The organism is Hyphomicrobium sp., from assembly GCF_019744875.1.
Taxonomy (GTDB): Bacteria; Pseudomonadota; Alphaproteobacteria; order Rhizobiales; family Hyphomicrobiaceae; genus Hyphomicrobium_C.
On record NZ_JAIETU010000005.1, the window covers coordinates 1 to 55,186 of the forward strand.

Consider the following 55,186-nt stretch of genomic DNA (forward strand, 5'->3'; position numbering starts at 1 on the left):
GTTTTTTCGCCAGACTACGAGGAAGCCACATCACCGTCCCGCTTGCTCGCTCAATTACGGTAGCTCCGAAAACCATGCCCCGATACGGGCAATTCTCGTCGAGAAGCCCCTGAGAAACTTTTCTGAAAACACCATTGAAACTAGAACAAACAGGGAACATATGCTAGGATTCTGAGACTGGAGAAAGCCAGTTTTCAGGCTCTTTTGTATCAGTGCGTAAAGGACATCTCATGACCGCAAACGTCCTCGAAAAGTCCCCCGCCAGACCCGTCACCCGCCCCATCAAGAACGTCCCCCTCGCCTGCCTCAATTTTTCGAAAATCAACGTCAGGAAGTACAAGAGCAAGGATGTGTCCTCGCTTGCCGCCACCATCGCATCGGTCGGCCTCCTGAACCCCATTCTGGTCCGCCTCGACACGGACGGCACCACCTACGAAGTGGTTGCCGGTGAGCGCCGCACGCTCGCATTCCAAAATCTCAACAAGGCCGGACACCCCGACACCGACTCCATCCCCGCCGTCATCCTCGAACCCGGAGACGACGCCCTGGCCATCGAAGCTTCGCTTGCCGAGAACGTCGAACGGCTGCCGATAGAGATGTTCAACGAGATGGACGCATTTCTCGCCCTCAAGAACAAGGGCCGCAGCGTTGCGGACATCGCCCATGCATTTGGGATTTCTGAGCAGCTGGTCAACCGCCGCCTCGCCCTGGGTGCCCTGATCCCCGAGATCAAGAAGCTCTACCGACAGGGAGACCTTAGCGGTGCCGACGTTCAGCTACTCACCCTCGCCAGCAAAGAAAAGCAGCGCGCCTACGCAACGGCCCGCCAGAACGGCGAGAATGTTCCGCCGAGGTGGCAGTTGCGCGCGTGGCTGCTGGGCGGCGCAGCAATCAAAACATCCGTCGCACTGTTCGACATCGCCGACTACAAAGCGCCCATCGCACACGACCTGTTCGGTGACGACGCCTACTTCTCGGATGCCGAAGAATTCTGGCAGCTCCAGAACACCGCCATTGCCGCACAAAAGGAGCAACTGGAAGCGAGCGGCTGGTCCGCCGTACATGTCATCGACCCGTCCGAGCATTATCAAAGTTGGAACTACAGCCCTCTCACCAAGGCAAAGGGAGGCCATGTCGTCATCAATGTCTCCGCAGACGGTAGCGTGGAGACCACGAAAGGTCTTGTGCACAACGACGACCTACGCCGCTTCACTAAGAAGGTCGACAAAACGGCTGCAAGCGAGGGCGATGGCGAGAATGACGGCGGTGACGGAGACGAGGCCGACGAGCCTGCGACCACCGAACGACCGGAGCTTTCCGAACCGCTTGCCAACTACATCGATCTCGTCCGCCACTCGGCCGTCCGTGCCAAGCTTGCCACAACGCCAAAGCTTGCGCTCCGGCTTGCCGTCGCTCAGCTCGCCGCCGGATCGACCCACTGGCTAATCAAGCGTGAACCCCGCCGCGCAACCACCGACAAAATTGCTGCAGCCCTTTCCGCCCTCCCGGCCGACCGCGCGTTTGCCGAACAGCGCGCCGCTGTTATTGCCCTACTGCCCCAACAACCCACCGAAGAGGGCGAGGATGAAACCTCGGGAGACGATGCCCTCACCGCCTCTTCCTGGGACCACAGCCGCACCGGCATCATCTTTGCCCATCTCCAGACACTCTCCGATGCTGACGTGCTGCGCCTGCTCGCTGTTGTCACCGCCGAAACGCTCGCCCTGGGTACCGAGATCGTTGACGCCCTTGGCACTGCCATGAACGTCGACGTGACGAAGACATGGGAACCCGATGACATCTTCTTCGAGCTTGTCCGCGACAAGCAGGTTTTGAATGAAATGCTGATCGAGGTCATCGGCAAGATCCACGCCGAAACCTATCTCACTGACACCGGCACCAAGAAGAAGACCATCATCCGCAAGGCGCTCGCAGGCGACGGCCGGGAGAAAGTCACCGACTGGCAACCGCGGTGGATGGTATTTCCCGCCTCCAGCTATACCGATCGCCCTTTGACGAACCGGCGCAAGCCAACCGCCTGAACATGTTGACATCGACTGGCTGCAACCGCCTTGCGCAAGCGAGGCGGCTTTTTGTAATACCGCCGATTATATCGCGGATCTCCAAATTGTTTGCGAATTCGCCTTTGGCCGTCGCGGCCCGCATTTGCGAGCTCCAGAACACGCTTTCACTCTCGCGCGCCGAAACGATCGCACGGGTGCTTGGCCCCGCACGATGAGCCTACGAGCGCCAACGGCTACCTTTGATCCATCGTCCGGTGCGCCTCACGGGAGGCAAGAACGGTACAAGTCTTGATCAGGGGAGCGACAGCAGTTCCACCTCGTCCCATGCATATCCTCCGGGGCGATGTGTTACCTGGTATTTGCGTCCTTCAACCTCGATTACGTCATTAAAGGCTACCTGTTGCCCCTTTCGCTTCTGTATCTCCAGTGCGGCCTCATAGCCCGCAGCGATCTCAAAGGCATCTGCAAGCGGTCGCCCATCCTTTATGTTCGACGCCACTAGAGCTGCAGGATCGGCGCCGTATTCTGCTGCGAAGCCTTCCGCCGTGCGAACTTCGAAGACGCGACCTGCTCCAAGTTCCGTTATCCAGATCACACTTCGATGCCCAATCTGCATTGAAGAATTCCCTTCAGTTCCGCTGCATGCGCATACGCTCGCGGAGTTATTGACCGCTTTCGCCGCGCGCCGAATCGGACTCGGCGCAAGTCATAGAGCGCGTCCGGGCCCAAGCACGGTCACGTGTCAGAGAGTGCGGGCTCACGCCGCTCTACCGGTGACGGTCATTTCCGTGGCTCCTTCCATTTGCCCGATCTCAGCAAGACGGATCTTGAGATCCGAGAGACTCAAGTCATCGAATGGAAGGTTGAGGAAGGCCGTAAGACGGTTCATCAGCTGTCGGTACGCTTCCTGGAAGGCAGCATGCTTTTCCTCAACGGGGCCCGCCACAGAGGCGGGATCGGGGATGCCCCAGTGCGCGACAAGAGGGTGACCAGGCCAATGGGGACACGCCTCACCGGCCGCTCTGTCGCAGACGGTGATGATGAAATCCATTTTCGGCGCACCGGGCTCCGCGAATTCCATCCACGACTTCGAACGGAGGCCACGGGTGTCGTAGCCCAGATCGCCAAGCAGCTCGAGACCGTTGGGGTGGGGTTTGCTTTTTGGACTACTGCCGGCTGAATAAGCGTGGAAGCGGCCTTGGCCTTCACGATTGAGGATAGCCTCCGCCATGATTGAACGCGCTGTGTTGCCTGTGCAGAGCACCAGCACATTGTACCGCTTCCTGTTCAGATCCTCCTCGCTGCGTTTGCGGGGGAAAGTCGTGGCCTGGCTTTGCGTTGTTGAGGAAGCCTTGCGTGGTCGCGCCCGCCCCTGATCCAGGAATGCCTCGGCAGCCGCGAGCCGGACCGGATTGGCCGCGAAGATGATGGACCGGCCTTCGCGCCTCGACCGCACGAGCCCAGCACTCTGGAGCAAGGACATATGCGTGGACAGCGTATTGTGAGGAACGGCTAGCAGACGGGAGATATCACCAGCGGCAAGCCCGAAGGGCTGGTAGCGCAACAGCAGCCGATAGGCCTCAAGCCGTGTCTCCTGAGACAATGCCGCGAAGATGGCAGCGGTTTCTGCTGCCGAAAGCCGATTGTTTCCGTTCATGCCTGCTGGTCGGTCCGTGTTCAAGATGCGGCAGCTGTCTCCGCGGAGGTGCTGCCAATGTCGTCCAACCTCTTCTGCAAGGTCAACCGGTCAAGGCTGTGGATCGGAAGATTGACGAAGATCGAGATACGCTGATTGAGCATCCGGTAGGTATCGGCGAACGCAAAGCGGCGCTCGGCCTCGGTACCGGTAGCAGCAACCGGATCGGGGACACCCCAATGGGCGGTCATCGGCTGCCCCGGCCAGAGCGGACATGCCTCGTTGGCGGCATTGTCGCAGACGGTGAACACGAAATCGAGTTCGGGAGCGCCGGGTTTTGAGAATTCCTCCCAGCTCTTCGAGCGAAACTTGCTCGTGTCATAGTTGAGGTTACCGAGCAGATCGAGCGTATAGGGATGCACCTCACCCTTGGGCATCGACCCGGCGCTGTAGCCTTTGAACTTCCCGATCGCTTCACGGTTCATGATCGCTTCCGCCAGGATGCTGCGAGCGGAGTTACCCGTGCAGAGGAAGAGCACATTGTAAGGACGGTTCATACGAGCCTCATAAGTATCTTTATGTCGAGATATATCGATATATTGTGGACGATGGCAAGCCGTTTTCAGGCTGGATGGATCAACTCACGTGCTGTGAACGCGGGGCATAAGCGTACTGCTGTCGTCGCGCTTGCGACGCTTCTCCGTCGGGTCAATGCCGGTTGAGATCAAGTAGACGCTCTCGGCAATGTTCGTCGCGTGATCGCCGATGCGCTCGAGGTTCTTTGCACAAAACAAGAGGTGGGCGGTCTGAGCTGCCCGACTTCCGTCGCTTTCGATCACGCGAAGCGCATCGGCAAAGAATTCGGTGTGGAGTTCGTCCAGCTTTACGTCGCTCTCGCGAACTTCGAGGGCCGCCTCAGGATCCCGGTGATCATAGGCCTGCAAGACCTGCGAGAGTTGATGAGAGGCCATTGTCGCCATGGCGTCCATACGGACGGCGAGGTGATCTGGGAGGGGGTGTGGACCCAGCGCTTCGGCGCGCTTGGCGATGTTCTTTGCAAGATCGCCGATGCGCTCAAGCTCCGCCGCGATCCGGAACGCGCCAACGATTTCGCGCAGATCAATCGCCATGGGCTGACGGCGCGCGATCAGGGTCACCGCTTCTTTCTCAATCTGTGTGTCAAGCAGATCGATTGTGTCATCCTCAAGGACCGTGAGGCGGGCTAGGTCGACGTTGTGGTCGACAAGGGCTTTGATCGCGCCCGAGAGCTGCTCGGCGGACCTTTCGCCCAGGATGCCGACTTTGGCTCTCAGGCCTCCGATTTCATCGTCAAAAGAGCGCACCGTGTGTGGATTTTGCATACGAGCCGGCCTCTCAACTTTGCACGTCAGCCGAACCGGCCGGTGATGTATTCCTGCGTCTTCGGGTGCTCGGGTGCCGTGAAAAACTGCTTCGTAGGCGCGTATTCGAGCATTTGACCGAGATGCATGAAGGCCGTGAAGTTCGAGATGCGGCCGGCCTGCTGCATGTTGTGGGTGACGATGACGATCGTGTAGTTGAGGCGCAATTGATCGACGAGTTCCTCGATCTTCGCCGTCGCAATCGGGTCAAGGGCGGAGGTCGGCTCGTCAAAGAGGATCAGGCCCGGGTTGGGTGCAAGCGCACGCGCGATGCAAAGCCGCTGCTGCTGTCCGCCCGAAAGGCCGTAAGCAGACTGGTGAAGGCGGTCCTTTACCTCTTCCCAGAGCGCAGCCTGACGCAGGGACTGCTCGACACGCTGCTCGACGATGGCTCGTGTCTTGACTCCGCGGATGTAGAGCCCGGAAGCGACGTTGTCGAATATCGACTTCGGAAAAGGATTTGGCTTCTGGAACACCATGCCGATGCGCAGGCGGACCAGCATCGGATCGACCCCGGGCCCAACAATATCCAGGTTTTCCGGATAGAGGGTGATGCTGCCTTCATATCGATTGCCAACATAAAGGTCGTGCATGCGGTTGAAGCAACGAAGCAGCGTGCTCTTGCCGCATCCCGAAGCGCCGATCAACGCCGTCACTTGGCGATCGACGATGGGGAGATCGACGGATTTTAGGGCTTGGCTAGTTCCATAGTAGAAGCTCAGCTTCTTGACCTCAGCGCGCAACTGAGCCGCGTTGTGCGCCAGGTCGGCCTGAGCCACTCCGTCTACGCTTCCGTGCATGAATGTCTCCGGTCGGGTAAATTCGGGTTTCATCTGATGCCCTTGCGAATTTTGTAGCGCAGCCAGATCGCGAGCCCGTTCATAAGCAGCGTCATCGCGAGAAGGATCAGGCCCGTCGCTGCGGCGTTGACGTGGAATCCCGCCTGAGGACGCGAAATCCAGTTGAACATCTGGATAGGCAGCACCGTGAATGGCGAGTTCAGCCAGTCGGCGTTGACGTAGGGAAAGGTCGACTGAATTGGCGACGGCGGCAGGAAGGCGATGAAGGTGAGTGCGCCGATTGTGATGATGGGCGCTGTCTCTCCAATGGCCCTGGACATCCCGACGATAGCTCCCGTGAGAATGCCGGGCCGAGCGGCGGGAAGGATGTAGCCACTGACCGTCTGCCATTTGTCGGCACCGAGACCGTAGGCGGCTTCGCGGATTTCGAGCGGAATGGAACGGACCGCCTCCCGCGTTGCGACGATAATGATAGGAAGGATCAGCAGCGCGAGCGTCAGGCCTGCCACGAAGATGGTCTGTCCCAACTGGAAGGTCTGGACGAAGAGACCGAGCGCAAGCAAGCCGTAGATGATCGACGGCACACCCGCGAGATTGGAGACGTTGATTTCTATGAGGTCGGTGATCCAGTTCGTCCTGGCGTACTCCTCAAGATAGAGACCGGCGGCGACGCCGAGCGGCACGGCCATCGCGGCAGTGACCAGGATCACAAGCGCGGTACCGACCCACGCCGATAGAATGCCCGCCTCGCCCGGTCGCCTGGATGGGAAGCTCGTCAGGAAGTCCCTATCGATGCGCGCCATTCCATCGATGGCAAAATCGACGATCAGGGCCATCAGAACGATCATAGTGACGATAAGGACAGTAAGACCGATGAGGGCAAATCTGGTCTCCGAGCGATGTGCCTTGCGCACGATCTCATCGTCCGACAGTGCGCGTGCCTGCGCTTCTTGCGTCACGATTGCTTGCTCGGTCATCAGTAGACCTCCCGGTACTTACGGCGCAGCCAGAACGCGAGGATGTTGAACAGGAAGGTGATGACGAAAAGCGTCAGCCCTGCCGCAAAGATGGTGAGGTACGCGATCGATCCGTGCGGGAGATCGCCAAGGCTGATCTGGACGATATAGGCGGTGATCGTCGCCGCACCCTCGAGCGGGTTGACCGCAATCTTGGCTTGCTGGCCGGCGGCGATGGCAACGACCATTGTCTCACCGACCGCCCGCGACATGCCAAGGATGTAGGCGGCCGTGATGCCGGAGAACGCACCCGGAATGACGACCCTGACGCTTGTTTGAAGGCGGGTAAAACCGAGCGCGTAAGCGCCTTCCCGCAAAGAGTTGGGCACCGCACGCATGGCATCCTCGCTCACGGATACGATGAATGGCAGTATCATGATGCCGATGACGATGCCGGGCACGAGAAGGTTGAATCCCGAAAGTCCCGGAATGAATGTCTGGAACAGCGGCGTGACGAACAGGAGCGCGAAGTAGCCGAACGCAACCGTTGGGACGCCGGAGATCAGCTCCAGGATCGGTTTGATTGCTTCCCGCACCTGCGGCTGCGCAAACTCGCTCAGATAGATTGAAAGTATCGTACCGGCCGGAACGGCAACGATCAGCGCGATCGCCGAGGTCATCAGCGTGCCGGACACAAGCGTCATGATCCCGAAGTGCTTCTCCTGGAAGACCGGCGTCCATTGCGTGTCGGTGAGGAAATCGACAATGGAGACCTGGGCGAAGAAGTGCGCTGCCTCGCTGACGAGCACATAGACGATGCCGGCGGTGACCAGGATCGAAAGGCTCGCCGCCAGGAACAGAATGCAGCGCATGGTGAGATCGACCAAACGGCGGCGCTTCAGAAACGCCTCGGAGACTTCGAACGGATCGGCGGCAGCGGTGGCATGGGATTGCGAGACCACAGGTCGCGCTCCTTTATGTTATTGAGAAAAGACTGGCAGGGAGCGGAGGGCTCCCTGCCAGCAACGAGATCAGTAGACCAACTGCTCTTTCAGAAGATCGTCCACGGACACGCCGATCTTGGAGCCCGTAAAGCCTGTTCCGATCTCGCGATTTGCGAAGCGCTGCTTGAACGCCTCGATGGCGTTCTCCGGCAGCGGGACGTAGCCAACTTCCTTCACAAGCTCGATGGCGTTCTTCGTATTGAGGTAGAACTCCACGAACTTGGCTACGGCCGGCTTTTCCGTCGCCGACTTCTTGTTGACGTAGATGAAGATCGGGCGCGAAAGCGGCTGGTACTTGCCCGAGCGGGCGTTCTCGACGGTAGGCTCTACGGCCGGGGCATCATCTTTCGCCTTGATCTTCACCGCTTTCAGCTTGTCGGCGTTGTGCTCGAAATAAGCGAGGCCGAAGAAGCCGAGCGCATTGGGATCGCCTGCGACGCCCTGGACGAGGACGTTGTCATCCTCGGACGCCGTGAAATCGCCGCGGCTCGAGTGCTCTTTTCCAACCGTCGCCGCAGTGAAGTAGTCGTAGGTGCCCGAGTCGATGCCGGCGCCAAAGAGAACAAGCGGCTTATCCGGAAAACCCGCGCGGACCTGGTTCCAGTTGGTGATCTTGCCCTGGGCCTCCGGCTCCCAGATCTTCTTGAGCTCTGCGACAGTGAGTTGTTCGGCCCATGTGTTCGACGGATGAACAATGACCGTCAGTGCGTCGAGTGCAACAGGAAGCTCGATGTACTCGATGCCAGCTTCCTTGCAGACCTTCTGTTCCTCCGCCTTGATCGGCCGCGAGGCGTTGGAAATGTCTGTCTCGCCCCGGCAGAATTTTTTGAAGCCACCGCCGGTACCCGACATTCCGACCGTGATCTTGATGTCCGGGTTTGCCTTCTGGAACTCCTCGGCCATCGCCTCGGTCACCGGAAACACCGTGGACGAGCCGTCCGCTGCCACGATGGTCTGTGCCATGGCGGCATTGACGGTCAACAGCGAGGCGGAAAACGCGATTCCGCCGATGAACGCTTTGAAACTCATGTCGCTCCCTCTCTGATCGGTATGAAAGCCGATATTTGATATGTCGAGAGATGCCGACATATCGGGGCGCAGGTAGCAGTTCTTTGTCGTTATGTCCAGAGTTATCGACAAGTGATTTGATTTTTCTTGCACGTTTCAAGAATCGTTGTAGTGTTGGGATATGGATATCGATACCGCCGTTTCCTCGCTCGCCGCGCTGGCGCACGAACACCGCCTTCGCATCTTCCGTCTTCTCGTGCGGATGGGTCCCAATGGCCTCCCCGCAGGAGAGATAGCCGAGCAGGTCGGTGCGACACCGACCGGCGCGTCCTTTCACCTGAAAGAGCTCGATAGGGCTGGCTTGATCCATGCGACCCGGCAAGGGCGCTACATCCGCTACGCGGTTCACGTCGAAGGCATGCGAAGGCTGTTGGATTTTTTGACCGAAGACTGTTGTCAGGGGCAGCCGGAACTCTGCGGGGCTCCGGTTCGGAAAGCCAAAACACTGGCAACGAGTAAAGGAAGCGCGAGATGACGGCCCCACACGAGTCTGTTTCAGCCCAGCCATCAATGCCATTCTTCGAGCGTTACCTGACGCTCTGGGTGGTGCTGTGCATGGTCGCCGGAATTGCGCTCGGCCATTTTCTGCCAGGCGTGTTCGAGGCGATAGGGTCCGCCGAGATTGCCAAGGTCAATCTCCCAGTGGCGGTGCTGATCTGGCTGATGATCATCCCGATGCTGGTCAAGATCGACTTTTCCGCCCTGCATCAGGTCAAGTCCTACTGGCGCGGCATCGGCGTCACGCTATTCATCAATTGGGCGGTGAAACCGTTCACGATGGCCGCCCTTGGTTGGCTGTTTATCGGCTACCTCTTTCGGCCCTATCTTCCAGCCGATCAGATCGAATCCTACATGGCGGGGCTGATCCTGCTGGCTGCGGCGCCCTGTACAGCGATGGTCTTTGTGTGGAGTAACCTCACCCGGGGCGAGCCGCATTTCACGCTGTCTCAGGTAGCCCTGAACGACACCATCATGATATTCGCGTTTGCGCCGCTGGTGGGTTTGCTCCTTGGGCTTTCGGCGATCACTGTGCCGTGGGCAACGCTTGTCCTTAGCGTCGTCCTCTACATCGTCATCCCGGTTCTGATCGCTCAGATAATCCGCAAGGCCATACTTCCGCGGGGCGGGCAAGAAGCCTTGTCGAAGATTCTAGGGGTCTTGCAGCCAATTTCCCTTCTGGCGCTTCTGACGACGCTGGTCCTGCTGTTCGGGTTCCAGGGACGGCAAATCATCGAGCAGCCACTCATCATCGGTCTGTTGGCAGTGCCTATCCTGATCCAGGTCTACTTCAATTCCGGACTGGCCTATCTGCTCAATCGGATTGTCGGCGAGCAGCATTGCGTGGCCGGCCCGTCTGCGCTGATCGGTGCCAGCAACTTCTTCGAACTCGCCGTCGCAGCAGCCATCAGCCTTTTCGGCATCAATTCCGGCGCGGCACTCGCAACCGTCGTGGGTGTCCTTATCGAAGTACCGGTGATGCTGTCTGTCGTTTACATCGTGAATGCCTCGAAGGGCTGGTACGAGGACGGCATCAAAAAGGCGTCTAACAAGCAGCCCCTGGAGCACGTTTCGTGAGCACGTCGCCAGAGATATCAATTTATCACAATCCGGCCTGCGGAACCTCCCGCAACACGCTGGCCATGATTCGCCAGAGCGGCGCTGAGCCTCAGGTTATCGAGTACCTGAATACACCTCCCAGCCGGGCGGAGCTGGTCGACCTTATTGGCAGGATGGGAATCACCGCGCGCGATTTGCTGCGCCGTAAGGGAACGCCCTATGACGAGCTTGGTCTCGACGATTCCGCGTTGAGCGATGATGCGCTGATCGACGCCATGATGGCGCATCCGATCCTCATCAACCGCCCCATCGTCGTCACGCCGCTTGGCGTCAAGCTCTGCCGCCCATCCGAAGCCGTGCTTGACATCCTGCCCAATCCTTCGATCGGTGACTTCACCAAGGAGGATGGAGAATTGGTGCCCGGAAGGAACGGCGAATGAACGAGTTCACAGTGTCAGCATTAAGCGACCTGCCCAATATCGAAGCCGGTTCTTTGCGCATCCCCCGCGCGGCGGATGCGGAGAAGAAGGCCGCGCTCACGCACAAGCCGCGTATACTTCTGCTCTATGGATCTCTGCGCGAACGATCTTACAGTCGCTTCCTGGCGCTCGAGGCGCAGCGTCTCCTCGAGTTGTTCGGTTGCGACACGCGAGTTTTCGATCCGCGGGAGTTGCCGTTGCCCGATGGTGCGCCCGACACCCACCCGAAGGTGCGCGAGTTGCGCGAACTGGCCGCGTGGTCCGAAGGCATGGTGTGGTGTTCACCAGAACGGCATGGCGCCATGTCCGGAATATTGAAGGCTCAAATCGATTGGATTCCGTTGTCCGTAGGGGCCGTCCGGCCGACGCAGGGCAAGACGCTCGCCGTCATGCAAGTCTGCGGGGGATCGCAATCGTTCAATGCCGTGAACCAGATGCGCGTCCTTGGTCGCTGGATGCGCATGTTCACGATCCCGAACCAATCTTCTGTCGCCAAAGCCTTCAACGAATTCGACGACACCGGGCGCATGAAGCCGTCATCATATTATGACCGCGTGGTCGATGTGATGGAGGAACTCGCCAAATTTACGCTGCTGCTTCGTGGCCGCGCACCCTATCTCGTCGATCGCTACAGCGAGCGCAAGGAAAGCGCCGAGGAGCTTTCAAGGCGCGTCAATTTCACGGCTGCGGTGACGCATGAAGTCGATGCCCCCGTGGCTGACACGACGCCGTGCTGCGGGACCAGTTGCTGTGCGCCAGAACAAAATGGCCGATAGTGGCTCGTTACGTTGCGTCACTGTGTTCTTTGCGGGGGCTTTTCAAACCGGTCCGTCCCTCCTTCACACAGACGATGCGAGACACCGTCGAACTCGAGATTCCAAGTGCCGATGCGATTTGCACCTGCTTTACGCCCTGATCACATAGAACCCGGGCCGCTTCTATCTGTTCGGGAGTGATCGCACTCGGCCGACCAAGACGCACTCCCCGCTCTCTGGCTGCATTGAGTCCGGCCTTCGTCCTCTCCGCGATCAACGAACGTTCGAACTCCGCAAGCGCGCCCATGATCTGAAACATGAGCCGGCCGGTGGCATTGGTCGTATCGATCGTCTCCGTCAAAGAGCGAAAGCCAACCTTTCTGACGTGAAGCCTCTCGATGGTTCCTAGCAGATCGAGTAGAGAGCGTCCTAAACGGTCCAATCTCCAGACGACGAGCACATCACCAGCCGACAAAGACGACAGCGTCTCCTCCAGCCCCGGCCGACGGAGCGCCAGACCTGACAACCCCTGATCTTGAAATATCACGTCACATCCCGCCGAGCGCAGGGCGTTGATCTGGAGATCCAGGTTCTGATCATCGGTCGAGACACGCGCGTATCCGACACTTCGGCCAAGCTTCATGTTGAGCCGCCCCAACCCCAGCATTCTCGGGACATGATCATAAAGATCCGGCGCAACCAAAAACGGTCGTTTTTGAATGCGAGGGTTTTTGACGTAACGTTGGGAAAGGTGATCAAATAGGGAAATGCCATTTCAATGATTTACGTGGATTGAAAGGCTATTAATAATTCATTCATTTGAATTATAGTAGAATTAAGCGTAATCCCAGAAACGACCGTTTATGCACGGCGAGCGAGGGAAAGGGGGCGAGGGAGACTGCACGAAGTTTTATCGACTACGCCATTGCTGGACGCGCTGCCTGCTCAGCACGTCGCTCGCTTGCGAACACTCGCCGAGCTGCTGACCTCGTTAGCCGGAACTACAATATCGCCCGAGGTACTGGCAGGCGCCGCTTGCCGCCATCCGCGTCTGCTCCGCCTTCTCCCGGAAACGCTTTGCAACAACATCGCGGAAGTATCTGCGCTCCTGGATTTAACAGCAGGTATCTACCTCCGGGCCGCTCTCAAGAACCCTGCCCTTTTCTACCAATCACCGGCAACCGTCGACGAACGGATCTGCAAGATCGCTGGCGAACTGCGCATCGATCGCGCGGCCGTGATTTCCGCTGCGCTCCGGTCACCCGGATTGTTTGTGGCAGCGCCGCACACGGTCGCCGACCGGGTTACCGAGTTGCAGGGCGTCCTCGACCTCCCACGCACCGAATGTGTCGCGTTCGGCCTGAACAATCCCACGACATTGCTGACATCGCCTGCGGCCTTGAAGGATCGTCTTGCGGAAATCGCCGCCCGGCTCGATGCCCCCGTTAACGATATCGTCCACGCTGCCCGGCGCGCGTCCTCTCTCTTGTCGTTCACGCCGCAGCGCATACAGGCCACTCTCGATTGCTTGACGGACGGCCTTGGGCTTACGCCCGCGGAGGCGCGTCAGCTCTGGCGTCGGTCTCCGCACGTTCTCACGCGCGATCCGGAAAAACTTATCGACCGCTTCAATTCTCTGACGGACGCCCTGCCGATCGCGGCATCGGATCTCAAAAAGATAGCTCTCCAAACGGCGACGATCCTCGAGGTTCCTGCCGCCGCGACCCTGCAACGCATCGAGAATCTCGCAGAATTGCTTGGCTTAGAGCTGAAGGCAGCGGTGCACCTCATTGTTGCCCGTCCGAGCCTCGCCAACGTCAAACGCGCGACCATGGAAGTCCGGTTGGAAGATCTTGCTCGGTCCTTCGGCGTGCCCAAAGCCGCAATCGTCACCGCGGCTATCAAGTATCCGGATATTCTCACAGCCGATCCTGAAACCATCATCCGCAACGTTCATGGTATTGCTGACGCGCTCTCCCTTTCGGCGGAGACGATCGTTCCGGCAGTCTTGCGGTATCCGCAGTTGGCGACCTGCGCACCGGGCACCCTTGTCGCGCGCCTGACCGAGATTTCTGCGATCCTTCGGGTGCCCTTCGCGCGCTGTGTTGAAGCCGCCCTCAAATCACCGCCGATCTTCGCGCTGAGCCCGGCCAACATCGCCACAAAGGTGGCTCCGCTCGAAGCGTTGATTGCCGTCGCGCAGCCCGGCGGCACCCTTGCCCATCTTCTGATTTCCATGCCAGCCGCCCTGACCTATGCGGTGGCGCGGATCGAATCCCGCATCGATATCGCGCACGCGTATCCGGGCCGTTATTCCCTCAGCGTCCTGCTCTCCATGCCGGCCGCGAAGGCAGACAACCTTCTGTCTAACCGACAGCACCATCAACAAGGAGCAGGCCGCCTCTCTCTACTCTCAATACCACCTGCCCCCAAAACCGTTCCGGCAGGGAGATACGCATGAGCTTGCGCCACATGGTCGAAACCATTCGCTACTCGCAATCGGGGAACGTGTTCTTCGCGCTCTTCGGGGCCGTCGCCCTCGTCGGCGTCGTCGGCGCATCCTCCATGCAGATCATGAAGGGACCAGTCAGATCGATGTCCGAGGTGACCAAGCGCACGGTCGCCGAGAACAACATGATCGCCTCCGCCAAGCTGGCGTTGATCGCGGCCACCTCCCAATCCGATTCCGGCGACTGCGACGCCGACGGCTATGTCGAACCGATCCCCTTCGAAGCTTCCGCCACCGGCGCACCGGCCGGCGGGGGACATCTTCCCGCCGCGATCGGCGCGGCGATGAACGATCCGTGGGATACGCGGTACGGGTATTGTGTTTGGGACCACGGTGCGATTACGGCGGGCTGCGGCGGAGGCAACTACCTGACGGGAGAAAACGGCGCGACGGGATATGCGATCGCGGTGATTTCGGCGGGTCCGGACAGACAATTCCAAACGGCGTGTAACGCCTATCCCTCGGCGGCGGCGCTCGACAAGACGCCGGGCACGGACGATATCGTGCTGGGTTATACGTACGGTGAAGCCTCTGCGCTGGCCGGAGGTCTGTGGAACCTGAAATCGGGCGACGCCGAAACGGCGGAGATCAACCGCAACCTCGAAGTGAAGGATGAAAGCGGCAACGTGACCTTCGCGTTGGACGCGCAAAGCGGTTTGGGCGATTTCATCGGCCTGACCACCGGTTCGATCGCGGGCAAAAGCGGCCCGCTGGATGTAACCGGCGGCCTGAAGTTTGAAAGCGACAGCATCGCGCTGAACGATGCCTGTACAGAAGAAGATTCCTTCGCGTTCGACACCGCCACCGACACGCTGGTGCGCTGCGACGGGTCCATCTGGGTTCCGTCCGGCGGTTCCGACAACCTGGGCAACCACGAAGCCACAGAAAATATCCAGCTCAAAGGTTTCTGGCTGTCCAACGACGGCGGCGACGAAGGCCTGCAAGTTGCGGATGACGGCGCGCTGGCGACGTCGGGCGATATGACGGTCAATAACAACCTGACGACGACGGGCGGGGCCACGGTCGGTTCCACGCTGGGCGTGACGGGCAATACGACGCTTTCCACTGTTACTACGTCCGGTCTGGCGACCTTGAACTCCGCCAGCGTGACACAGAACGCGGGCGTGGGCGGCACGTTGAACGTGACCGGCGGTACGACGCTGACCTCGCTAACGACATCGGGTGCGGCGCAGATCAATTCCGCCCTCATCGACACCACATTGGGCGTCACGGGCGCGACGACGCTTTCCACCCTGCAAACAACCGGCCTGTCGACACTGAATGCGTTGGCGGTGACGAACAACGCGGCGGTCGGCGGCACGCTGGACATGACGGCAGGCAAGATCACCAACCTGCTCGATCCGACGCTGGCGCAGGACGCGGCCTCCAAGGCCTACGTCGATGCGCGCGTGGCATCGGGCACGGGCTTCACCGAAGCCGACCCGCAGGTGGGCACGATCCAGTCTTCGAAATGGTGTATCGGGAACAACGACGGCTCGGCCATCGTCTGCGACCAGAACATGCCTGTCCCCGCGGATACGCTGTCGGGTCTGTCATGTTCTAGCGGGCAGGTTCCCAAATGGAACGGCACGGCCTGGGCCTGCGCCGCGGATAACGCCAGCGGGGGCAGTGGTGGATCCGGCAGCACGGTTATTGAAAACTGGCCGGATGCGATCAAGTGTACTAATGGCACCGTCCAACTGGTGTTGGTGGCCTCTCAGGTAAATTCCGCAGACAGGGGGCTGTACGCTTACCCGTTCGGTCCTGCAAGCTACAATGTTCAGTTCAATGGCAGCACACAGGCTTATCAAACGCATACGGGTATGGCGGGTTACGACTGCATAAGCAAAACCATTGCCCAGCTTTATACCGAGAATAAAGCGTTCAATTATGTCGGCGGCGGATCGGGCGGCGTCGCGGACAACCTTGGGGATCACATCGCGACGCAAAGCGTTCGCCTGTTCAAGGCCACGGGTTCCGCAGGGACGGTCGTTGCTGGCACGGGCGATGATCTCGGCAATCATACAGCGACTACGACCCTGCTCATGGGCGCAAACGTCGTCGATTTCTCAGAAGCGGCCACCGACAAGGTTCTCTGGTATTCCAACACCTATGGGACGGGGGTTGAATCCGGCACTCTCACCAACTGGGCCGGTACGAACCACAGATGGCGCATCGGCGGCACATCCGTGTCGACAGGCACTCAGCAAATGCAGCTATCCGCAACCGCTCTCACTGTCGGGGGGGCGACGTCCGGCGGTGTGGTGAATCTTGGCGCAGAAGCTGCCACGAACGAAGGTGCGCAGATCAATTGGTCCGGTGCCACAGGCTACCCCGTCTGGTCGACGGACGTTCATCAAGGCGACTTCCGAATTTTCAACACCAGTAATTCGCCAAATACGCTCCATTTGTTCAGCATGGGAAGCTCATCCACAAACCTGTCGGTTCAAGGCACGGTGACGGGCGGATCCTTTGCGGGCTCCGGCGCGTCGCTGACAACTCTGAACGCGTCGAACCTGGCGTCGGGGACAGTGCCGACGGCACGCCTAGGAACGGGTACGGCGAACGCCACGACTTACCTGCGCGGTGACGGCACGTGGGCCGCCGTGTCTGGCGGAGATAATCTGGGAGCTGGCGGATCGACAACCGGACGGATTATTTCGACGGGAGGACTGGCGGAATCGCAAGCCATGGCCACCGCAACTTCTTCACTGGGGGCCTTTGAAGCAAGATCGCTCGGTACGGGCGGAACAGCGGGCGCGGCATTCGTCACATTTCATCGTCCGGGCTCATATGCCGTCTACTTCGGTCTCGATACCGACAACCAGCTCAAGATCGGCGGATGGAGCATGGGAGCGGCGGCGCACAAGGTCTGGCATGCCGCCAATGACGGAACAGGCTCGACCCTAGACGCAGACCTGCTCGACGGTCAGGACAGTGCCTACTACCGCGATGTCTCGAACCTCAACGCCGGCACGGTCGCGGCGGCGCGTATGCCAGCCCTAACAGGCGACGTGACGATGACGGCGGGAACGACGGTGACGAACATCGCCGCCAACGCCGTGACGACGGCAGAGATTGCGGCAGATACGATCGTGGCGGCAGACATCGCACCGAACGCGGTCACATCTTCGGAACTCGCCGATAGCGTGGTCACCATCGCCAAACTTTCGGCGACGGGTACGCCGAGTGCCACGACCTTCCTGCGCGGGGACAATACATGGGCCGTGCCTGCAACGGGCGGTCTGGTTGGCACGGCATCGATAGTTTCTCAAAACCTATTTCGTACACGAACCACCATCAGCTGCCCGGCTGGCACTATTCGAGTCAGCTGCAGTCATACACCGAACGGATCATTCTCCTCAGGCTCTGCAGAGCCAGCTTTGGGAGTAAGACCGGTCGGCACAAACGGGTGCGAATGTTCATACGATACGAATAGTTCCACCTGCTACGCGGTTTGCCTTCAATAGTCCGGGCGCGTGGCGGGTTTCCGCGCGGATAGATATTTCAACCGGAACTCCGGTCCAACAAAACAAAGAAACGGTGGAGACATGAGAGCAGAAAAAACGGGGAAGAAATTGGGATCGCTGATCCGGCTGAGGGGAATCGCCGCGCTTGCGCTGGTGATGCTCGCGCCTCTCGCAGCGAAAGCAGACTGCACGACGCCCGCCGGGGTCGAAGCCGACATGTATTACAACACCACCTACAAACGCGTTCAGTTCTGCGACGGCACGAACTGGATCAACTTGGGCGTCAGTTTTGCCGGAACCGTCGACAACCTCGGCAACCACACGGCCACGCAAGCTCTCGACATGGGCGGCTTTGCGGTTACCAACGCCGGCGCGATCACGGGCTTATCATTTTCCGGTGTCGGCACGGCGCTGACGGCGCTCAACGCATCTAACCTTGGCTCCGGCACAATTCCCAACGCACGTTTTCCTGCAACACTTCCTGCTGTGTCCGGCGCGAACTTGACATCCCTGAATGCTTCCAACCTTGCTTCCGGTACCGTGCCCACCGCGCGCCTCGGGACTGGTACCGCGGACGGGACGACGTATTTGCGCGGTGATGGCACATGGGCAGCCATCTCGGGTGGCGATGACCTTGGTAACCACACGGCGACGCAGACTCTCGTGCTGGGCACAAACTGGATCAATGGAGATTCGGGAGCCGAAGGTATTTCCGTGAGTACCACCGGCCAAGTTCGAATTGACCAGGCCGGTGCCGGAAACACCTATGACGTCTGGATACAGGGCGGTTCGGGTACAAGCGGTGCGACGCGGAGGCTGGCATTGCTCGGGACTGAGGCCGGAATGCTCCACCTGAACTATGCGGGCGAATACGCCTCCGGCGTTACCATCGGCGGGCCGATCACGATCACGGCGGGCGCGTTGACCGACAACTCCATCCTGACGGCGGATATCGCAACGGGCGCAGTGACGACGACGGAAATCCTCGATGGAACGATCGCCACGGCAGATCTGGCGGCGGATTCCGTCACCACGGCAAAAATCGCGGCGAACTCGATCACTAACACCGAGATTCTCAACGCGACCATCGTGGCGACGACCAAGCTCTCGGCAACCGGTACAAAAAGCGCCACGACCTTCCTTCGCGGGGATAATACGTGGGCCGTGCCGGCGAGTGGTGCTTTGGCGGTAACGACGGCAACATGCCTCAAGACCGGCCTGGGCAGTCAATCATGTACCGCCACTTGCCCGGCCACTTATCTTCGGACCGGCTGTAGCGGAAATTCCGGAAACTTGGACGTTTCGCCATCTGGCAGCACCGCATGCGCATGCACAGGGCAGAACGGCGTTGAATGTTTTGCCTACTGCGCGAAATAGCGAGTGGATGAAGGACTTAAACACCTAACAAACAAAGCGCAACCGGTGACGGCATGAGAGCAATATAAACGGGATCGCTGATCCGACTGCACCTGACCGACTAGCACGGATCACTTCGAACTTTTTGGGGTCATGAGCTCCGCTCAGGTTTGCCACCAATCAATGCCCGGATTGACGACCGCGTTTGCGCCGCGACGAACCTCAAAAACATGAACGCCGTCCCAGCTTTCGCCGAGCAAAACCCACATGGTCTCGCTCTTGTTCGATATTTCCTCGCAACGCACCATCTCGGCGAACACCATCATCCTGTCGTCGTGAAACCTCTTAACCCAATAGGCTCCTGCGGCATCGACTTGAAATCGATGCCACCAGGCATTGCGCCGCGCCGCCGCGTCTGCCTCCCGGCGTTTTAGAACTGACTGCGGATGATCGCGCGCAAGGACATCAACGACACGTATCGGAACGTGGTCGATACCGTCCCCAACCTCTTCGTGCCGAGTCGCCAGCAACACGCGGCTTCCGCCCGGCGACAGGACGTCATAACCGTTGGCGCACGGCAGCGTCGCCTGCACGAACCGATCCGAGACAAGAAATGCCGAACTTCCGAAATGCATGCGGCACCATCCGCATTCAAGACGCTCACCCGCATTGAGCGCCACACTGCCGAGACGAGCCGCCCACGACAGCGCCTCCTCGCAAACCTCTTCTGCCGCCGCCAGTCGCGGCAATCCCACCGATGCCACCGCTCCCACGGCCGCAACACCCAGCATCAACGTCCGCCTTGAAATCTTTCGCATCGCTCCTCCACACGTCGTCGTTTCGCTGTGCCTGTTCTCCGCCTGCATCGGTCACCTTTGTCGGCCTACCTAAGCGGTCTTTGACCCCCATCTCACGTGCCGATGGCCTTTCTACGCCGTAAGCACCACTGACCCTCACTCGGCCGCCCGGAGCAGCGGTTTCTTCACAATGCTCTCTGCGCCGGCGCGCGGGCGCTTCAATGCTCCGCACGGACTCTGCTCACGCAGGCCGCCCTCGCCCCAGCTCGGGTTCCGCGCCCGCTTATCCGCCGCCCCCGGTTCGCATCGAAACCGCTCATCCCGGGCGGTGCAACCGGAGGGACTTTGAGCATGACGACGAAATTGAAAGCCACACACGCGCCGAAGCGCGATCTCCATCAAACCATCACCGACCGGCTCGTCGCCGCCATCGAAGCCGATCCCGGCAAGCCGCAAATGCCTTGGCGAAAAAGCGGCGCACCGCTGTGGATGCCGGAAAACGCGATGTCGAAGAAACCCTACAACGGCATCAACGTCGTCAACCTATGGGTCGCCGCCGAGACGCGCGGCTTCTCCTCGCCAGTCTGGGCTACCTACAAGCAGTGGGCCGAGATCGGCGCGCAGGTCGTCAAGGGCGCCAAGAGCGAACTCGTCGTCTTCTACAAGGAATTCGAGGTCGAGCCTGCGCCCGATACTGCCGACGATGACGGCAAACGCCGCGTCGCGCGCGCGTCCTTCGTCTTCAATGCCGCTGAGGTCGAAGGCTTCTCGCCGCCGCCCGAACCTGTGCGCCTTGGGCCTATCGAGCGGATTGATGCCGTCGATCGCTTCATCGCGAATACGCAAGCCATCGTCAAACACGGCGGCGATCGCGCCTTCTATCGCCCGTCGACCGATCACATCCAGATGCCGGACGAGGAGTTGTTCACCGGCACCGACACGATGACTCGTGACGAAGGCTATTTCGCCGTCCTCTGTCATGAGGCGATTCACTGGACTCTTCCGAAGCACCGCTGCGATCGAAATCTCGAGCCGCGGTTCAAACGCGATGCCTATGCCGCCGAGGAACTTGTCGCCGAAATTGGGGCCGCATTCCTCTGCGCTGAGCTCGCCATCACTCAGGACACGCGTCCCGATCACGCGCAGTACCTCGCCAACTGGCTGCAAATCCTGAAGGACGACCCGAAGGCAATCTTCACCGCCGCCGCCCGGGCCTCGCAAGCCGTCGCCTACCTGAAGTCCCTCCAGCCGCCCGAATGACGGGCCGCTCTCTCTTTCCATCATCTCCGATCACGGGAGCCGCTGCGCTGGCGGGCGTTCTCGCGCCCTGCCCTGCTCTCTCCATGCTCCCGGTGGGCGTCACGCGGGCACTGTGCGCGCGTTCGGCCGCCTCACCGCGTCAAGGCACCGGCTTCGCCTCCGCCGCACGCGGCGGTCCTGTGACGCCGGCGGCAACGCCGCGCGCCTTTCGTGCCCGACGCCCCAATCCCGGGGCGCAAAGCGAAAGGCACGACATGAATGACCGCATCAAATCCCTCTCAAAGCTGCTCACTGGACTATCGCCCCGCCACGACACATTCACGGTTTTCAGCGACTTCGTCGCGATGACCGCAACGTCAATCAGCAACGCCGTGGACAGGACTAACAGCGCCGCCCGGGAAGCCGCGTACATGGCCATCATCAAACGCTACGATCGCAAGGAAGATCTGGAAGTCTTTCCGCGAGCGTTCGCGGAATTGACCCTCGCACTCGAAGACGACATGAGTGACGTGCTCGGCCGCGTGTTCCACGAGTTGTCACTTCAGAACAAATGGGCCGGGCAATTCTTCACACCGGATCACATCTGTCGCCTGATGGCTGGGATCTCTCTCACCGACGACCTCAAGCAAACGATTAAGGATCGTGGGTTCATTCACGCGAGCGAGCCGTGCGTCGGCTCTGGCGCCATGAAAATCGCACTTGCCCACGCGATGCGCGAAGCGGGCTTCAACCAGCAGCAAACGCTCCACGTCACCGCCGTCGACGTCGACATCCGTGCCGTGCACATGGCCTATATACAGTTGTCGCTGCTTCATATCCCGGCCGTTATCGTGCACGGGAACGCCCTCACGCTCGAGGAATGGAGCCATTGGCACACGCCGGCGCGCGTACTTGGCGGCTGGCGATTCCGTATCGAGCCAGACAAAGTGACGGGTATCATCGCCGATTCCGCGCCCAAAGCGGCCGGCGCGCCGCGCGGCAAAGGGCAGCTCGAGCTCTTTTGAGGCTCGCCTTCATCCATTCCAGCTCAGTCGTGACCTGCCGAATGCCTGCAATTCCGCAACCTCGATATCGCTCAGCCGCCGATGCAGACGGCTGGGGCGCGACGCTTCCGGCGTCGCCGTGCTGACATCGAGCGAAATGATCAGGAACGCCTGCCAGCCTTTGGGCCTCCTCACCGCATGAGCAATAACGCTCGCGCCTTCCGGGACTTCCACTAACCTGGAATTCTCCAGGCACACGCGATGCAGCAGCACGTCTGCACTTACCAGATCGCCGTCCGGCACGATGAATCCATAACCCTTCACCGGGTCGTACCATTTGATGCGCCCGGTGAAGCGAACCAGACCCGGACGCTCCGGTTCGCCGGCCGCTCGCCAACGGGAGAACGGCAGCGCCGCAGCCGCTGCACATGTCGCCAGGCCCATTGTGACGTGCCGCCGCGTCAGAAGATTGATCATCGCACACCCCGCACGCTAAACGCCGAAGGCTTCCTCGCGCATCTCGAGCAGACGCGAATGATAGACATCGTCGAAGCCAGCGGCCTCGTATTCCGCCAGCTTCTGCTCATCAGCCGATAGATCAGGCCAGTGAACCGAGAGAAGAACGCTGACGCCGATCAACGTGCGCTGCGCCTTCGCCCAGTTTACGGCCCTTACGCGATTGATTGACGATCTGGGCGCTGCCTCGATGACATCATCAATGGCAAGAATGACATCCTGCTCGCGATCGCGGGCTTGCGAGCTCGTCGGATCGTCAAACCGGTCGAGAAAGCTATCGAGAAGATCCTGCGGATTATCACCTGTATCCGCGAACCACTTCTCAACTCGCAGCCGCATGGCTTCTTCCTTCATGTCAAACCGCACTCCTTACGCCAGCAAAGAAAGGGCGTATCCAAGTGCAAAGGCCAGAGAGGAAAACAAAAGGCACTGCCCGAATGACACCGCCCACCCCCTCATCATGACCCCACGAGCCTCCGCGGTTCGTGCCCTCAACACGAGTGACCAGTACTTGCCGACCGACTCGAGATGCAGGCCGGTACCGCCAAGCAAGATCAACCACGGCTCGCCGCCGAAAAAAGCCGCCGTCGTGACCGCAAGCAGCACCAGGAACCCCATCAGGCGGCAACCCGATCGGTCAGGCGCACAACCGGTCTTGACCTGTATTTGTCCGCAATGGGTCGCTTACCATACCACCGGGTCCCCGGACGGTGCTTTTCGATCGCTTTGATTTGGATATGGCCATTCACATCGTAGGCTAGGCGCACCCGCGCAAACGTCGGCAGCGGCAGCTCTTCGATCCCAGCTGCCAGCAGCACCTTGATCGGGCACCCCATCTCATCTGTCTCCGACGTGATGGAACGAATGCGCTCGGTCCTGAGATCGTACCCGATAATGTCGACGAGATAGCTCTGCTCCCACAGAGGATCAGGCGCCCCGTCGATGCTTATAATCTGGACAACTTGGGGACTACACTTCGGTATGGGCTTGGCAATGCACGCCACGCGAGTTCCCATCCGCGTCGTGGTGTGGCCTGTCTCTTCCAACAGCTGCGGCGTGAAAACCAGGTCCCGCATGCGTTCTCCGTCCGGTCCTTTCCCCCTTATCGATCCCAGCCCCCACTTCTCACAAAACCAACTCACATGGCCGGACACCGCGAAGTAATCCGGATGTTCAATGGAGACGGTCGAGATTGTCTTCGCTGCCGGAAAGCTGACGGCGATAGCCGCTCCGCCCCCGATCAATGCCGCGCGACGTGACATCTGCGTTGCCATGCACCCCTCCACGCATCACAAACCGAATAGAGATTGCCGCTCCCAAATCATCGCGTGCATCCACGACTGGTCGCGATGCATTTCAATGCGCCACGAAACAAGCTGTTTCATGTCCGGCTTCAATCGCGGCCAGTACACCGTCATCATGAGCCGCCACGATAGGACAGAGTCCGCCATATCCCACCACTGCAGCGCCCGCCATCGATTGATATCCGTCGGGGGCAGCGTGATCATGGTCGCGTCGATCAACCGGATCAATTCAGCGATGGACGCTTGCGTGGCGGGCTTGCCGGTGCGGGCGTGATTCATCCGCAGAAGCGCATCGAAAAGCTTGTCAACGTCGTCGTCCGGCCCCCAGAACCATGCCAACACGAACGCTTCCTGCTCGGAGTAGACCATGTGCCACCGTGATGCGCTCGCCTATCGGAGCGCTTTCATCCGCGCCTTGAACGCATCTTCGGCGCATTCCTTCCGCGACGATCCCGAATACCGATCGCACGCCTTGAGCTCCGCCACCGTCAGCAGGCGCTCGCGCGCAGCCCCATCAATGTCCGGGATTTTCGTCATCACCATGTTCTTGCTTGCCGGGCCATTCGGAAACAGCGTGCAGAGTGACCGCATCTCATCATAAAGCGCGTGCAGCGGTGGCCGCGTTTGGCCGGCACCCAATATCTTCGCCTCTAAGGCGTCGTCGTACTTTTCAACGATGCACTGCGCGAGAGCGGGATTCTTCAACTGGACGGCCGCGAACGTGAACATGGTCCGCATCCCAGCAAACAGGACCATCGACATATCGGTATTTTCCCAGCTCGGTGTCGATGCCTGGGACATCGCGGCGGTACGCCACTCAGCCGCTGAAGGCTTCGAGGTCGCACCATCCGGTTCGGCGCACATCTCGTCGAACAGCGGTATGGCGACCGTCTCGGGAAGCTTGTCCCGATGCATCCACAGACTGTAGAGCACGACTCTCTGCCCGAGCGGCGAGCCGAAGTACGAGTCGGTGATGCAAAGTCCTTTCTCTTCTTCCCCCGCCCCAGTGAAAAGGAGTGAAAGCGTTTCCATCACGGCTTCGAAATAGAAATCTTCTCGGGCAGCCGTGGCTTCGATAACCGCTTGCGGATTGTCAGCCCTCGCTGTCCCCGCCAAACCCGCCAATGGGACAGCCCCCCACCCGACAACACGCCACCACAGGACCGCGATAGGTACACAAGCACCACGCATGTTTATCCACTCCAGAGTCGCCGAGCCTCTAACGAATAAGCACGAGCGGGGGACGGCGGATAAGCGGAGGGAGGTTGAGGCAAATCCTGATTGACCAGTTGACGTATGTGACGGGCTGCGCTATATTGGCTGTAGATGGAGGGAGCCACTATGGCCAAGCCGATGAACGTCATTGAATTTATGAAGCTTTTCCCGAGCGACGACGCTTGCCTGGACCACTTGTTCAAGGCGCGGTTCGGCGCGGATCACGAGTGCTCGCGCTGCGGCGAGACCGGGAAGTGGAAAAAGCTGACCAAGATGCCTGCGTACACCTGCCAGTGCGGAAACCACGTTCACCCCATGGTCGGAACGCCGTTCCACAAGTCGCACACGCCGCTCCAGAAGTGGTTCTATGCGATGTACCTGTTCACCACGACGCGCCATGGCGTTCCCGCCAAGGAGCTTCAGCGCCAGCTTTCGGTGAACTACAAGACCGCTTGGCGCATGGGCCATGAAATCCGGAAGTATCTCGCGCTCGTAGACGGCGACCCGCCGCTGTCTGGCCACGTCGAAGTTGACGAAACCTATGTCGGCGGTCGCGTGAAGGGGCAGGGCCGTGGCCGTCGCAAGGGCGACAACAAAACCATCGTTGTCGGTATTGCCGAGCGTGGCGGCGACGTGATCGCCCGCGTCGTGCCGGACAACAAGAGCGCGACGCTTGTGCAGCACGTTCTTCAGAACGTCACACCGAACTCGACCGTCAGCACGGACGAGGCGAAGCAGTATCACTATCTGAAGGAACTCGGTTACCCGAACCACGGCGTCGTGAACCACACGACTGAAGAATGGGTGCGCGGCGTGCATCACACGAACACCATTGAGGCGTTCTGGTCGCTTCTGAAGCGCTCGATCCGTGGCACACACGTTCAGGTTTCAGCGCGCCACCTGCCTAAGTACCTCGCGGAGTTCGAGTTCCGGTGGAATCTCCGGCACTCTCCCGAGGCGATGTTTCCTCTCCTACTAAAGCGCCTTGGCTCATAACCCGCAGGAGCTTCAAGAAGCGCTCGCGATCAGCCTCGGAAGGATGCTGATCGCAGAACCGCTTGAAGTCGCCGCTCTCGCGAGCTTCTTCAAGGCTAAGGTATTTGCCGCGAGACATATTCAGCCTCCGTGAATCACCCAAGAGGTCTCATCTAGCAGCCTCTGGCTCGCTTTGAGGAGTTTGTTCATAAGCTCATCTGTGCGATCCGGCCCGGTCGCGTGCTTCAACAGCGTGGCTGCTAAAAACAAATCGCTGATCAGCGGATTCAACGTGTCATCTCTCAAATAGTCACGAGAGATCGACTGGAAACGTTGAGTGACGGCATCATCGTTCGGCCCGTGCCCCATTGCCATCGCTTCGATCTCTTTAACGCTCTCACGAAGCTCTAATATTTTGTCTCTGCCATACTTTCGGTCAGCATCCCACGCCCTGGCTAGCTGTTGTTCTCGGGAGAGTTGACCGAGTTGCACAGTGCGGACGACATACTCGCGTTTTTCGATGGGGGCCGGCGCTGGTCTCTCCAGCCGGACAGCATACTCAATGCAAGCGAGCGCAACCGCTGTCAGCGCTACGATGACCCAACCCCACCACGGAAGAAATCCAGTCGTGTTACTCAGAAAATCGTTCACAGTGGGCATTTTTTCGGCCCACTGCTGAGATACAAATTGTGCGCCGATGAGATCGTAGAAGCCCACTGCGCTGAGAATAGCCCAGGCCCACTTATAGGCGGGCCGTTTGCGCAGAACGGTAAACAAGACGTCGAGGCGTTTTTGCATATTCCCGACCCTGCCTGAGTCGCCCCCACCGTGGCGGCGCTACTCATAGCACGATCCCCAGACATACGGCAACTGGCCAGTCCCGAGGCAAATTGCCGGTCAAGATTCGGACGGCGCGATTGCTATATGATGGCATTCTGCCTCCACAAGCGCCCCTTTTTGTTTTTCCTAGGTTTCGGGCTCGTTCGCCTGATAGACCGCAAGTGCCGGCCCCAATAGTTTTGCTGCAAGCCAGAAAAGCTGTGCGGACGCGACGACCGCAATTAAAAGATCTGGCCATGGGGACTGAAGCATCCATACGGCTGCGGCCGTGACGACCACGGCTGAGCTGCCAAGGATATCGGGTCCGCTCTTCTCATCCTCATAGACCCGGAGTACACGGCGTTGCCCGGTGTGAGGCGCCAGAATCGCGAGGCAAACAATGTTCGTGATGATGCCGAGCGCACCAAAAATTCCCATGATCCCGACGTTTGGAAGCTCGGGTGCCGCGAAGTGATACACGGCGCACCCAAGCACCCAAACGCTTGCTACGCACATCAGAGCGGCCTTCACGGCTGCTCCGCCAGCGCGGGCGCGGACGCCTTTTCCCAACACGGCGAGGCTCAGCACATAGAGCAGCGTGTCATTCAAGAAATCTAGAGCGTCAGCCCGAAGCGCGTGCGAGCCGCAATAATGGCCTGCGGCAGTTTCAATGACGAACATTGAGCCTGCGAGCGCGATGACCGCCCTGAGAGCACTGCGATGGCTCGACGTAAGTCCTCGGAGCTCGAGCAGATCATAGGGATTGTCACCCTGAGATCGGCTTGGGATCGACGATTGTTTTTGGCGCTTCATTAGAATCCTAAAGGAATAGACGCATTCAATTCACCGATGCGGCGGATTCCCTTCCCTTCGGTGGATGGTGGCTACGGAGAACACGCGGTTCTCTGTCAGCTGCAAAAGAGTTACCTCGACGCGCGCTTGATCTGCTCTCACCACGACCAGTTTGCTTTCCCGCCTGCCTTCAGATTCTTTGATGACCAGACGGGGGGGAGTCGAATTTGCTTGTGAACAGCGTGGCAAAGTCATCGAACCAATGCGCGTCACCGAGCCGAGCCGTGATCGAGCAGGCGATTTGGTTCGGATATCGGAGGGAACGGGATTGAATGACTGCAATGCTCCCAAGACGGTTCGTGAGCGTCCATCCTGCGGTAAGTTTGACGGTTGGCGTACTGCCTTGTTTAAGCTGCGTCTCGGTTGCGCTGCTCCAGCCGTCCGCCTCAGCTAATGTCGTGAGAGCCGAAGTGTCGTCTCCGTGGCGGATGCAAGTCCGCTCAGTGAACTCGAGCACCTGTTCGACGGTCCTTGCGTGGTCAATCTCGGCGACGATGCGCCGATTGCGCTCGCGCCCAACTACGGCCATTTCATCGACGCGGCCGAGAAGCGCTTTGAGCCGCGTTCTGGCTTCGGGAATATTCAAACCCGGGCCGTCGAGGCGAACCATTCTGTCATAATCTGCAAGGGCCTCATCCATGGAGTCGCGCTTCACATGGACGATCAGCCGGTTGAAAAACACGTCCGGGTTTGCGGGGTCAAGCTCGGCGGCTTTGTTGAGATCGACGATGGCCTCGTCGAGGCGATTGAGATTTGATAGGGCGACGCCTCTATTCATGGTCGCGGCAGCAAATCCGGGTCGGTATTTGAGCGCGAATGTGAAATCGTTCACGGCCTGCTCGAACTCTTTGCGCAAATAGCGCACATTCCCGCGGTTGTAGTATGCAGCGGCATTCGTGGGGTTGTTTGCGAGCACTTCATCGAAGCCGCGTAAGGCTTCAAAGAGCCGTCCTTGCAACACCGCTTGCGCGGCGCGTTCATGGATCTCTTCTCCCGTATCGTTGATGCGCAAGGGAGATGGATCGTTGGTCACTGCCTCGAGTGAAGCAGGCGCGCTTAAGGCGCAAACGCCGACCGTAGCAAGCAACAACCATGTCGATTTTGTTATCATGGCTCGCCTCTTTGGAAGGCGAGGATGCCGCTCCGGGGATTTAAGGGGCGGCATCCTCTGGAAACTACAGCGCCCCGGCTGGGTAGAGGCCCTGAATCAGCGGCAGCAGTCCCTTGACCTTTTTCAGGTTGAGAGAAGTGGCGTCAGCGTCTTTGCCTTCTGCGGAATGGTGCAGTTCGTCCGCAGCCTTGTCGAGTTGCTTCAACGCGGCTGTGAGCTTCTTCTTGGCGTCACCTGTCACCATGTCGGATTTGTCTTCGAGCGTGTGGACGGCCGCGCCGATCTGCTCTGCCAGCTCGTGGATCGGTTCGATCTTTCCTTCAGCCGCCAGTTTTTCGGCATTCGCCGTGGCTGTGCCGAGGAACGCCCAGGCGTCTTTCACCGATGCGAATGTCTTGGCGTCGTAGTGGCTCTTATCTTCATGACCGTGGTCCTTCCCATGATCATGGGCGTCGCTACCGTGATCATGACCGTCATTCGCTGAGACGATCACGCCGTGGTGCTTCTCAAGCCCGCGATCGTAACCTTCAGCGAAAGCAGGAAGAGAGAGAACCGCGGCGGCGACGGTTCCAAGGGCAAGCAATTTGGCTCTGATAATCATCTATGCGTACTCCTTAGTGGTTGGTGCTTCTTCTTGGGCCTTGGGCGCTTCAGGCAGAATGAAGCGCTTGTAAAGGACCGGTAGGACGACAAGGGTCAGGATGGTGGCACTGATCAAGCCTCCGATGACGACCGTGGCCAGCGGCTTTTGCACTTCCGCGCCGGTGCCGGTTGCGATTGCCATCGGAACGAACCCGAGCGATGCTACGAGCGCGGTCATGAGCACGGGCCGCAAGCGCGTCATTGCACCCTCGAAAATTGCTTCATCTCCCGGAAGGCCTTTTTCACGGAGCTGATTGATGTAAGTGACCATCACGAGGCCGTTCAGGACGGCAACGCCGGAGAGCGCGATAAAGCCAACTGCGGCGGAGATCGAGAACGGCATGTCTCTGAAATAGAGGGCGAGAATGCCGCCTGTAATGGCAAGCGGTACTCCAGAGAACACCAATAGGGCCTGACGTACGTTCCCGAGTGCCGTGAACAGCATGAGGAAGATAACGAAGAAGCAAGCTGGCACGACGATCATGAGGCGAGCACGGGCGGCCTGAAGGTTCTCGAACTGCCCGCCCCAAGTCAGCCACTCGCCTGCCGGGACTTTAACCTGCGTGTCGATCTTCTCTTGCGCCTCTGTCACAAACGACCCGATATCGCGCCCGCGCACGTTGGCCTGGACGACAACCCTGCGCTTCCCGTCTTCACGGCTAATTTGGTTGGGCCCCTCTTCCACGACAAAGCTCGCCAGCGTCTTGAGCGGAATAAACGTCGGGCGTTTTCCAGATTCGCCGTCCGTATCCGGCACGGGAACAGGCAAATTCTCAAGTTCTGCCATATCGTCACGCAGATCGTCGGGTAATCGGACGACGATGTCGAAGCGACGATCGCCCTGGAAGATCAGACCGCTTTCACGGCCGCCGACCGCGATGGATATGACATCGAGCACATCACTAACGTTGAGCCCGTAGCGGGCGACGGCTTCCTTGTTGAGTCTGACGTTCAGCATCGGTAGGCCGGTCGTCTGTTCCACCTTGACGTCCGCTGCGCCCTGAACCGAACGCAATACGCCGGCGATCTTGTTGGCTGTATCTCCAAGCTGCTGGAAGTCATCGCCAAACACCTTGACCGCCACGTCGCTGCGAACGCCGGAGATCAGTTCGTTAAAGCGCATCTGGATGGGCTGTGTGAACTCGTAGTTGTTGCCAGGCAGCTTACCCAATGCTTCGGCGATCCGGTCCAGAAGCGACGACTTGGCTTCGGATGGGTCCGGCCAGTCGTACTGCGGCTTGAGGATGATGAACGTATCAGACACGTGTGGCGGCATGGGATCTGCAGCCATTTCCGCCGTGCCAGTCTTCGAGAACACGAAGGCGACCTCAGGGAAACTGCGAACTACACTTTCGACCTTTAGCTGCATCTCGGTCGACTGGGTGAGCGACGTCGACGGAATGCGCATGGCGTGCATGGCTAGGTTCTTTTCGTCGAGCTGTGGAATGAACTCCTGCCCCAGACGCGTAAACAGCAGTAGCGAAAAAACGAACAGGCCCGCCGCTGATAGCATCACGAAGCGCGGCTCGCTCAGCGCACCCCTGAGAACGGGTTCGTATCGCGCCTTGGCCGTGCGAATGATGAAATTGTCCTTTTCCTCCACGCGGCCGGTGACGAAAATCGCAAGCATCGCCGGAACGAATGTCAGAGAGAGAACGAAGGCGCAGATAAGCGCGATTATCACCGTCAGCCCCATGGGCTCGAACATTTTGCCCTCGACGCCCGTGAAGGTTAGGAGCGGCAGATACACGGTTATGATGATGGCCTGACCGAACACTGTGGGCTGAATCATCTCTTTACTCGCAACCATCACTTCGTGAAGGCGCTCATGAAGTGTTAGAAGCCGCCCCTCATGATGCTGTCGCTCGGCGAGACGCCTGAGGGCGTTTTCTGTAATGATTACGGCGCCGTCGACGATGAGACCGAAATCGAGCGCCCCGAGGCTCATGAGATTTGCCGAGATCCCTGCTTCCAGCATTCCCGTCAACGTCATCAGCATCGTTACCGGGATAACGAGTGCCGTAATGAGGGCTGCGCGCAAATTGCCGAGCATTACGAACAGGATCACGATGACAAGCAGGGCGCCTTCTGCCAGGTTCTTCGCCACGGTCTTGACGGTCGCATCGACAAGCTGGGTCCGGTTTAACACCGTCTTGATTGCGATGTCGGGTGGGAGCGACTTGCCGATCGATTGCATCTTCTCGTCGACAAGGCTTGAGACGATGCGACTGTTGCCGCCTTTGAGCATCATCGCGGTTCCGACGACGACTTCGTTCCCGTCCTCACTCGCCGATCCCGTTCGGAGTTCCCGACCGATACCGACTTCGGCAACGTCTTTGAGGAAAACGGGCACCCCGTTTTTGTTGGCAATGATGACGTTCCCGATATCCGCAATGGTTTCGAGACGGCCGTCAGCGCGAACCGTGTAGGATTCTCCCTTCTGCTCGATGTAGCCTGCGCCGACACCGCTGTTGTTTTTCTCAAGAGCGGCGATCACATCGGCAAATGACAGGCCGAACGAAAGCAGCTTCTGCGGATCGGGCTGGACATGAAACTGTTGCTCATAGCCACCGATCGAGTCGACTTCCGCTACGCCTGCGATTCCCTTGAGCTGCGGCCGAATGATCCAGTCCTGGACCGTGCGCAGGTACATGGCGAACTCAAAATCCTTCGTGAGGCGCAGGCCTTCTGGCGTCAGATAGCTGCCATCGCTTTGCCACCCCGGTTGTCCGTCCTTGATCTCAGCGCCCTTGCCGCGCGGATGATCGAAATGCACCGTCCACATATAGATTTCGCCAAGACCTGTGGAGACCGCCCCCATGCGAGGGTCGGCCCCCGCGGGTAGATCTCCCTTGACCTGAGAAATGCGCTCGGTGACCTGTGTGCGTGCAAAATAGATGTCGACGTCGTCATTGAAGACGGCGGTCACCTGCGAGAAACCATTTCGAGAAAGTGAGCGCGTGTATTCGAGACCCGGAATACCGGCGAGCGCCGTCTCGATCGGGAACGTAACGCTCTTCTCGATCTCGAAGGGCGAGAGCGAACTTACCTCGGTGTTGATCTGAACTTGATTGTTGGTGATGTCCGGTACGGCGTCGATGGGAAGCTGCTGGAGCGAGCGGATGCCGAAGGCGGCAACCGCAGCTACGAGAAGCACCACAAGGAAACGGTGGGTGAGGGAAAAGCCGAGAATGCGTTCGATCATGGCCGTTCCTCTAATGCTCGTGCTCGGCTTCGGCCTTGCCGAGCTCTGCCTTGAGCGTGAAGGTGTTTGATGTCGCGATCGTCTCTCCGAACTCGAGCCCCGAGAGCACTTCGGCATTCGTCGAATCAGAACGTCCGGTCGTCACAGGGCGCGCACGGAAACCTCCGCCTTCGCTGACGAAGACGACTTTGTTTCCATTCACCGTTTGGATGGCGGCTTGCGGCACGATGAGGTCCGCTTCCTGCTCGCCAGACATCAACCGTGCGTTGACGTAGTCACCGAGCCTCCAGACATTGCCGGCGTTGTCGATCTCCGCGATAGCTTTGGCCGAGCGCGTTTCAGGATCAATCAATGGGCTGAGCGCGACGATCTTAGCGACACCTTTTTGAGTACCGGCTTCGACGCGCACGTCTTGGCCTTCACGGGCGAAGCTGAGATCGCCCGGCGCTATGGCCAGTTCCACCCACACTCTGGACACGTCGGCTATCGTGAAAATGTCACGATCGGTCCCGACCATCTGGCCGAGTACCGCGTCTCGTGCTGTCACACTTCCGGCGATAGGCGAACGGATCTCGTAAAAGCGGAAGCCGTTTTCACCCGACTGCTTGGGAAGCGCCTCGATCTCGTCGTGCGAAAGACCGATCGTATCCAGCCTCTGATGCGCCAAATCGAGCTTGATCTTTGCCGACTGGTGAGCGTTCTTCGCCGTGAGATAGTCCTGCTCGGCGGTGACCTTCTGGTTCCAGAGACGCTCTTCGCGTTCGTAAATCGAACGTGCAAGCTCTTCGGCTCTCCAGGATGCAAGATAGTCTGCCTTCGCGTCTGCCATCTCGCGGCTTTCGAGTATGGCCAGAAGGTCGCCTTTTTTCACTTGCTCGCCGAGTTGCTTTTCGATGCGAGCAACGGTGCCGGAGAGCTTGGGAACGATTTTCGCTTGCGCGTTCGCGTTGATGGCGATGCGGCCCGGCACGGCGATTTCTTTGACCAATTTGCCCGACATGACCGGCGCCATATCGATCCCGTTCGTTTTGATTTGAGCGGCGGTGAGCTTGATCAGCCCTTCTGAGCTCTCCTCGCCGCCATGGGCATGGCCTTCGCCTTCCTTATGACCTTCTTTTTCGCCTTCGGCATGCGCATGCTCGCCCTCGGCGGACGGCGCGGTCGGTTTCGCTGCCGTCTTCTCGGAGAATCCGAGCGAGTCTTGAATAGCGCCGAAGAAGCCTTCTTCACAGACCTTGGTGCCGAAGCCCTCGTCGGCATGCTGTTCGGATTCGCCGTGCCCGTGTCCGTGCTCGTCCGCCTTTGGCGCCGGAGCACAGGAACTTTTGAGCTCTCTCAATCCGATGAAGATGGCAACGCCGACAATCATCAAAGCCACAATGAATTTCGTCTTCCAGCTCATCACAATCCTCAAATCTCACATTCCGTTGAGGTCGCGCCCGACCAGGGCTTCGACTCTGACCCGCGCTTTTTCGTAGTTCGCGCGCGCCGTCAGCACTTCGAGGCGCGACTCGAAGACGGTGCGTTGAACGTCCAGAACGTTCAGAATGTCGAACTTGCCTTCATCGAAGCCGATCTTCGTCTTGTCGTAGGCGCGTTGGGCGCCTGGCAAAACGTCCTTCTCGAGGGCCTTGAGTTCGGTTGCGGCAACATTGAGTTCACCGAGTGCTTCGACCAGTGTTGCGTAGAGGTCGTTACGCGTGGCGAGTTGCTCGTTCTCGGCTTTGGCGATGCGTCGCTCGGCGGCGGCGATATTGCCCTGATTGCGGTCGAAGAGCGGTATTGGCATCGACACTGATGCCACCATCGCGGTCGAGTCATTCTCCTGGAATTGCCTCACGCCGGCGCCGACGGTGATGTCGGGGATTGCCTTGGCATGCTCGAGGTCAAGCTGCGCCACGCGGCGGTTGATTTCGTCGCCCCAACGCGCAAGGGACGGATTGTTGTCGAGAAGAGCGATCAGCGCTTCAGGGCTGGGCGCGGCATATCCGTTGCCCAGACGCCCGACAGCGCTGCCGAAATCGATGTTCGGAGATCCCCAAAGGGCCGAGAGCTTGCGCTTGGAGGCTTCAATACGGACCTTCTCGCCCTTCTGTAGGGCCTCGGCTCGCGCCAGGGCCACGCTCGCCCGATCTAGCTCGATGGAACTCGCCTTGCCGCCCGTGACCCTGGCGTCGACACTGGTGCGCGTCTTTTTCGCGAGCGAGACGAACTCGCCGAGCACTTTGTATCGCTCTTGAGCGATCAAAACGTCGACGAAGGCTTGCGCCGAATCCGTCGCCGCCCTCACCCGGATGGTTTCGTGATCCCATCCTGCAAGCGACGTATCGAGATGGGCGGCCTGCAGGCGTCTGAGGCGCTTGTCGCCAAGTTCGATAGTCTGAGCGAGGCTCAGGGTTTCCTCGGCGCTATCGAACCCGTTTTTGTCTCGGTTCCCTGCGAAGTTCTCGACTTCGAGCAACACTTGCGGGTTAAGCCGGACAGCTGACTGGGCTTCCTCCCCGCGCCGCGCGTCTATCTCGATGAACGCCGCTTTGACTGCGGGGCTAAAGGCGAGCGTCCGCGTGACCGCGTCTCTTAGGGTCAGCGTGTCGGCGTATCCCGGCTCTCCGACAGCGCCCGGTACGGGCATCTCTGGGGGTACTGCAGGCCGCAAAGGCAAGTCGCGATCCGACGCATAGGCTTCGGGCGACGGTAGACCGCCGGTTGCGGGATCTTGCGCAAGTGAGCCGCAGCCACCCGCCATCACGGCGAAGGCAAGCGCTACAAAGAGTCCAGACTTGAAGCCAGAAAGGGCTGGCATGAATTCCCCCACAAAATAAGGTTGAGAAGCGCTGTCAGCCCCCGCCGACGCGCTTTGATTGGATGGGGAATCCAGGATTTAAATGAGAAGGACGATCGTCCTGAGCGCGTCGAGTCGTGAATCACGACGCAATACGGATGCGGAATGCAGTTCGCCGGTCGGCGCATCCGCAAATGCGGGCAACTTCAAACTCACCGGCGGCAAAGCAAGGACCGGTAGATCGTCGAGCGGGATAGTGAACTTGGCTTGAGCGGCGAAGTTCGGTTTTTGCGCCACGCTCAGAAGCGGGCTGTCTGTGCATTCCGGTGACGGCGCGACATGTCGCGCGCTCGGACCGCAATCACCTAAATGTGCGTGCTGAGCTTCCGAATGATGCTCAGCAGAAAGCACAAACTCGATCGCGCGGTGACCGTCCGATCCAATGCACATGCGCAATGGCGTACCCGCCAGCACGGATGCCGGCGTGAACACCATCAAAACGAAGATGGCTATGGCGCGTTGCCAAAGGCTCATTTTTATCCGGTCGCCACTACAGTTTGCGATGCAAGGGTAAACGAGTCGTTAGCTCGGCACAATTGCATCCGCGGCACAGCAACATGTAGAAAAACTGACACCTTGCCGTATCCTATCCCGGAGGATAGGATACGGGTAATGACCGACGCAAGACATATTTCCATCGCCAAGCGCCTGAGGCGCGCGGAAGGGCATTTGCGGGCTCTTGTGGCCATGGTCGAGAACGGCCGCGATTGTCTCGAGATTGCGCAACAACTTCATGCCGTGGAAGCCGCGATTACGAACGCTAAGCGGGAACTCATCCATGATCACATCAGTCACTGCATGGATGATGCGCTGACGAAGAGCACGATGTCCTCCACCGAAGCCATTGGGCAGATGCGCTCACTTGCGAAATATCTTTAGGAACGAGATGGGTGCGGGACACGACCACAATACCGGAAATGCCAACGCCTGCGCGCTGACCAAGGCGTTAGTGCTCACCGGCACGTTTCTCGTGGCCGAGGTGGTGGGTGGCATCCTGACTGGCAGCTTGGCGCTGTTATCCGACGCCGCTCACATGATGACTGACACGGCTGGGCTTGCCATAGCGCTTGCCGCGGTGCGGATCGGCGCTCGTCCGGCCGATAACCGCCGGACCTTTGGCTACAAGCGTTTCGAGATTCTGGCAGCTGCGTTCAATGCGCTGCTGTTATTCGGTGTCGCCGCCTACATCCTTTACGAGGGCATTAAGCGCTTCGTCGAGCCTTCCGAGATCCAGTCGCTGCCAATGCTGGTGATCGCGGCATTGGGCCTCGTCGTCAACCTCATTGCCATGCGCATCTTGGATTCTGGCCGGTCATCGAGCCTGAACGTCAAAGGCGCATACCTTGAGGTCTGGAGTGATATGTTGGGCTCCGTGGGTGTGATTGCGGCGGCGCTCGTCATCTGGCTAACCGGCTGGACCTGGGTTGATCCCCTCGTGGCCATCGCGATCGGATTCTGGGTTCTTCCCCGCACTTGGGTGTTGTTCAAAGAGACAACCAACATCCTGCTTGAAGGCGTGCCGGAAGGCATTGATCTCGACAAACTCTCCGCGCGCCTGTCTTCAATTCCTGGCGTGGCCTCCATTCATGACTTGCATGTCTGGGCGCTCACAAGTGGCATGCCCTCGCTCTCAGCGCATCTTGTGCTCACGGATGGATCTGATCCTGAAATCACAAGCGCGGCAGCGACAGCAGCAATGCACGAAGAATTCGACATTGATCACACGACCTTTCAGGTCGAGCGCACCGATTGCCGGTCCGGGCGCGATCACCACGGCTTGCACTAAGTTCCTGATAGAAAGCGTTTGAATAAGCTTGCAAGGCCGCACGGCAGGGCGGAGCATTGTGTACGCAAGCGGGATAAGGGCTGCTGGCATGAAAGTACAAATTCTGGCCTTCACAGTCATTGCATGGCTCTGTGCCATGTCCGCCGCCGAAGCCCACGTTCTGCCTTGGCGTGCGGGAGTACAGCGTTTGAAGAGTTTCGGATCTTGCGCCAAAGGCTCTTGCACAAAGCGAGTTGACTGGAGCGCTACACAGCCTCATCACCATCACGCAAATTGTGTGGTCATCGGCCAGAGCGTCCATTCGCCGAGCGAAAAGTGTGCTCGATAGAGAGCTAACTGACTATTCCAGGTCGCAACTTTTACAATCCGAATGCTCTATTGCGGCGAGTCGGCACTTGCTGATCCTATTCGTGCCGCAATTTGCGAAGAGCAAGCAGCATCTCTAACGAATAGGCTGCTCGTCATGTCGCTGACTTTTACGCAATCGGAAATTGATCTCAGACTAGTGCAGTGGCGGCGGCGCATTGCCCTCGGCATTGTCATTCTGTTCCTTGGGCTACTGCTTCCCTTCGTCTGTGCCGTTTGGCTCCACTCGAACCCATTATTCTACGCACAGATAGAGCACGCGGGCATTTTCTTGATCTTCATCGCCATCGCCGGCCGGACCTGGAGCGCGCTCCACATCGGGGGAAGCAAGAAGATCAAGCTTATCGATACCGGGCCCTACTCCGTCGTGCGCAATCCGCTTTATCTGTTCACCCTGATTGGAGCTGCCGGCATCGGCGCGCAGACGAGCTCTCTTATCGTGACGCTCGTCTGCCCCCTCATCGTGGCTTGCGTGCTGATGGTGGTTGTATCCAGAGAAGAAGAGTATCTCCGAACAAAATTCGGTGGGGCCTTTAATGATTACGCGACGCGCGTTCCACGGTTTCTGCCAAGACTTAGCATCTACCGAGACGTCGATCAGCTAACCATCCAGCCAAAAGCCGTCTACCGGACGTTTTTGGAATCTAGCTATTTCCTAGTCGCGATCCCGGCCGTCGACGCTATAGAGCTCGCGCGTCACTACGGATGGATACCGGATCTGATTCACCTTCCATGATCGGCGGCCGCGATGCGGGGAGGACGATCCCCGCATCCGTGCTGTCTTAGTGATGACCGTGATGGCCGTGGTGTCCATGGCCGTGCCCGAAGCCATGGTGGTGATGGCCGAATCCATAACCCCAATATCTCGGATAATAGCCGTAATCTGGATACGGATTATAATAGTACGGGCGATAGATGCGATATCGAGCCCCGCGGCAACGTAGACGGCCGCGCCGGTCATATCGGCAGCGCCGGGCGATCTGCTCGACACTTCCTTGAAAGTGATTGTCGTATCCTCCTTTGACAGCCTGCATAGGTGCAGCTGCGGAAGGCGCAGTGGCGAGCAATGGGAACATCACGATCGCCGCGACGGACAGGATTTTATGTCTTCCTTGCATGGCGAATCCTCATGGAGAAGAATCCAGACGCTTCGTGCGCTCTAATGGTGGTGCCGATGATGATGATGGCGGTGAATGCGCAGGCCATACCAATGACGCCGGTGATGCCGGTGACGCCAACGGCGATGGTGATGGTATCTGCGCCAATGACGGTGATGACGAACCTGGATCACGTCGCGTTGCGTGAGGTTTCTCTCCAGACTGATGGCTTTTCCGAGTATGCCCGAGCCGACATTCGCCGATGCCGGGCTGAGCACGGCCATGAGGCCTGCAAACAATACGCTCAGAGTTGCTAATCCTCGCATGGTGCGTACTCCCTGTTGCGACCCGTTGAACGGGTAGCCACGCGGCGCTCGTTGAACGCCGCGTGGCCATGTCGTTACTTACTTCTTGTCGTGATCGTGCTTGGCGTGGTCGCCGTCCTTATGGTCTTCGCCCGCGTGGGACGAGGCCTCGAACTTGGCGCCATCGATCTTGGAGCACTCATCCTTCGAGAGCTCCTTGTAGCCCTGCTTTTCACATGCGGCGTCGCCCGCGCACACGTTCGCGCCAGAGCAGTGGCCATGGTCATCGCCTGCAAACGCAGGCAGCGAGAGCGCACCCAGGCTGAGTGCAAGAACAGCAATACGGGCAGTCGTCTTCATTGTTGTCTCCAGATTTAAATGTTGTTGTCGTTGAGTAAGACCAGCCTATTCGGCCACTACGTTTGACGTATCGATTAGTGCTTGTTCCCTCCATGTCCGTTGCCGTGTCCCTTGCCATGACGGTTCTTGTGGCCACCGCCATGATTGCTCCCGCCGCCGCACACCAGACCGTCATGCGTCAGTCGGCAGCCTTTGCGTCTGGCGTGCTTGCCGTGGTGCTTTTTGGAGATCTGATGGATGTCGCCTGCGGCATGCGCCTTGTACGGGGGCTGATAAAGACTGGTCGGCCGCGCAACAGCCGCCACGGGCACTGCGAGCAGAAGTGCTGCCGCAGCGAGTGAAATCTTGAAGGCTTTAGGCATCTGAAAACTCCGTCGAGATCGGTGCGCCATAGCTCACCGCGCTTGATTGCGAGACGGCCGTTCTTGTCAGACATCGCGAAGCGCATGAGCAATCGTTGCCGGCCTCGGATGAATCCAAGCGTCGGTCGCTGCGCAGCGCATCGGACTTGCCCGATGGTGGCCGGATCGTTGTTTTGAAGTGATTGCGATGCTTGCCGCGCCCCTAAGGCGGGCGGGCGCGCGCTCTAAATCAGGAGCACGACCGTGCGGCGGATTTCCATTCGCGGATCGACATGTCGGTCATCCCGGATGGGCGTGGCAACGGTTTGATGTATTGAAAGGGTGGGAGGCAATGGCGGCAATGCCAGAGTGGTGGCAATCACAGCCGTTAGAGACAAAAGCTTCAGATCGACAGATGGCGGCGCCGAAGCCGTATCCATCAGCGCTTTATCGGTGCACTTTTCCGTGTCGGCGAATACCGCAACGCCCTCGCAGCCGTCAACTTCCTGAGCTGCTTGCGTGTGACTGGCGTCGGCGCCGCCGTGAGAAACGCCTTCAATAACAAACTCGATTGCCTGATGTCCCGAGGGTCCAATGCAATACCGCAGCGGTAACGCTGCAAGCACCATGGAAGGCACCAGGAGGATGAGGAGGACAGACGCTGCTAGTCGGCGAGCTTGGCTCATGTGAATCGATCTGGTTGATTCAGCCTAGATAAGCGGCCATGGCATCATGTCGATAATTGGGCGTCGAGTCATATGCGGACCGAGGAGTCAGTCGATTGCTGATGGTAAGCAAGCAACCAACTCTTCGGTTCCTGACGTTCCTTCTAAGTTCAACGCTGCTTGTCGTCCAGTAACATCCCCACGATTTATCCGTGGCCATGGTCCCAATTCGCGGTCACGTCCTTGCTCGTTTTCGAGAGATGGACATGACTATCGACGTGATCGACCCACGAGAGCGGTATGAAGTGATGGTGACCGGCATGAGCGCCGGCGTCGCTCTTGGTAAGCTTGATGCGATCCGACCCTTCAAGACGGTCGACCGTTCCGACGTGTTCGCCGTCGGAGGATTTGACTTCCATATGTTCTTTGATCCGGTCAGCCTGTGCCATGATGGCCTCCTTGGTTGTGCGCCTTGGAACACAACCACCTCGATTTAAAGCGGTTCCACATGGGGACCGGCGATCCGGCATTTGGCAGGCGTAGAGGTTACACCGGCTTGAATTGTGGACTGTTCTTCTTTTGATTGGGCTGGTCCAGTTCAAACGCCTTCGCTCTGCGGTCCATCACTTGGGCCGGAGTTGCGGATTTCAAAGCCGCACTCCTACGTACCTTGTTAACCCCAAGCCGCTGACTAACTCTCGCTGCCCTCTATGGTACGCCCTAGTCTCTGTGCCTGCGGAATCTCATGCGGAGCGAACGCGGCCGCGCCGGCTCGGCCGCCTCATTGAAATCTCTCCGCGCTCTGCCCCATAGGCGCACGATCGATCGGGATTCCCTCTTGATCGCCCGCAAGCCCTCGATCTCGTTGCGGGTGATTTCAGCCATACGCATCGTATGGCCCTGATCGACGCGCGCCTTGGCGACACGTGTCACCCGACCCTCATCGAACTGCGCTCCTCCGAAGCCCCAGGGTTCGAATTTTCTGTGAGGTGGCTTGTCGTCATCCCGAACCACATCCTCCTGCTGTTCGACACGATCTTTATAATACCGCCGATGTAGCGTCAGTTCTTCCTCTCTGAGACGAGCCGCCGTGTCGATGACCTCGCGCGCTTCGCGCCACAAGCGGGATGCCGCCTGCCCGCGTAATTTCTGCAGGTCCTGAACATAGTCACGCAGTGTCGCGAGAACGAAATTGTCATACATCCGGATCGTCATATCCATAACTCCGTTTACGGATTACTTGAAGTGGAGACGCAATTTCGGGTACCGTCGTGTCGTGCACCCGCTCTATGCTTTGACAGATAGCGACGCCGATGGACGCGTTCCAGTTGTGGAGCAGCTCAGGAGGCTGAACACCCCAGACGAATTCTGGCAGTGGATCGCGAACTACGTCCCCGCCGCTGAAATCCCGCGGCGCAAATCTTATTACGCCGCGCACTTCGAGCGTGAAAAGATAGACCCTTACGATCACCTGTTCTGGTTGTGCCATGACTTCTACTTGGACATTATCGCTGAGCCGCCTGAAAACGCCCCTGTCAAAAGCAAGGCCGATCTCGACGACGCACTTGCGGAGGTCACCAGTTTCAAAGACTGGCCACACAAGCTTATCCCCACTCCCGAGGATTACTTTGACGTCTATTCCGAACTCGCGGGCTTTGGCATCATCCCGCCCCGGCTGGCGCTCGAGCGTTTGAAGTGCGCCGTGCGTACCGAATACGCATTGGCTTACGACTTGCCGGTCTTTGCCGCGCCAACCGTCAACTGATCTCATTCGGCCCGCCTCCACCGCACCCACGCGCACCGACCGTCCTCTGCAGGTTCCGTCCAACGTCCGTACGTTGGGCCTACGAACGTGCAGGACAAATAGTGCCGCTTACTCAAGGGGTGCATGTCGACCGCATGGTACTCATAGGCCCAGATCGGATGCGGCCAGCCCAGCCAGCTCACAAGCGCATAGATCGCGATCACAACAGGCACGAACACATAGAACCGCAAGAATGCCTCCTCACAAATTGAACTTGATGTTGACGACCGCATCCTTGTCCTCGACCCGATTGCGGCCCAGCTGGGCCGCGTATGGCCCAATGTGAGACGAGTGACATTTGAGACAAAGGATAAAGCCCAATCGTCCGATATGAATGATCTGATAATCCGATGGCATCGACATCAGGCGATCAACGGGGTACATCGGTTCCCGAGAGAGCGACCAGCTTGTGCCGTACGAGGACTTGTCCGACGACTGGCTCAGCGACGGCTTGATCACAACACGCTGCCCGAGCGCATCGCTGACCGCCTTCGCCTCTTGATATGACGTGAAAGAAAAGTACTGCTTCACCACCGCTTCGTGCATGATGACCCGAGTAGCCAGCGCGCCATAAGCAATTTGCAGCCCCGCCTCCGACGTCGCCACAATCATGATGCGCGCGCCCTGCCCGCGTAGAAGCTGAAGTTTCGTCGTCATCTCCTTCAGGGGGGTGTTTGCGGCCTCTTCAGCTATGTAATGCACGATGTGACGGGGCATTACGGTCTGCGCGTGCATCGCTGCCTGAAGGTGCAGTCCGAAATACGCTTTCGCGCGCGTTGCCTGGTCGGCACGACCGACGATGAACAACATCATCGGCCGGCGCATGAGATCGCGATGTTCAAGGACCGGTAGTGGACCGTTCTCCGGGACAAGATCATAGAGCCAGCTCCCTGCGGCGAACGCCGAGAACGCCTGCATGGCTGCCCCGACATGCGCGGCTTCATGCTCGTGCTTGTCCTCCATGTATTGCAGGATCTTCTTGGCGACCCCCTGCTGCGCCACATCGCCGTTATTTGCGATATGGATCAATCGTTCTTCGTACAAATCGGGATCGCTCAAAATGGTCCAGATCGCCCCGGGGTGAAGCGTGACGCCCTCCATATTCGCCACATCGTGAATGATCACGTCTCCGCGGCCCCGCGCCGAGTCATAGAAGTATTCGTTTTTTCCACCGTCATCGGGAGGCGACGGATGCAGCGTGAACATTGCGCTGCTCACCATGTCCGCGAACGAGCGCGGTTCCTCTTTCTTGACCCGGATCAGTTCTCCAAACGGGTTCATGGACACCCGCTTCGGATGACCCTTCATGACATCGTAGTCGTCGAGAATGGCGTACTCGATGCCGAGTTCATCAAGCATCGGCGCCATCTGAGCAACGATTTCACCATCCTTACTGTCACACACGAACGTGCTGATCTTCGCCCCGGCCTTCATCTCGTGCGCAAGAGAGATGAGAGACGGCAAGACCCCGCATGACGTCTTTCCAGACCCGGCTGATGCGATGACGATCGAATGACTCTGCTCGATGCGCGTGGGGGAAAACAACGGCCTGCCGTTAAAGTCGATGCCGATTAAACGGCCGCCTTCGTAGCAGCCGGCCGCCTCGAGCTTTTCGGTTGAGAGAAACTGCGCGGTGTCCGATCTCGCAGCCTCCGCCCAAACCTTGTTGAACGCATTCTGCTTGCGCCACTCTCCCAGCAATACGCCGCCGGCATCGACAGAAATGAACGCGCCGCCTGCAAAGAGCAGAGCCGCGAGCATATAGAGATGGGGATACTGACCCTCCCAACTCCAGAGCTCCCAGCCCATCAAGGCGAAGACGCACGCCGCGAATGCCTTGACGTTGAACTCAAGCACCCGCTCCCATGTCGTCACCCGGGGCGGCGCCTTCCCCTTCTCGTAAACAAAGCCTTCTCCGCGAGCTTCCTCCGACTCTGTGGCCATTTCAGCTATCGCCCACCCAATGGCTTCGGTTCGATAAAATGATCCCAAAGCCAACTTTTGGGCCTTCGCTCGGCTTCAATTTCGGTACTTGTTCGCATCCGCTCGCGAACGCTCCCGTAAAAATATTCGTCTCGCGCTTGCCGCAACCTGTCCGCTTCCCGTTGAGCCTTTCGTGTTGGAACCATTTTCGATCACTCCCTCTCCCGCAACACCTTGCGGATCGCAGCGCGCATGGGAATCAGGACGTACATCGGGCCATAAACGCGGCCCCCCGTCTCGCTGCCGCGCACGGCCTCGATAGACACCCGCAGCAGGCCGATCGACCCCGCAGCAAGCAACGCAGCGATGACGACAACGGCAATCGCGACCTCGTGCCAGTAAAGGATCGTCCACAACCCGCGCACCATCAGCGCCAGAGCTGCAGCCACCGCCACCGCCGACCAAAGTGGAATCCGCGAAAGCTCGACGGCCATCACTTCGGAAGCCTTCCAATCCTTGCTTGGAGTCGAGATCAGCCGCCGTGTCACTGACCACTTCCCGCTCTGAAACAAAATCTCTTCGCTCATCATCGAACTCCCGATATTCGAACAGCTCGTCCCGGGCGGCGCGGCGACGAATTCAGTCGCCCCGCCGCTCCTCCAGTCGCTCCCTAGATCAGGGCCTCGAATTTGCCGTCGGGCCTGAGCAGCCCAGCCTTCTTCACACCGGCAAGAAGCATCACGGCAATCAGCAGATCCATGTCGACCGGCCCCGCATCGACCACCAGAAGCGTCGGTCTTTCGGCACAGCATTCCTGCTCTTCGCTCGTACGGTTCATCGGACCGCCTCCCACTCCGCGTACACCTGCAGCGCTTCAACGGCCAACACGCGCAACTCGTGATCCACATTCCCGGCCGTGCTCAGCTCTTCCAGAATCTCGCGCAGATCCGCGCGCCAGTTCGGGTACAAGCGGTTCAACTCCTCGAGCGAATCCGCCGAAAATCCCAGAATGGCGGCTACGCCGAATATCTCTTTCTGACTGTCTCTCATCACGACACTCCCTTGCATTCAGCAACGGTTGTTGGGTCCGACATAGCGGCTGGAAAATTTCCTACAGGTGGCCATGCCACCAACCCGCCGCTTGCGGTGAAAACCGCGAGCGACGTATGGCCCTTGTTGACAGCCGCGATCGCTCTGCATTCGCATTGGCTCGCACCCGTCGCCGCGTCCTTCCGGAATTGCGCTTCGATCGCTTCGATCTTGCGCCGCGCAACCTCACGCGCCTGTTCGGCCTGCTGCCTCATCGGAGCGGTGATGGCATCGCCCAAATTTTTAAATTGGGGACCGTATCGCTCCATGTAAGCATCCGAACCTGGTCGTCCTCCCAGCAAGCCGCCGAAGACGACTCCAAGATCGATGTTGGGTGCCGGCGGCGTTTCGATCGCATTCGCTTCACGCATCGCCGCAGCTTCAAGTTCTTTGAGCAGTCCTTTCTCGCAAAGTTGAATCGCTCCGGAGTTGCGCGCCAATCTCTCGCCGACCTCCGGGGCAACGGCGACGGAAAGCCCTCCGATGACGAGAACCGCGGCAACGACGGCACCTGGCAGTGAGACATCAGAATTGATCATCGCTTGCTCCCTCGAACACACAGCCGCGCTTCGCGACCGAGATCAGCGCCTCGGGCGACTTTCCGAAGATTCCGGACTGTTGATCCGTGATATCGTCGTTCCAGATCACGAGCGGGGAGCCCGCGACACCGCCACCCTGCGCCAACTGAACGATTTGATCCGGGCGACCCTCACTATTGCGCCACGCATAGCAGTGACGAAGTTCAACACCGCCGAGATTTTTGACACCTGTCCGGAACGCGATCCCGTCTACTTCTCGGGCGATGAAGTGCACGCCATCGCCAGCCGTCACGTCACTCCCCGAGCCGAACCAAGCGAGGCGCCATTGCTCGAGCCGCCTGCGTCCCTCCATGGGATCGACGTCCCAAAGAATGAAGGCGAACATCGCGAAAAAGACCATGGCTGCCGCACCAGAGATCGCCAGCAGCCGCAGGCCCCGGGAGAGCGAGACAATTGCCCGCTCAGCCCGTACCTGCCACATCGTCATTCCGAGGGACGCCCGCCGAAGAGCTTCGTCTGAAGCATGCCGGTGAAAGCCGGCGCCGCTTCTCCTGGAACGAGCGCTTCGTCATCGTTCGGGTAACGCCCGAACTCCTCCTCGATCTCGCGGCGCTCTTGGGTGTATCTCAGCAGGAAAAGGCAGAGAGGGATCGCCAGATCCGTGACGAAACACAGCGCAAGTATGGGAAGGAACATCAGGCCGTAGCTCAAAGCCGTCGTCACGCCCGGTCGCGCCGGAAACGGCGGCAGAGCGGCGCGTTCGGCGCCACCGACGTCGACCTCCCGCAGCCGCTTCCCATGCCCTTGCAGGATCTGCGTGATGCGTGCTGTCGCAACAGGATTGCCGTCAATGACCGCACCCGCCTCCAACTCTCCCGCGTAGGCGTGGACAGCGGAGATGGGCAGGCTCTCTTCTACGGTTGCGAGCGATTGTCCGATTTTGGCGTCGATCAGGCTCGCCGCACCCCACCGGGCCCATACATCGTCGCCGGATGCGATCGTCGTCTGATAGGATTCAAGCAAGCCGTTGATCGATGCAAGTGCGGCGGCGCCCGTCGTCTGGCCGGCCTGAAGCTGGCTGACCAGTTGGTCCGCGCGCGTGCTCAGAAGCTCGAGCTTTTTCGTGACCGCACCCCGGCCGGCGCGCTTGCCGCTTATGCAGGCATCGGAATCCTCGCAGGCAACAAAGCCTTTGAGATCGACGGATATCGACGTAGCCGCCGCGACATATCGTTCGACACGGCGGGCGGACTCTACCCGGCTCGACACCACATGCGCCTGAACCTGAGCTCGTTCAGCGAGGATCACACCCGCGACATCCTTCAGCGTCAGACCAGACGCCGTCGCGACGAACAATGCGCCGCCGGTGAAGCCGATTGCCAAAACAGAGACGATGCCGGCGACGTGGAACCCGTAGGCCCATTGCCGGGCGCCCTGATGAATGGCGAGCGTGTTAATGAGGTAGCTCGCAATCGCGCCGCCGCCGGCGATCAAAAGCGCCTTGAGCTTGCCTTCCACCGAATGGTCGGTGAGCAGCGTCCAGACGGCGAGCAGCAGCATCGCGCAGGCGAAGCACGCCTGCAGAACCAACGGCAGAAAATAGGGCTCGCGAGGCTTTGCTTTCTTCTGTTCGCGAACCTTCTGCCGACGAAGACGACGGAGCTCTGCGACGCTCAGGGTTTTTCTGGGGGGCTTGGGGGCCGGTCCGAAGTCGGACCCGGGAACGATGTGGTTCATGCGTCCTCTCCTATGGTCGATCCCGGCACAAACCGCCGCAGATCCGATCAGTGAGAAGACGGTGGCGCCACCGTCGTCGGGGAACTTTCCCCGACGTTGCGATAATCACACAGTTAAGGGTTAATCGTCAAGAAGATTGCGAAATTTTTGCAAAAATCTTAGGGCTGAGCCGAGCCAGCCGAGCGCTCGCGCTTGTTCTTATGGGCGGTTGCCTTTTTCACCCGGATATCTTCGGGGATATCTTTCCGCAGCGATTGATTGGAATATGCCTGCGCAAGATCTTTGTCTATTTTCCTCAATGAATTCAACGTGAAGCTAGGATCAGCTAAAAGCCCTTTTTCAGCGTACTCATGGCGCATGAACTCCTCGAATTTCATGCCCGGCGGCCGTTCGGAGTAGAGCAGCGGGCGGTCAGGTTGAGCGCGAGATTTCGCCAGAAAAGTCGCTGCTCTCAGCGCCCCAGCATCCAGCTTGAACCCCTCCTCCACATAGGCGTCGACCTGCTCCTCGCTCATATTCACAAACAAGGTCCGTACCGACTTCCGAAATTCCTCCCTTAAGCGGCTTTCCATATGTGTCTTTTTTGGCACATATGGGGACTTGTATGCAACACCTTTCTTTGCGGGAGGATTATCCCGCAGCCCCGGAATCCGCGTGTCGCCGTCAATCGGCCCGCCCAGGCCTACAGGCGTCGACGGCGTCCGCCCTGACTTTCGATCACTTCGGCTCTCAGGCTTCGATGTCACCGCTGCTTCGCTTCTTCACGATCGGGACCACGTTCTGACCGGTCCAAGATGTAGGCCGCTTCGCCGAAATCGCCAAGCACACCGCGCCGCCGATCATAGCATCGAGATCGCCTTGTCGGCTTGCCTTCTCGATATAATCGATCTCGTGCAGACCCTCGTAGTCGAATGCCGGACCATCACACCGGTCGACCCAGAGATCATGGAAACGCGCCTGGATCGCTTTCAACGCAAATTTGTTTTGCATCATCGGACCGCCCAGCGCGATGCGTTTAGGGGAAAGCATCGCCGTGCAGACGAGGCAGGCCCTCGCAACGTAGCGTGCCCACACAGGCCATAGCTGCTTATGCTCGATGTCATAGACGTCATCGATGCTCTCAACGTCGAACCCTAGTTCCTTAGCGCGTTCGATCATGGCACGCGCACTCGCGACACAGCCCAGGTCCGATCTGTCACCGAGATCCGTGTTCAGCAGCGGGTCGTCGTCGAACAAGGATACGTCGATCAGACCCATCTCAGGATGAAGTCCGCCGCGGATGATGGACAAGCCCGAGACGTAACCCGCCCCCACGCCATCGGTCAGCATCAGGAACACAGTGACGTTGTTCGCTTCGCAATCGGTCACCCCACGAAGCCAAGCATCCCCGAGCGCGCCGACACACGCATCCGTATGAACGGCGATAGCGGGCACCGGGACGCCCTGCTCTATGAATGCATCCGAAATCACAGCAGGAAGATTGACCCCGCGAAACGGTTGGTCCGCGCGTCTGGGGTCGACAAGTCCGTAGGTGCCGCCAGCATAATCTTCGTCGGCATCCACTGGATCGAGCGATACGAACGGGCCGAACCCTCCGATCCCGATCCCCGCCACTTCAGGATGATTTCGCGCCAACCACTCACCGGCCGCGGCCAGCATGTCGGCGGCGCCCTTAGTGAACGTCTTACCGTCGATGACCTCGGCGCGTGGACGACTCCCACCACTCACATGATCATTACCCGTATGACGCGCCACGCATACACGAACACGCTCGCGTTCGATGAAAATCCCCGCATAGAGTCCGCCTTCCATCGCCGCCCCCCCGCTCCAGTTTTCCGGTCATACGATAGAGCGATAATCCGCCCCCTGCATACTGTTCCGTATGCTTCGGTATCTTCACAGTTCTGCGATGAGAGTGAATGCCGATGAGCCATCGCCAAGTTCAAATCCGTCAAGGACCCGAGGAGGACGCTCTTGCCGACATCGGAAGCCGTCCGAGCAGGTCCTTGACGGCCACCGCTCCCCATAAGCTTTTACGCTGTTCTGCGGTCGAATGACCGCGGAACTGCCTAGCGGCGAGCGCCACTTACACTGACTTCCATTTCAATCGGATACCTGGTTGGCGGACACGCTGCACCAGATGAGCAGTCTTGACGTGACCCTGACACGGCACACCCGGACAGGCATAGCCTTCGCGACAAGCAAGCCCGCAACAGAAGATCGCCTCTCCGGCCTCTAAGGGCCGGGGCGATCTAACCGTTCGTTTTGCTTGCGCGCCGGGTTCAGCGCCGCGTCGTCGGGGATCACGACTGCAATGGTGCAGTCGGCCAACCCGAAGGAACCCGATGAAAACCACATCAATCTACGTCGTCGCGCTGACCGACTCTGTCCGATACACGATCGAAGTCGAAGCCGCGAACGAAGCTCATGCAAAGAAACAAGCGGTGGAGATTTGGCGCGAAGACTTCCTGCGCTTCAAGCCCATCAGTGGCGGCAAAATCCACGACGTAAGAGCTCAACTACTTAGTGAGTTCATTATGACCACGGTCGCGGGAGGTGTCCTGTGACACAGACACTATCACTAAGCGATCGGAACGACCGGCTTCGCACAACATTTCTGGGCGGCCGAGTCCTTACCACCGAAGGTATCCGTTCGCTGAATCAATGCGACCAGATTCGCATCTTACACGCCGTGCAGCAATTCAACGTCTTCACCGAGGACAACGACCCGCACGGTGAACACGACTTCGGCATGATCGAGCTTCCGGACATCCCGACGGTGTTCTGGAAGATCGACTACTACAGCCGCGACATGCGAAGCGGCTCCGAAAACCCGGAAGACCCGGCCGTCACTTGCTACGTGCTGACCATCTACCTCGCATCCGAACACTAATCGAAAGGAGAACCATACCATGCACTACAAACACGATACCTCGCACAATCCGAAAAACCTGCCACCAGCGGGCTTCATGTCGTTGCTGTTCAATGCAGCACACGACAACTACCCGATGCTCCGGCACCAACACGAAATGGCATTACGAACCATCATGAACGCGCCTGAAGAGCGCGTCGTCGCCTACCCCTGCTTTGTCGATGGTAAGGCCACGACCGCAGTCGGGCTAGTGGATATGGTGGGCAACAAGGTCGTGATCATACCGCTCTTCATTGCCCCCACAGACAACATGAATATCACCGGTCATGCTGGACAGCCGACGATGGATTCCCCCTACACGGGAGGCGAACAATGAAAGCCAAGATCGTCGTCGACATGGACAGCCGCGCGTTCGAAGACGCGCCCGCATCCGAACTTGGAAGAATTCTTCGGAACATTATGTTCGGAGTTGAACTCTGGGGCGAGGTGCGAACAGTGCTGAAAGATAGCGACGGCATGACAGTTGGCACGTTCTGGATCGAATGAACCCGACGCCGTGCGGGACCACCACCTTGGAACGCACCGTGGCCGTCAATCCATACTTCGCGCCCGCCAGCACGTCGTCACCGTTGAGCATCGCTCATCGCGAAGCTGACCGATGCCGGAATGGCCGCTTATCCTGATCTCGGCTTTTCCTTCGATCACGAGCCGAACCCCAACCCATTGCAGTCTGTCGTGACCCTGACGCAGCGCGCACGATCAGGCAGAGCCTTCGCGCAATCGAGCCCAAACACAAGCCCGCCATCCGGCCTATCGGCCGGGCGGACTAGGCGTTCGTTTCGATTGCGCGTCGCGCTACCCCGCCGCGTCGATGCGGGTTTACGACCGCAATGGTGCGGATCGCATATGAAAGGAAAAACCGATGTCAAAAAAACAACCGCTCTACCGAGTCTCGTTTTGCTCGCCGACGAGCGAGACGGATAAAGATGGCAATCCCAAGCTGTCAAACGCCGTCGAGATCGGTGCCGTATGGGGACGCTCTGGCGACAAGGAGGGGGCGATCATGCGGCTCAACATCGTGCCGCAGAACATGGCCGATGGAGTGATCTTCCTCAACAAGCCTCGACCGAAGGGTCCGCAACCCGGCTAACCGAAAACGCCCCGCCTAAAAGCGGGGCGTTTTTCTTTCGTCAACAAATCGGCTGCAGCGCAGCCCAACAACAAGAAAAAGGAAACGACCATGGGCTTAGACATGTATGCATACATCACCAACGAACGGTTCTTCACCGACGTTGATTTCGAACCGACGATTGAGTGCATAGACCTGCACTACTGGCGCAAGCATCCAAACCTTCACGGTTGGATGGAACAACGCTATCGCTTGAAAGGTGGCACGGAGGAATCGTTCAATTGCTGCACCCTAAAGATCACCCCGTTCGATCTCGACGAGCTCGAGGCAGCCATCAAAGGCGGAAAGCTGCCACCCACATCTGGATTCTTCCTCGGAGAATCGCTTGGCGACGAAACGGATGACGATCTTGAGTTCATCCGCAAAGCGCGCGGCGCGCTGGCGAATGGATTCACCGTCTTCTATGATAGCTGGTGGTGATCGCTCGGCCGACCGGCGCGGCAATCGCCGCGCCGGTCGTCGCATCGCCGTGCCCCGCCGATGGCACGACCAAAGCGATAAATCGAGGAGCAGCCCGTAGTGGACGAACCCGATAAGAGTCTGCCCGACGCGCTCGTACGGCTTCTTAGCCCGCGGCACGTCACCGATGACGAACTCGCGTCCAGTTTCGCCGAGTGGCTGGTTGGCCTGTCGATGTTCAAACAATTGAACACGCCTGATCGCGACATCGCCAGCTTCTGCCGCAAGAAGGGCTGGGCGGTTCTGGGATACGACTACGAAAACCCGCCAGACATTGACGAACTCATGGGGCACACGCGCGGTGAACGGCTCGGCGAACAGCTGCCGATCAAGGACCACAACGGCCCGCACAGCATCTGGAACGTCTGGCTTTGTCTCGGCGATCAGTTGGCACAGGAATTGGCCAGTGCCCCGCTCGCGGAAACGATGGCCGCGCTCAGGCGATGGCCGGTGGTTCGTTCGCACGTTGCTATCACGCCCGCCACCAATGTCGTTCCGTTCAAGCCGCGCACTCAGGCCGGCGGCTGATCGACGCGCCAACGTAGGATCTCCGTCTTTTCGTCGGGGTGCATCCAGACTGGCGTCCAGCCTCACCGATTGCGCCTATCGCGGCGGCGCCCTCGTCAACGCCTGCGAAACATAACCTCGCCAACGGCGCGCTTGCGCCGGGCTCGCTAACGTTTCGGTGCGTGGACTTCGGGCTTGTTCCGCCGCGATGAAGATGGCGCATCGGCTGGACTAGTCCGGCCGCACACAACAAAGAGGAGACTATCTCATGCCTACGACTTACGACCGCCTGCCAGCCACGCTCGCCATCGACGCCGACGACATCACCGCTTTTTTCGCAGAAGCAGACGATGCCACCGTCTCGGAAATTCTGGCCGGCACCGCCTAAGCGGAGCGCACTCGCGGCGCGGCATTGCCGCGCCGCGTCCGCCGCCCCATAAAGCGCAGGCGGCAATCGGCCGTCGCAAAGGCGCCGCCCGTTTTGTGTCGGTCAATCGCGGAGACCAGATAGAGACACCCCGTCGGTCGATCCTCATCATCGGCCTCTAGCACTAGGACTAGACATGTCCCTTGACCGGCCCCGTTTCGGGGCCAGCGGCGGCCGCATCGGCCGCCAAAATGCGGGTGACCAAACACACTAGTGCTAGTCCTAGCTTGTTCCACCGCGACGCGGAGCGATGCTATTTCCGATGCGCTTCCGGTCACTCGCAAGAGGCGCCGCAGGCCCCGAGGGGGCATCTGGGCGACGCCCCTCGCCCCGCCGGGCCCAGCGACCGGCGACGACTTTTCACACGACCCATAGTTGAGCGACGGCCCGGCGGGGCTGTCGGTGCGGCCACCGCCAAGTACGATTTTTTGGTATCCGCTTACGATGGATCTTGAGACGTTCACATGCCCTTCCACGGCTGCACCGACACGGTCGCTGAAGCGACCGAATGGCACGACGAGGCCCGCCGCAGCGGGACCAACGTCGTCGCCGGCGCGCATCGCTCTTAGCTCATGCGCGCCTACCCCTTGGCCCGTCTTCACCCTGAACGCAACCTGAACTGTTGTGAACAAACAGTGGACTTGCCGCACAACTCATGGTAAAGGGCTAAGGGGTAGCCAGATATGTTTTGGGAAGCCCAAAACGTTCTGGTCAGGAACCAAGGGAGCGCAGGCGCTGCTCCCTTTCCTGAACCTGTACCCAAGGCCAGACACCGCACATGCCCTAGGGTCATGGCGTGTCACGGCGGATCACCGATGCGCCGGTTTGAGCCGAGTTTGTCATGCGTAATGCGTCACCGAAAACAACACCGCGCCTTGTGTCTCAAGGGGCGGCGGCGAGCGACCCGACCGGGTTAAAATCGCATCGCCCGCCTGCTGGCTACACGGGCCGCAAGCCGCTGCCGCATGGCCGCGCCCGCACCAATGTTCTCTCCATCAAGGTTTCCATAGTCGAGCGCCATCAGCTCGAGCAGCACGCGCTTGACGCCGGCATGCCGCTTACCTCTTTCGTGCGTCAGGCCGCGCTCGGCACCCAAGTGACCCGCGCGGCCTCTATCGCCGACATGACGCACATCGCCCAGCTCAACGACATCGCTCTCGTCATCGCTGCCGAAGCGGCGAAGCTCGGCAGGGGCGAACGCCTGCCGGCCGAAGCCCTCGCCGCCTTCACGGCTGTCACCAATCTTTCCGACAGGCTGATGGCCCAGCTTGACGCAGCCGACAATGCACGAGCGGCGCAGCAACGTCTTGCCGCAGAGCTCGCCCACGTCGGCCGCAACCTCAATCAGATTACCCGCGCCGTGAACACCATAGCCAAGCGGCGCGACGGCGACACCGCCCTGCCCCCCTACACACACGGCGTGCTCGCCGACATCGCCGCCCTCATGGCACGTCTGCCCAGCCCGGAGGAACCAGGCCCATGATTCCGCGCGTCGCCAAGTCGGGCAAATCCTACAAGGGAGCCCTCCTCTATTTCAGTCACGACGTCGGGGCTTCGACAGCCGAGCGCCTTGGCTTCGTCGAGTTCGTCAACCTGCCGATCATTCCCGGCGCCGATCGGCAACGCGATGTCGAACGCGCAGGTGCCATTATGGCCTGGACGGCGATCCATCAGGACGACATCAAGCGTAAGCACCATCACCAGCTCTCGCCGGCAACACCCTACCGGCCCGGACGAAAGCTATCCAAGCCGGTCTATTCCTTCTCGCTGCGCTTTGCTCCGGACGATGCCATGCGCGTCGACTCCGCCATGCTGAAGCGCGCGGCGCACGGCGCGCTGAAGGCGCTCGGCATGGAACGCTGCCAGGCGGTCATCCTCGAACACAAGGATTCCGTCCCGCCCCACGTCCACGTACTCGTTTGCCCCATCGATCCGAAGACCGGACAGACGATCAGCCGCCAAAAGGATTTCTACAAGCTATCCAGCTTCGCGCAGAAGTTCTCGCGCGAGCACCAGCTTACCATCCTGCACCAGCGCGAAGAGAACAACGCCCGTCGCAAGCGCGGAGAGTTCGTCAAGTATGCCCAGGTGCCGCGCGCCGATTGGGCGTTGATGCGCAATTACCGTGGCAAAACCCGTAGCAAGGTTGAACGTGAGCGGCGCGCACAGCAAGAAGGCGACCGGC

At 59.3% G+C, this 55,186-nt stretch carries 63 protein-coding genes (1 of these 63 cut by a window edge); 25 read left to right on the forward strand and 38 right to left on the reverse strand.

Annotated elements, in window-relative coordinates; all coding sequences use genetic code 11:
- Nucleotides 1–230: 230 nt before the first annotated feature.
- A complete protein-coding gene (locus K2Y42_RS10050) occupies nt 231–2,042 on the forward strand; it encodes a ParB N-terminal domain-containing protein (RefSeq protein WP_291151826.1) in 1,812 nt (603 codons plus the stop codon).
- 274 nt (nt 2,043–2,316) lie between these two features.
- Here K2Y42_RS10050 and K2Y42_RS10055 read toward each other — a convergent pair whose 3' ends face one another.
- From K2Y42_RS10055 to K2Y42_RS10090, 8 genes are all read right to left on the reverse strand, one after another.
- The gene (locus tag K2Y42_RS10055) at nt 2,317–2,640 is read right to left on the reverse strand and encodes a hypothetical protein (protein ID WP_291151829.1); all 324 of its coding nucleotides are present in this window, start codon (nt 2,638–2,640) and stop codon (nt 2,317–2,319) included.
- A gap of 141 nt (nt 2,641–2,781) precedes the next feature.
- Entirely contained in the window at nt 2,782–3,681 is a 900-nt protein-coding gene (locus tag K2Y42_RS10060) for a helix-turn-helix domain-containing protein (RefSeq protein ID WP_291151832.1), read from the reverse strand.
- A gap of 20 nt (nt 3,682–3,701) precedes the next feature.
- The gene (locus K2Y42_RS10065) at nt 3,702–4,217 is read right to left on the reverse strand and encodes an arsenate reductase ArsC (protein ID WP_291151835.1); all 516 of its coding nucleotides are present in this window, start codon (nt 4,215–4,217) and stop codon (nt 3,702–3,704) included.
- 84 nt (nt 4,218–4,301) lie between these two features.
- The gene (phoU, locus tag K2Y42_RS21255; protein ID WP_366512379.1) at nt 4,302–5,021 is read right to left on the reverse strand and encodes a phosphate signaling complex protein PhoU; all 720 of its coding nucleotides are present in this window, start codon (nt 5,019–5,021) and stop codon (nt 4,302–4,304) included.
- Nucleotides 5,022–5,047: 26 nt separating this feature from the next.
- Nucleotides 5,048–5,860, reverse strand: a complete 813-nt coding sequence (gene pstB / locus K2Y42_RS10075) for a phosphate ABC transporter ATP-binding protein PstB (protein ID WP_291151840.1) — start codon at nt 5,858–5,860, stop codon at nt 5,048–5,050.
- Between the two features lie 29 nt (nt 5,861–5,889).
- On the reverse strand, nt 5,890–6,837 hold the full coding sequence (gene pstA / locus K2Y42_RS10080; protein WP_291151843.1) for a phosphate ABC transporter permease PstA: 948 nt from the start codon (nt 6,835–6,837) through the stop codon (nt 5,890–5,892).
- On the reverse strand, nt 6,837–7,778 hold the full coding sequence (gene pstC / locus K2Y42_RS10085; RefSeq protein ID WP_291151844.1) for a phosphate ABC transporter permease subunit PstC: 942 nt from the start codon (nt 7,776–7,778) through the stop codon (nt 6,837–6,839). The genes pstA and pstC overlap by 1 nt, the downstream gene beginning before the upstream one ends.
- Before the next feature lie 69 nt (nt 7,779–7,847).
- Complete coding sequence (locus K2Y42_RS10090; protein WP_291151846.1) at nt 7,848–8,849, reverse strand: PstS family phosphate ABC transporter substrate-binding protein; 1,002 nt, start codon at nt 8,847–8,849, stop codon at nt 7,848–7,850.
- Between the two features lie 160 nt (nt 8,850–9,009).
- Here K2Y42_RS10090 and K2Y42_RS10095 point away from each other — a divergent pair, with 160 nt between their 5' ends.
- Genes K2Y42_RS10095 through arsH form a run of 4 tightly spaced genes read left to right on the forward strand, consistent with a single transcriptional unit; the run spans nt 9,010 to nt 11,700 of the window.
- Entirely contained in the window at nt 9,010–9,363 is a 354-nt protein-coding gene (locus tag K2Y42_RS10095; RefSeq protein WP_291151849.1) for a metalloregulator ArsR/SmtB family transcription factor, read from the forward strand.
- 35 nt (nt 9,364–9,398) lie between these two features.
- Complete coding sequence (arsB, locus tag K2Y42_RS10100) at nt 9,399–10,463, forward strand: ACR3 family arsenite efflux transporter (protein ID WP_291154013.1); 1,065 nt, start codon at nt 9,399–9,401, stop codon at nt 10,461–10,463.
- Nucleotides 10,460–10,885, forward strand: coding sequence for an arsenate reductase (glutaredoxin) (arsC, locus tag K2Y42_RS10105; RefSeq protein WP_291151852.1), 426 nt, complete (start codon nt 10,460–10,462; stop codon nt 10,883–10,885). The genes arsB and arsC overlap by 4 nt, the downstream gene beginning before the upstream one ends.
- A complete protein-coding gene (arsH, locus tag K2Y42_RS10110; protein ID WP_291151855.1) occupies nt 10,882–11,700 on the forward strand; it encodes an arsenical resistance protein ArsH in 819 nt (272 codons plus the stop codon). The genes arsC and arsH overlap by 4 nt, the downstream gene beginning before the upstream one ends.
- 7 nt (nt 11,701–11,707) lie before the next feature.
- On the opposite strand, the gene K2Y42_RS10115 is transcribed toward arsH, so the two are convergent.
- A complete protein-coding gene (locus K2Y42_RS10115; protein ID WP_291151858.1) occupies nt 11,708–12,322 on the reverse strand; it encodes a recombinase family protein in 615 nt (204 codons plus the stop codon).
- Between the two features lie 282 nt (nt 12,323–12,604).
- Between K2Y42_RS10115 and K2Y42_RS10120 the strand changes: the two genes are divergently transcribed.
- The 3 genes from K2Y42_RS10120 (at nt 12,605) to K2Y42_RS10130 (ending at nt 19,035) form a co-directional block, all read left to right on the forward strand.
- On the forward strand, nt 12,605–14,140 hold the full coding sequence (locus K2Y42_RS10120) for a hypothetical protein (protein WP_291151861.1): 1,536 nt from the start codon (nt 12,605–12,607) through the stop codon (nt 14,138–14,140).
- The gene (locus K2Y42_RS10125; protein WP_291151863.1) at nt 14,137–17,658 is read left to right on the forward strand and encodes a hypothetical protein; all 3,522 of its coding nucleotides are present in this window, start codon (nt 14,137–14,139) and stop codon (nt 17,656–17,658) included. The genes K2Y42_RS10120 and K2Y42_RS10125 overlap by 4 nt, the downstream gene beginning before the upstream one ends.
- A gap of 81 nt (nt 17,659–17,739) precedes the next feature.
- Nucleotides 17,740–19,035, forward strand: a complete 1,296-nt coding sequence (locus K2Y42_RS10130) for a hypothetical protein (RefSeq protein WP_291151866.1) — start codon at nt 17,740–17,742, stop codon at nt 19,033–19,035.
- Between the two features lie 143 nt (nt 19,036–19,178).
- On the opposite strand, the gene K2Y42_RS10135 is transcribed toward K2Y42_RS10130, so the two are convergent.
- Nucleotides 19,179–19,832 (reverse strand): hypothetical protein, encoded by a 654-nt coding sequence (locus K2Y42_RS10135; protein ID WP_291151869.1) that lies wholly within the window; start codon nt 19,830–19,832, stop codon nt 19,179–19,181.
- Between the two features lie 330 nt (nt 19,833–20,162).
- On the opposite strand from K2Y42_RS10135, the gene K2Y42_RS10140 reads away from it, so the two are divergent.
- Both K2Y42_RS10140 and K2Y42_RS10145 read left to right on the forward strand, forming a co-directional pair.
- Nucleotides 20,163–21,071, forward strand: a complete 909-nt coding sequence (locus tag K2Y42_RS10140; RefSeq protein ID WP_291151871.1) for a zincin-like metallopeptidase domain-containing protein — start codon at nt 20,163–20,165, stop codon at nt 21,069–21,071.
- A gap of 254 nt (nt 21,072–21,325) precedes the next feature.
- Nucleotides 21,326–22,075 carry an N-6 DNA methylase gene (locus K2Y42_RS10145; protein ID WP_291151872.1) on the forward strand — a complete coding sequence of 250 codons (750 nt, stop codon included), beginning with the start codon at nt 21,326–21,328 and terminating at the stop codon, nt 22,073–22,075.
- 9 nt (nt 22,076–22,084) lie between these two features.
- Here the strand turns inward: K2Y42_RS10145 and K2Y42_RS10150 are convergent, their stop codons facing one another.
- From K2Y42_RS10150 to K2Y42_RS10175, 6 genes are read right to left on the reverse strand one after another with little or no spacing between them, the layout of a single operon-like run.
- Nucleotides 22,085–22,531 carry a cold shock domain-containing protein gene (locus K2Y42_RS10150; RefSeq protein ID WP_291151873.1) on the reverse strand — a complete coding sequence of 149 codons (447 nt, stop codon included), beginning with the start codon at nt 22,529–22,531 and terminating at the stop codon, nt 22,085–22,087.
- Between the two features lie 15 nt (nt 22,532–22,546).
- Nucleotides 22,547–22,924: a hypothetical protein gene (locus tag K2Y42_RS10155; protein WP_291151874.1), complete on the reverse strand. Its 378-nt coding sequence runs from the start codon at nt 22,922–22,924 to the stop codon at nt 22,547–22,549.
- Between the two features lie 15 nt (nt 22,925–22,939).
- Nucleotides 22,940–23,188, reverse strand: coding sequence for a hypothetical protein (locus K2Y42_RS10160; protein WP_291151875.1), 249 nt, complete (start codon nt 23,186–23,188; stop codon nt 22,940–22,942).
- Nucleotides 23,188–23,844, reverse strand: a complete 657-nt coding sequence (locus K2Y42_RS10165) for a hypothetical protein (RefSeq protein WP_291151876.1) — start codon at nt 23,842–23,844, stop codon at nt 23,188–23,190. The genes K2Y42_RS10160 and K2Y42_RS10165 overlap by 1 nt, the downstream gene beginning before the upstream one ends.
- Nucleotides 23,845–23,859: 15 nt before the next feature.
- Entirely contained in the window at nt 23,860–24,243 is a 384-nt protein-coding gene (locus K2Y42_RS10170) for a hypothetical protein (RefSeq protein ID WP_291151878.1), read from the reverse strand.
- Between the two features lie 21 nt (nt 24,244–24,264).
- Entirely contained in the window at nt 24,265–24,999 is a 735-nt protein-coding gene (locus tag K2Y42_RS10175; protein WP_291151879.1) for a hypothetical protein, read from the reverse strand.
- Between the two features lie 216 nt (nt 25,000–25,215).
- Here K2Y42_RS10175 and K2Y42_RS10180 point away from each other — a divergent pair, with 216 nt between their 5' ends.
- Nucleotides 25,216–26,085 (forward strand): IS1595 family transposase, encoded by an 870-nt coding sequence (locus K2Y42_RS10180; protein WP_291151880.1) that lies wholly within the window; start codon nt 25,216–25,218, stop codon nt 26,083–26,085.
- 120 nt (nt 26,086–26,205) lie between these two features.
- Here the strand turns inward: K2Y42_RS10180 and K2Y42_RS10185 are convergent, their stop codons facing one another.
- The 8 genes from K2Y42_RS10185 to K2Y42_RS10220 all read right to left on the reverse strand — a co-directional run bounded on the left by K2Y42_RS10185 (nt 26,206) and on the right by K2Y42_RS10220 (nt 36,009).
- A complete protein-coding gene (locus K2Y42_RS10185) occupies nt 26,206–26,862 on the reverse strand; it encodes a hypothetical protein (RefSeq protein WP_291151882.1) in 657 nt (218 codons plus the stop codon).
- Between the two features lie 168 nt (nt 26,863–27,030).
- Entirely contained in the window at nt 27,031–27,696 is a 666-nt protein-coding gene (locus K2Y42_RS10190; RefSeq protein WP_291151883.1) for a cation transporter, read from the reverse strand.
- Between the two features lie 169 nt (nt 27,697–27,865).
- A complete protein-coding gene (locus K2Y42_RS10195; RefSeq protein ID WP_291151885.1) occupies nt 27,866–28,846 on the reverse strand; it encodes a tetratricopeptide repeat protein in 981 nt (326 codons plus the stop codon).
- A gap of 64 nt (nt 28,847–28,910) precedes the next feature.
- Nucleotides 28,911–29,447 (reverse strand): hypothetical protein, encoded by a 537-nt coding sequence (locus K2Y42_RS10200; protein ID WP_291151887.1) that lies wholly within the window; start codon nt 29,445–29,447, stop codon nt 28,911–28,913.
- Complete coding sequence (locus K2Y42_RS10205; RefSeq protein ID WP_291151888.1) at nt 29,448–32,693, reverse strand: CusA/CzcA family heavy metal efflux RND transporter; 3,246 nt, start codon at nt 32,691–32,693, stop codon at nt 29,448–29,450.
- 10 nt (nt 32,694–32,703) lie between these two features.
- A complete protein-coding gene (locus K2Y42_RS10210) occupies nt 32,704–34,095 on the reverse strand; it encodes an efflux RND transporter periplasmic adaptor subunit (protein WP_291151890.1) in 1,392 nt (463 codons plus the stop codon).
- Between the two features lie 15 nt (nt 34,096–34,110).
- Complete coding sequence (locus K2Y42_RS10215) at nt 34,111–35,496, reverse strand: TolC family protein (RefSeq protein WP_291151892.1); 1,386 nt, start codon at nt 35,494–35,496, stop codon at nt 34,111–34,113.
- Between the two features lie 78 nt (nt 35,497–35,574).
- A complete protein-coding gene (locus tag K2Y42_RS10220; protein ID WP_291151893.1) occupies nt 35,575–36,009 on the reverse strand; it encodes a hypothetical protein in 435 nt (144 codons plus the stop codon).
- Between the two features lie 138 nt (nt 36,010–36,147).
- Here K2Y42_RS10220 and K2Y42_RS10225 point away from each other — a divergent pair, with 138 nt between their 5' ends.
- The 4 genes from K2Y42_RS10225 to K2Y42_RS10240 all read left to right on the forward strand — a co-directional run bounded on the left by K2Y42_RS10225 (nt 36,148) and on the right by K2Y42_RS10240 (nt 39,101).
- Complete coding sequence (locus K2Y42_RS10225; protein WP_291151894.1) at nt 36,148–36,414, forward strand: metal-sensing transcriptional repressor; 267 nt, start codon at nt 36,148–36,150, stop codon at nt 36,412–36,414.
- A gap of 7 nt (nt 36,415–36,421) precedes the next feature.
- Complete coding sequence (locus K2Y42_RS10230) at nt 36,422–37,321, forward strand: cation diffusion facilitator family transporter (RefSeq protein WP_291151896.1); 900 nt, start codon at nt 36,422–36,424, stop codon at nt 37,319–37,321.
- Nucleotides 37,322–37,784: 463 nt separating this feature from the next.
- Nucleotides 37,785–38,423 carry an isoprenylcysteine carboxylmethyltransferase family protein gene (locus K2Y42_RS10235; protein ID WP_291151898.1) on the forward strand — a complete coding sequence of 213 codons (639 nt, stop codon included), beginning with the start codon at nt 37,785–37,787 and terminating at the stop codon, nt 38,421–38,423.
- A gap of 393 nt (nt 38,424–38,816) precedes the next feature.
- Entirely contained in the window at nt 38,817–39,101 is a 285-nt protein-coding gene (locus K2Y42_RS10240; RefSeq protein ID WP_291151900.1) for a hypothetical protein, read from the forward strand.
- An 87-nt stretch (nt 39,102–39,188) separates the two neighbouring features.
- On the opposite strand, the gene K2Y42_RS10245 is transcribed toward K2Y42_RS10240, so the two are convergent.
- The 5 genes from K2Y42_RS10245 to K2Y42_RS10265 all read right to left on the reverse strand — a co-directional run bounded on the left by K2Y42_RS10245 (nt 39,189) and on the right by K2Y42_RS10265 (nt 41,670).
- A complete protein-coding gene (locus tag K2Y42_RS10245) occupies nt 39,189–39,449 on the reverse strand; it encodes a hypothetical protein (RefSeq protein WP_291151902.1) in 261 nt (86 codons plus the stop codon).
- A gap of 74 nt (nt 39,450–39,523) precedes the next feature.
- Nucleotides 39,524–39,811, reverse strand: coding sequence for a hypothetical protein (locus K2Y42_RS10250; protein ID WP_291151904.1), 288 nt, complete (start codon nt 39,809–39,811; stop codon nt 39,524–39,526).
- Nucleotides 39,812–40,035: 224 nt separating this feature from the next.
- A complete protein-coding gene (locus K2Y42_RS10255; RefSeq protein WP_291151906.1) occupies nt 40,036–40,419 on the reverse strand; it encodes a hypothetical protein in 384 nt (127 codons plus the stop codon).
- A gap of 242 nt (nt 40,420–40,661) precedes the next feature.
- Entirely contained in the window at nt 40,662–40,904 is a 243-nt protein-coding gene (locus tag K2Y42_RS10260) for a DUF2171 domain-containing protein (protein WP_291151908.1), read from the reverse strand.
- A 271-nt stretch (nt 40,905–41,175) separates the two neighbouring features.
- Nucleotides 41,176–41,670 (reverse strand): hypothetical protein, encoded by a 495-nt coding sequence (locus tag K2Y42_RS10265; protein WP_291151910.1) that lies wholly within the window; start codon nt 41,668–41,670, stop codon nt 41,176–41,178.
- 61 nt (nt 41,671–41,731) lie between these two features.
- Between K2Y42_RS10265 and K2Y42_RS10270 the strand changes: the two genes are divergently transcribed.
- Nucleotides 41,732–42,220 (forward strand): hypothetical protein, encoded by a 489-nt coding sequence (locus tag K2Y42_RS10270; RefSeq protein ID WP_291151913.1) that lies wholly within the window; start codon nt 41,732–41,734, stop codon nt 42,218–42,220.
- 240 nt (nt 42,221–42,460) lie between these two features.
- Here K2Y42_RS10270 and K2Y42_RS10275 read toward each other — a convergent pair whose 3' ends face one another.
- The 9 genes from K2Y42_RS10275 to K2Y42_RS10315 form a co-directional block, all read right to left on the reverse strand.
- The gene (locus K2Y42_RS10275; protein WP_291151916.1) at nt 42,461–44,203 is read right to left on the reverse strand and encodes a TraM recognition domain-containing protein; all 1,743 of its coding nucleotides are present in this window, start codon (nt 44,201–44,203) and stop codon (nt 42,461–42,463) included.
- 191 nt (nt 44,204–44,394) lie between these two features.
- Nucleotides 44,395–44,769 carry a hypothetical protein gene (locus tag K2Y42_RS10280; protein WP_291151919.1) on the reverse strand — a complete coding sequence of 125 codons (375 nt, stop codon included), beginning with the start codon at nt 44,767–44,769 and terminating at the stop codon, nt 44,395–44,397.
- Between the two features lie 83 nt (nt 44,770–44,852).
- Nucleotides 44,853–45,020 carry a hypothetical protein gene (locus tag K2Y42_RS10285; RefSeq protein ID WP_291151922.1) on the reverse strand — a complete coding sequence of 56 codons (168 nt, stop codon included), beginning with the start codon at nt 45,018–45,020 and terminating at the stop codon, nt 44,853–44,855.
- Nucleotides 45,017–45,232: a hypothetical protein gene (locus tag K2Y42_RS10290; RefSeq protein ID WP_291151924.1), complete on the reverse strand. Its 216-nt coding sequence runs from the start codon at nt 45,230–45,232 to the stop codon at nt 45,017–45,019. The genes K2Y42_RS10285 and K2Y42_RS10290 overlap by 4 nt, the downstream gene beginning before the upstream one ends.
- The gene (locus K2Y42_RS10295; RefSeq protein ID WP_291151925.1) at nt 45,232–45,810 is read right to left on the reverse strand and encodes a hypothetical protein; all 579 of its coding nucleotides are present in this window, start codon (nt 45,808–45,810) and stop codon (nt 45,232–45,234) included. Before K2Y42_RS10295 ends, K2Y42_RS10290 begins: the two co-directional genes overlap by 1 nt.
- The gene (locus K2Y42_RS10300; RefSeq protein WP_291151928.1) at nt 45,797–46,297 is read right to left on the reverse strand and encodes a hypothetical protein; all 501 of its coding nucleotides are present in this window, start codon (nt 46,295–46,297) and stop codon (nt 45,797–45,799) included. Before K2Y42_RS10300 ends, K2Y42_RS10295 begins: the two co-directional genes overlap by 14 nt.
- The gene (locus K2Y42_RS10305) at nt 46,294–47,547 is read right to left on the reverse strand and encodes a hypothetical protein (RefSeq protein ID WP_291151931.1); all 1,254 of its coding nucleotides are present in this window, start codon (nt 47,545–47,547) and stop codon (nt 46,294–46,296) included. The genes K2Y42_RS10300 and K2Y42_RS10305 overlap by 4 nt, the downstream gene beginning before the upstream one ends.
- A 158-nt stretch (nt 47,548–47,705) precedes the next feature.
- Nucleotides 47,706–48,119 carry a hypothetical protein gene (locus K2Y42_RS10310; protein ID WP_291151934.1) on the reverse strand — a complete coding sequence of 138 codons (414 nt, stop codon included), beginning with the start codon at nt 48,117–48,119 and terminating at the stop codon, nt 47,706–47,708.
- 157 nt (nt 48,120–48,276) lie between these two features.
- Nucleotides 48,277–49,359, reverse strand: a complete 1,083-nt coding sequence (locus K2Y42_RS10315; RefSeq protein ID WP_291151936.1) for an ROK family protein — start codon at nt 49,357–49,359, stop codon at nt 48,277–48,279.
- Between the two features lie 533 nt (nt 49,360–49,892).
- Between K2Y42_RS10315 and K2Y42_RS10320 the strand changes: the two genes are divergently transcribed.
- The 9 genes from K2Y42_RS10320 to K2Y42_RS10360 form a co-directional block, all read left to right on the forward strand.
- The gene (locus tag K2Y42_RS10320) at nt 49,893–50,114 is read left to right on the forward strand and encodes a hypothetical protein (protein ID WP_291151939.1); all 222 of its coding nucleotides are present in this window, start codon (nt 49,893–49,895) and stop codon (nt 50,112–50,114) included.
- Entirely contained in the window at nt 50,111–50,440 is a 330-nt protein-coding gene (locus tag K2Y42_RS10325; RefSeq protein WP_291151941.1) for a DUF3768 domain-containing protein, read from the forward strand. Before K2Y42_RS10320 ends, K2Y42_RS10325 begins: the two co-directional genes overlap by 4 nt.
- Nucleotides 50,441–50,459: 19 nt before the next feature.
- Nucleotides 50,460–50,795, forward strand: coding sequence for a hypothetical protein (locus K2Y42_RS10330; protein ID WP_291151943.1), 336 nt, complete (start codon nt 50,460–50,462; stop codon nt 50,793–50,795).
- Nucleotides 50,792–50,965 carry a hypothetical protein gene (locus K2Y42_RS10335; RefSeq protein ID WP_291151946.1) on the forward strand — a complete coding sequence of 58 codons (174 nt, stop codon included), beginning with the start codon at nt 50,792–50,794 and terminating at the stop codon, nt 50,963–50,965. Before K2Y42_RS10330 ends, K2Y42_RS10335 begins: the two co-directional genes overlap by 4 nt.
- A gap of 376 nt (nt 50,966–51,341) precedes the next feature.
- Nucleotides 51,342–51,569, forward strand: a complete 228-nt coding sequence (locus K2Y42_RS10340; protein ID WP_291151949.1) for a hypothetical protein — start codon at nt 51,342–51,344, stop codon at nt 51,567–51,569.
- A 90-nt stretch (nt 51,570–51,659) separates the two neighbouring features.
- Nucleotides 51,660–52,028, forward strand: coding sequence for a phosphoglycerate kinase (locus K2Y42_RS10345; RefSeq protein WP_291151951.1), 369 nt, complete (start codon nt 51,660–51,662; stop codon nt 52,026–52,028).
- A gap of 99 nt (nt 52,029–52,127) precedes the next feature.
- On the forward strand, nt 52,128–52,595 hold the full coding sequence (locus K2Y42_RS10350; RefSeq protein WP_291151953.1) for a hypothetical protein: 468 nt from the start codon (nt 52,128–52,130) through the stop codon (nt 52,593–52,595).
- A gap of 1,247 nt (nt 52,596–53,842) precedes the next feature.
- Nucleotides 53,843–54,484: a hypothetical protein gene (locus tag K2Y42_RS10355; protein WP_291151956.1), complete on the forward strand. Its 642-nt coding sequence runs from the start codon at nt 53,843–53,845 to the stop codon at nt 54,482–54,484.
- On the forward strand, nt 54,481–55,186 hold the 5' portion of the coding sequence (locus tag K2Y42_RS10360; protein WP_291151959.1) for a relaxase/mobilization nuclease domain-containing protein. The gene runs 656 nt beyond the window's last position; the window shows 706 of its 1,362 coding nt (coding positions 1–706); the start codon lies at nt 54,481–54,483; its stop codon lies beyond the right edge, outside the window. Before K2Y42_RS10355 ends, K2Y42_RS10360 begins: the two co-directional genes overlap by 4 nt.

Coding starts and splice junctions, on each gene's coding strand:
- K2Y42_RS10125 (WP_291151863.1), top strand. CDS start 14,137: ATGAGCTTGCGCCACATGGTCGAAACCATTCGCTACTCGCAATCGGGG.
- K2Y42_RS10200 (WP_291151887.1), bottom strand. CDS start 29,447: ATGATTATCAGAGCCAAATTGCTTGCCCTTGGAACCGTCGCCGCCGCG.
- K2Y42_RS10180 (WP_291151880.1), top strand. CDS start 25,216: ATGGCCAAGCCGATGAACGTCATTGAATTTATGAAGCTTTTCCCGAGC.
- K2Y42_RS10220 (WP_291151893.1), bottom strand. CDS start 36,009: ATGAGCCTTTGGCAACGCGCCATAGCCATCTTCGTTTTGATGGTGTTC.
- K2Y42_RS10330 (WP_291151943.1), top strand. CDS start 50,460: ATGCACTACAAACACGATACCTCGCACAATCCGAAAAACCTGCCACCA.
- K2Y42_RS10140 (WP_291151871.1), top strand. CDS start 20,163: ATGACGACGAAATTGAAAGCCACACACGCGCCGAAGCGCGATCTCCAT.
- K2Y42_RS10170 (WP_291151878.1), bottom strand. CDS start 24,243: ATGGTCTACTCCGAGCAGGAAGCGTTCGTGTTGGCATGGTTCTGGGGG.
- K2Y42_RS10145 (WP_291151872.1), top strand. CDS start 21,326: ATGAATGACCGCATCAAATCCCTCTCAAAGCTGCTCACTGGACTATCG.
- K2Y42_RS10055 (WP_291151829.1), bottom strand. CDS start 2,640: ATGCAGATTGGGCATCGAAGTGTGATCTGGATAACGGAACTTGGAGCA.
- K2Y42_RS10340 (WP_291151949.1), top strand. CDS start 51,342: ATGTCAAAAAAACAACCGCTCTACCGAGTCTCGTTTTGCTCGCCGACG.
- K2Y42_RS10265 (WP_291151910.1), bottom strand. CDS start 41,670: ATGACGATCCGGATGTATGACAATTTCGTTCTCGCGACACTGCGTGAC.
- K2Y42_RS10310 (WP_291151934.1), bottom strand. CDS start 48,119: ATGGAAAGCCGCTTAAGGGAGGAATTTCGGAAGTCGGTACGGACCTTG.
- K2Y42_RS10190 (WP_291151883.1), bottom strand. CDS start 27,696: ATGAAGCGCCAAAAACAATCGTCGATCCCAAGCCGATCTCAGGGTGAC.
- K2Y42_RS10210 (WP_291151890.1), bottom strand. CDS start 34,095: ATGAGCTGGAAGACGAAATTCATTGTGGCTTTGATGATTGTCGGCGTT.
- arsH (WP_291151855.1), top strand. CDS start 10,882: ATGAACGAGTTCACAGTGTCAGCATTAAGCGACCTGCCCAATATCGAA.
- K2Y42_RS10285 (WP_291151922.1), bottom strand. CDS start 45,020: ATGAACCGTACGAGCGAAGAGCAGGAATGCTGTGCCGAAAGACCGACG.
- K2Y42_RS10275 (WP_291151916.1), bottom strand. CDS start 44,203: ATGGCCACAGAGTCGGAGGAAGCTCGCGGAGAAGGCTTTGTTTACGAG.
- pstA (WP_291151843.1), bottom strand. CDS start 6,837: ATGACCGAGCAAGCAATCGTGACGCAAGAAGCGCAGGCACGCGCACTG.
- K2Y42_RS10050 (WP_291151826.1), top strand. CDS start 231: ATGACCGCAAACGTCCTCGAAAAGTCCCCCGCCAGACCCGTCACCCGC.
- K2Y42_RS10185 (WP_291151882.1), bottom strand. CDS start 26,862: ATGCAAAAACGCCTCGACGTCTTGTTTACCGTTCTGCGCAAACGGCCC.
- K2Y42_RS10150 (WP_291151873.1), bottom strand. CDS start 22,531: ATGATCAATCTTCTGACGCGGCGGCACGTCACAATGGGCCTGGCGACA.
- K2Y42_RS10215 (WP_291151892.1), bottom strand. CDS start 35,496: ATGCCAGCCCTTTCTGGCTTCAAGTCTGGACTCTTTGTAGCGCTTGCC.
- K2Y42_RS10240 (WP_291151900.1), top strand. CDS start 38,817: ATGGAGAAGAATCCAGACGCTTCGTGCGCTCTAATGGTGGTGCCGATG.
- K2Y42_RS10130 (WP_291151866.1), top strand. CDS start 17,740: ATGAGAGCAGAAAAAACGGGGAAGAAATTGGGATCGCTGATCCGGCTG.
- K2Y42_RS10250 (WP_291151904.1), bottom strand. CDS start 39,811: ATGCCTAAAGCCTTCAAGATTTCACTCGCTGCGGCAGCACTTCTGCTC.
- K2Y42_RS10345 (WP_291151951.1), top strand. CDS start 51,660: ATGGGCTTAGACATGTATGCATACATCACCAACGAACGGTTCTTCACC.
- K2Y42_RS10230 (WP_291151896.1), top strand. CDS start 36,422: ATGGGTGCGGGACACGACCACAATACCGGAAATGCCAACGCCTGCGCG.
- K2Y42_RS10205 (WP_291151888.1), bottom strand. CDS start 32,693: ATGATCGAACGCATTCTCGGCTTTTCCCTCACCCACCGTTTCCTTGTG.
- K2Y42_RS10300 (WP_291151928.1), bottom strand. CDS start 46,297: ATGACGATGTGGCAGGTACGGGCTGAGCGGGCAATTGTCTCGCTCTCC.
- K2Y42_RS10060 (WP_291151832.1), bottom strand. CDS start 3,681: ATGAACGGAAACAATCGGCTTTCGGCAGCAGAAACCGCTGCCATCTTC.
- K2Y42_RS10195 (WP_291151885.1), bottom strand. CDS start 28,846: ATGATAACAAAATCGACATGGTTGTTGCTTGCTACGGTCGGCGTTTGC.
- K2Y42_RS10320 (WP_291151939.1), top strand. CDS start 49,893: ATGAAAACCACATCAATCTACGTCGTCGCGCTGACCGACTCTGTCCGA.
- K2Y42_RS10335 (WP_291151946.1), top strand. CDS start 50,792: ATGAAAGCCAAGATCGTCGTCGACATGGACAGCCGCGCGTTCGAAGAC.
- K2Y42_RS10355 (WP_291151956.1), top strand. CDS start 53,843: ATGCGTAATGCGTCACCGAAAACAACACCGCGCCTTGTGTCTCAAGGG.
- K2Y42_RS10090 (WP_291151846.1), bottom strand. CDS start 8,849: ATGAGTTTCAAAGCGTTCATCGGCGGAATCGCGTTTTCCGCCTCGCTG.
- K2Y42_RS10095 (WP_291151849.1), top strand. CDS start 9,010: ATGGATATCGATACCGCCGTTTCCTCGCTCGCCGCGCTGGCGCACGAA.
- K2Y42_RS10160 (WP_291151875.1), bottom strand. CDS start 23,188: ATGGGGTTCCTGGTGCTGCTTGCGGTCACGACGGCGGCTTTTTTCGGC.
- K2Y42_RS10260 (WP_291151908.1), bottom strand. CDS start 40,904: ATGGCACAGGCTGACCGGATCAAAGAACATATGGAAGTCAAATCCTCC.
- phoU (WP_366512379.1), bottom strand. CDS start 5,021: ATGCAAAATCCACACACGGTGCGCTCTTTTGACGATGAAATCGGAGGC.
- K2Y42_RS10290 (WP_291151924.1), bottom strand. CDS start 45,232: ATGAGAGACAGTCAGAAAGAGATATTCGGCGTAGCCGCCATTCTGGGA.
- K2Y42_RS10255 (WP_291151906.1), bottom strand. CDS start 40,419: ATGGTGCTTGCAGCGTTACCGCTGCGGTATTGCATTGGACCCTCGGGA.
- K2Y42_RS10165 (WP_291151876.1), bottom strand. CDS start 23,844: ATGGCAACGCAGATGTCACGTCGCGCGGCATTGATCGGGGGCGGAGCG.
- K2Y42_RS10135 (WP_291151869.1), bottom strand. CDS start 19,832: ATGCGAAAGATTTCAAGGCGGACGTTGATGCTGGGTGTTGCGGCCGTG.
- K2Y42_RS10225 (WP_291151894.1), top strand. CDS start 36,148: ATGACCGACGCAAGACATATTTCCATCGCCAAGCGCCTGAGGCGCGCG.
- pstB (WP_291151840.1), bottom strand. CDS start 5,860: ATGCACGGAAGCGTAGACGGAGTGGCTCAGGCCGACCTGGCGCACAAC.
- K2Y42_RS10155 (WP_291151874.1), bottom strand. CDS start 22,924: ATGAAGGAAGAAGCCATGCGGCTGCGAGTTGAGAAGTGGTTCGCGGAT.
- K2Y42_RS10235 (WP_291151898.1), top strand. CDS start 37,785: ATGTCGCTGACTTTTACGCAATCGGAAATTGATCTCAGACTAGTGCAG.
- K2Y42_RS10115 (WP_291151858.1), bottom strand. CDS start 12,322: ATGAAGCTTGGCCGAAGTGTCGGATACGCGCGTGTCTCGACCGATGAT.
- K2Y42_RS10295 (WP_291151925.1), bottom strand. CDS start 45,810: ATGATCAATTCTGATGTCTCACTGCCAGGTGCCGTCGTTGCCGCGGTT.
- K2Y42_RS10280 (WP_291151919.1), bottom strand. CDS start 44,769: ATGAGCGAAGAGATTTTGTTTCAGAGCGGGAAGTGGTCAGTGACACGG.
- K2Y42_RS10245 (WP_291151902.1), bottom strand. CDS start 39,449: ATGAAGACGACTGCCCGTATTGCTGTTCTTGCACTCAGCCTGGGTGCG.
- K2Y42_RS10065 (WP_291151835.1), bottom strand. CDS start 4,217: ATGAACCGTCCTTACAATGTGCTCTTCCTCTGCACGGGTAACTCCGCT.
- arsB (WP_291154013.1), top strand. CDS start 9,399: ATGCCATTCTTCGAGCGTTACCTGACGCTCTGGGTGGTGCTGTGCATG.
- K2Y42_RS10305 (WP_291151931.1), bottom strand. CDS start 47,547: ATGAACCACATCGTTCCCGGGTCCGACTTCGGACCGGCCCCCAAGCCC.
- K2Y42_RS10315 (WP_291151936.1), bottom strand. CDS start 49,359: ATGGAAGGCGGACTCTATGCGGGGATTTTCATCGAACGCGAGCGTGTT.